Annotated in this window: 48 protein-coding genes, 1 tRNA gene and 1 other RNA gene; 11 read left to right on the forward strand and 39 right to left on the reverse strand. The window is 54.7% G+C overall.

Annotated elements, in window-relative coordinates; all coding sequences use genetic code 11:
- Window positions 1-356: 356 nt before the first annotated feature.
- From BM181_RS11835 to BM181_RS11940, 22 genes are all read right to left on the reverse strand, one after another.
- Complete coding sequence (locus BM181_RS11835; RefSeq protein WP_075445208.1) at window positions 357-590, reverse strand: pro-sigmaK processing inhibitor BofA family protein; 234 nt, start codon at window positions 588-590, stop codon at window positions 357-359.
- Window positions 590-1,186, reverse strand: a complete 597-nt coding sequence (gene recR / locus BM181_RS11840; RefSeq protein WP_075445210.1) for a recombination mediator RecR — start codon at window positions 1,184-1,186, stop codon at window positions 590-592. The genes BM181_RS11835 and recR overlap by 1 nt, the downstream gene beginning before the upstream one ends.
- Before the next feature lie 2 nt (window positions 1,187-1,188).
- Window positions 1,189-1,524 carry a YbaB/EbfC family nucleoid-associated protein gene (locus BM181_RS11845; RefSeq protein ID WP_075430492.1) on the reverse strand — a complete coding sequence of 112 codons (336 nt, stop codon included), beginning with the start codon at window positions 1,522-1,524 and terminating at the stop codon, window positions 1,189-1,191.
- A 206-nt stretch (window positions 1,525-1,730) separates the two neighbouring features.
- Window positions 1,731-3,524 carry a glycoside hydrolase family 9 protein gene (locus tag BM181_RS11850; RefSeq protein WP_075445212.1) on the reverse strand — a complete coding sequence of 598 codons (1,794 nt, stop codon included), beginning with the start codon at window positions 3,522-3,524 and terminating at the stop codon, window positions 1,731-1,733.
- 14 nt (window positions 3,525-3,538) lie between these two features.
- Window positions 3,539-4,336, reverse strand: a complete 798-nt coding sequence (locus tag BM181_RS11855) for a glycoside hydrolase family 16 protein (protein WP_256211377.1) — start codon at window positions 4,334-4,336, stop codon at window positions 3,539-3,541.
- A 25-nt stretch (window positions 4,337-4,361) separates the two neighbouring features.
- Window positions 4,362-5,783 carry a 6-phospho-beta-glucosidase gene (locus tag BM181_RS11860; RefSeq protein ID WP_075445214.1) on the reverse strand — a complete coding sequence of 474 codons (1,422 nt, stop codon included), beginning with the start codon at window positions 5,781-5,783 and terminating at the stop codon, window positions 4,362-4,364.
- A gap of 2 nt (window positions 5,784-5,785) precedes the next feature.
- The gene (locus tag BM181_RS11865) at window positions 5,786-6,109 is read right to left on the reverse strand and encodes a PTS sugar transporter subunit IIA (protein WP_075445216.1); all 324 of its coding nucleotides are present in this window, start codon (window positions 6,107-6,109) and stop codon (window positions 5,786-5,788) included.
- 9 nt (window positions 6,110-6,118) lie between these two features.
- The gene (locus BM181_RS11870) at window positions 6,119-6,421 is read right to left on the reverse strand and encodes a PTS sugar transporter subunit IIB (protein ID WP_075430501.1); all 303 of its coding nucleotides are present in this window, start codon (window positions 6,419-6,421) and stop codon (window positions 6,119-6,121) included.
- 52 nt (window positions 6,422-6,473) lie between these two features.
- Window positions 6,474-7,712, reverse strand: a complete 1,239-nt coding sequence (locus BM181_RS11875) for a hypothetical protein (RefSeq protein WP_075445218.1) — start codon at window positions 7,710-7,712, stop codon at window positions 6,474-6,476.
- A 16-nt stretch (window positions 7,713-7,728) separates the two neighbouring features.
- Complete coding sequence (locus BM181_RS11880; RefSeq protein ID WP_075445220.1) at window positions 7,729-9,072, reverse strand: PTS sugar transporter subunit IIC; 1,344 nt, start codon at window positions 9,070-9,072, stop codon at window positions 7,729-7,731.
- Between the two features lie 256 nt (window positions 9,073-9,328).
- Window positions 9,329-10,171 (reverse strand): MurR/RpiR family transcriptional regulator, encoded by an 843-nt coding sequence (locus BM181_RS11885; protein WP_075445222.1) that lies wholly within the window; start codon window positions 10,169-10,171, stop codon window positions 9,329-9,331.
- Window positions 10,168-11,874 carry a DNA polymerase III subunit gamma/tau gene (gene dnaX / locus BM181_RS11890; RefSeq protein WP_075445224.1) on the reverse strand — a complete coding sequence of 569 codons (1,707 nt, stop codon included), beginning with the start codon at window positions 11,872-11,874 and terminating at the stop codon, window positions 10,168-10,170. The genes BM181_RS11885 and dnaX overlap by 4 nt, the downstream gene beginning before the upstream one ends.
- An 80-nt stretch (window positions 11,875-11,954) precedes the next feature.
- Window positions 11,955-12,054, reverse strand: an RNA gene (gene ffs, locus BM181_RS11895) — signal recognition particle sRNA small type.
- A gap of 51 nt (window positions 12,055-12,105) precedes the next feature.
- Window positions 12,106-12,197: transfer RNA gene (locus tag BM181_RS11900), tRNA-Ser, on the reverse strand.
- 153 nt (window positions 12,198-12,350) lie between these two features.
- Window positions 12,351-12,998, reverse strand: a complete 648-nt coding sequence (locus tag BM181_RS11905) for a hypothetical protein (protein ID WP_075445226.1) — start codon at window positions 12,996-12,998, stop codon at window positions 12,351-12,353.
- Complete coding sequence (locus tag BM181_RS11910) at window positions 12,988-13,374, reverse strand: response regulator (RefSeq protein ID WP_075445228.1); 387 nt, start codon at window positions 13,372-13,374, stop codon at window positions 12,988-12,990. The genes BM181_RS11905 and BM181_RS11910 overlap by 11 nt, the downstream gene beginning before the upstream one ends.
- 166 nt (window positions 13,375-13,540) lie before the next feature.
- Window positions 13,541-14,740 (reverse strand): NupC/NupG family nucleoside CNT transporter, encoded by a 1,200-nt coding sequence (locus tag BM181_RS11915; protein ID WP_075445230.1) that lies wholly within the window; start codon window positions 14,738-14,740, stop codon window positions 13,541-13,543.
- A 95-nt stretch (window positions 14,741-14,835) separates the two neighbouring features.
- A complete protein-coding gene (locus BM181_RS11920; RefSeq protein WP_075445232.1) occupies window positions 14,836-15,222 on the reverse strand; it encodes a cytidine deaminase in 387 nt (128 codons plus the stop codon).
- Window positions 15,223-15,317: 95 nt separating this feature from the next.
- On the reverse strand, window positions 15,318-16,640 hold the full coding sequence (locus BM181_RS11925; protein ID WP_075445234.1) for a pyrimidine-nucleoside phosphorylase: 1,323 nt from the start codon (window positions 16,638-16,640) through the stop codon (window positions 15,318-15,320).
- Window positions 16,641-16,691: 51 nt separating this feature from the next.
- Complete coding sequence (locus tag BM181_RS11930; RefSeq protein WP_075445236.1) at window positions 16,692-17,873, reverse strand: phosphopentomutase; 1,182 nt, start codon at window positions 17,871-17,873, stop codon at window positions 16,692-16,694.
- A 28-nt stretch (window positions 17,874-17,901) separates the two neighbouring features.
- Entirely contained in the window at window positions 17,902-18,561 is a 660-nt protein-coding gene (gene deoC / locus BM181_RS11935; RefSeq protein WP_075445238.1) for a deoxyribose-phosphate aldolase, read from the reverse strand.
- Window positions 18,562-18,753: 192 nt separating this feature from the next.
- The gene (locus BM181_RS11940; RefSeq protein WP_075445240.1) at window positions 18,754-19,296 is read right to left on the reverse strand and encodes a GNAT family N-acetyltransferase; all 543 of its coding nucleotides are present in this window, start codon (window positions 19,294-19,296) and stop codon (window positions 18,754-18,756) included.
- A gap of 142 nt (window positions 19,297-19,438) precedes the next feature.
- On the opposite strand from BM181_RS11940, the gene BM181_RS11945 reads away from it, so the two are divergent.
- The 3 genes from BM181_RS11945 (at window position 19,439) to nrdG (ending at window position 21,425) form a co-directional block, all read left to right on the forward strand.
- Entirely contained in the window at window positions 19,439-20,473 is a 1,035-nt protein-coding gene (locus BM181_RS11945; protein ID WP_075445242.1) for a mechanosensitive ion channel family protein, read from the forward strand.
- A 161-nt stretch (window positions 20,474-20,634) separates the two neighbouring features.
- Window positions 20,635-20,919, forward strand: coding sequence for an anaerobic ribonucleoside-triphosphate reductase (gene nrdD, locus BM181_RS11950; protein ID WP_075445244.1), 285 nt, complete (start codon window positions 20,635-20,637; stop codon window positions 20,917-20,919).
- 2 nt (window positions 20,920-20,921) lie between these two features.
- The gene (nrdG, locus tag BM181_RS11955) at window positions 20,922-21,425 is read left to right on the forward strand and encodes an anaerobic ribonucleoside-triphosphate reductase activating protein (protein ID WP_075445246.1); all 504 of its coding nucleotides are present in this window, start codon (window positions 20,922-20,924) and stop codon (window positions 21,423-21,425) included.
- Window positions 21,426-21,485: 60 nt separating this feature from the next.
- On the opposite strand, the gene BM181_RS11960 is transcribed toward nrdG, so the two are convergent.
- Window positions 21,486-21,902 carry a universal stress protein gene (locus tag BM181_RS11960; protein ID WP_075445248.1) on the reverse strand — a complete coding sequence of 139 codons (417 nt, stop codon included), beginning with the start codon at window positions 21,900-21,902 and terminating at the stop codon, window positions 21,486-21,488.
- A 30-nt stretch (window positions 21,903-21,932) separates the two neighbouring features.
- Window positions 21,933-22,364 (reverse strand): universal stress protein, encoded by a 432-nt coding sequence (locus tag BM181_RS11965; RefSeq protein ID WP_075445250.1) that lies wholly within the window; start codon window positions 22,362-22,364, stop codon window positions 21,933-21,935.
- Between the two features lie 243 nt (window positions 22,365-22,607).
- Here BM181_RS11965 and ilvA point away from each other — a divergent pair, with 243 nt between their 5' ends.
- From ilvA to BM181_RS12000, 7 genes are all read left to right on the forward strand, one after another.
- Window positions 22,608-23,858, forward strand: coding sequence for a threonine ammonia-lyase (ilvA, locus tag BM181_RS11970; RefSeq protein WP_075445252.1), 1,251 nt, complete (start codon window positions 22,608-22,610; stop codon window positions 23,856-23,858).
- Between the two features lie 192 nt (window positions 23,859-24,050).
- Entirely contained in the window at window positions 24,051-25,586 is a 1,536-nt protein-coding gene (locus tag BM181_RS11975) for an L-lactate permease (protein ID WP_075445254.1), read from the forward strand.
- Window positions 25,587-25,686: 100 nt separating this feature from the next.
- Window positions 25,687-26,601, forward strand: coding sequence for an N-acetylmuramic acid 6-phosphate etherase (murQ, locus tag BM181_RS11980; protein ID WP_075445256.1), 915 nt, complete (start codon window positions 25,687-25,689; stop codon window positions 26,599-26,601).
- On the forward strand, window positions 26,598-27,971 hold the full coding sequence (locus BM181_RS11985) for a PTS transporter subunit EIIC (protein WP_075445258.1): 1,374 nt from the start codon (window positions 26,598-26,600) through the stop codon (window positions 27,969-27,971). The genes murQ and BM181_RS11985 overlap by 4 nt, the downstream gene beginning before the upstream one ends.
- Before the next feature lie 45 nt (window positions 27,972-28,016).
- Window positions 28,017-29,099, forward strand: coding sequence for a DUF871 domain-containing protein (locus BM181_RS11990; RefSeq protein WP_075445260.1), 1,083 nt, complete (start codon window positions 28,017-28,019; stop codon window positions 29,097-29,099).
- Window positions 29,100-29,145: 46 nt separating this feature from the next.
- A complete protein-coding gene (locus tag BM181_RS11995; protein ID WP_082336299.1) occupies window positions 29,146-29,517 on the forward strand; it encodes an ArsR/SmtB family transcription factor in 372 nt (123 codons plus the stop codon).
- A gap of 42 nt (window positions 29,518-29,559) precedes the next feature.
- Complete coding sequence (locus BM181_RS12000) at window positions 29,560-30,315, forward strand: C40 family peptidase (protein ID WP_075445262.1); 756 nt, start codon at window positions 29,560-29,562, stop codon at window positions 30,313-30,315.
- Window positions 30,316-30,320: 5 nt separating this feature from the next.
- On the opposite strand, the gene BM181_RS12005 is transcribed toward BM181_RS12000, so the two are convergent.
- The 15 genes from BM181_RS12005 to BM181_RS12075 form a co-directional block, all read right to left on the reverse strand.
- A complete protein-coding gene (locus tag BM181_RS12005) occupies window positions 30,321-30,734 on the reverse strand; it encodes a hypothetical protein (protein WP_075445264.1) in 414 nt (137 codons plus the stop codon).
- Window positions 30,735-30,848: 114 nt separating this feature from the next.
- Window positions 30,849-32,168, reverse strand: coding sequence for a glutamate-1-semialdehyde 2,1-aminomutase (hemL, locus tag BM181_RS12010; protein WP_075445265.1), 1,320 nt, complete (start codon window positions 32,166-32,168; stop codon window positions 30,849-30,851).
- A gap of 3 nt (window positions 32,169-32,171) precedes the next feature.
- Window positions 32,172-33,152, reverse strand: coding sequence for a porphobilinogen synthase (hemB, locus tag BM181_RS12015; protein ID WP_075445267.1), 981 nt, complete (start codon window positions 33,150-33,152; stop codon window positions 32,172-32,174).
- A gap of 21 nt (window positions 33,153-33,173) precedes the next feature.
- A complete protein-coding gene (gene cobA / locus BM181_RS12020; RefSeq protein ID WP_075445269.1) occupies window positions 33,174-34,688 on the reverse strand; it encodes a uroporphyrinogen-III C-methyltransferase in 1,515 nt (504 codons plus the stop codon).
- Window positions 34,689-34,714: 26 nt separating this feature from the next.
- Window positions 34,715-35,659: a hydroxymethylbilane synthase gene (gene hemC, locus BM181_RS12025; RefSeq protein ID WP_075445271.1), complete on the reverse strand. Its 945-nt coding sequence runs from the start codon at window positions 35,657-35,659 to the stop codon at window positions 34,715-34,717.
- Window positions 35,619-36,938 carry a glutamyl-tRNA reductase gene (gene hemA / locus BM181_RS12030; protein ID WP_075445273.1) on the reverse strand — a complete coding sequence of 440 codons (1,320 nt, stop codon included), beginning with the start codon at window positions 36,936-36,938 and terminating at the stop codon, window positions 35,619-35,621. Before hemA ends, hemC begins: the two co-directional genes overlap by 41 nt.
- Window positions 36,907-37,554, reverse strand: coding sequence for a precorrin-2 dehydrogenase/sirohydrochlorin ferrochelatase family protein (locus BM181_RS12035; protein ID WP_075445275.1), 648 nt, complete (start codon window positions 37,552-37,554; stop codon window positions 36,907-36,909). Before BM181_RS12035 ends, hemA begins: the two co-directional genes overlap by 32 nt.
- Before the next feature lie 142 nt (window positions 37,555-37,696).
- Window positions 37,697-38,368, reverse strand: a complete 672-nt coding sequence (locus tag BM181_RS12040) for a response regulator (RefSeq protein ID WP_075445277.1) — start codon at window positions 38,366-38,368, stop codon at window positions 37,697-37,699.
- A gap of 12 nt (window positions 38,369-38,380) precedes the next feature.
- On the reverse strand, window positions 38,381-39,742 hold the full coding sequence (locus BM181_RS12045; protein ID WP_143092189.1) for a type II secretion system protein GspD: 1,362 nt from the start codon (window positions 39,740-39,742) through the stop codon (window positions 38,381-38,383).
- Window positions 39,743-39,749: 7 nt separating this feature from the next.
- On the reverse strand, window positions 39,750-40,280 hold the full coding sequence (locus tag BM181_RS12050; RefSeq protein WP_075445281.1) for a hypothetical protein: 531 nt from the start codon (window positions 40,278-40,280) through the stop codon (window positions 39,750-39,752).
- 163 nt (window positions 40,281-40,443) lie between these two features.
- Window positions 40,444-41,904 carry a hypothetical protein gene (locus BM181_RS12055; protein WP_075445283.1) on the reverse strand — a complete coding sequence of 487 codons (1,461 nt, stop codon included), beginning with the start codon at window positions 41,902-41,904 and terminating at the stop codon, window positions 40,444-40,446.
- A gap of 251 nt (window positions 41,905-42,155) precedes the next feature.
- Window positions 42,156-42,755, reverse strand: a complete 600-nt coding sequence (locus BM181_RS12060) for a phosphohexomutase domain-containing protein (protein WP_082336300.1) — start codon at window positions 42,753-42,755, stop codon at window positions 42,156-42,158.
- A 27-nt stretch (window positions 42,756-42,782) separates the two neighbouring features.
- The gene (locus BM181_RS12065; RefSeq protein WP_075445287.1) at window positions 42,783-44,465 is read right to left on the reverse strand and encodes a phospho-sugar mutase; all 1,683 of its coding nucleotides are present in this window, start codon (window positions 44,463-44,465) and stop codon (window positions 42,783-42,785) included.
- A gap of 102 nt (window positions 44,466-44,567) precedes the next feature.
- Complete coding sequence (locus BM181_RS12070; RefSeq protein WP_075445289.1) at window positions 44,568-45,911, reverse strand: MATE family efflux transporter; 1,344 nt, start codon at window positions 45,909-45,911, stop codon at window positions 44,568-44,570.
- A complete protein-coding gene (locus BM181_RS12075; protein WP_075445291.1) occupies window positions 45,908-46,666 on the reverse strand; it encodes a YdcF family protein in 759 nt (252 codons plus the stop codon). The genes BM181_RS12070 and BM181_RS12075 overlap by 4 nt, the downstream gene beginning before the upstream one ends.
- Window positions 46,667-46,812: 146 nt before the next feature.
- On the opposite strand from BM181_RS12075, the gene BM181_RS12080 reads away from it, so the two are divergent.
- Window positions 46,813-47,157: a cupin domain-containing protein gene (locus BM181_RS12080; protein WP_075445293.1), complete on the forward strand. Its 345-nt coding sequence runs from the start codon at window positions 46,813-46,815 to the stop codon at window positions 47,155-47,157.
- The last annotated feature ends 390 nt before the right edge of the window (window positions 47,158-47,547 follow it).

A 47,547-nucleotide genomic window follows, 5' to 3' on the forward strand; every position in this document is an offset into this window, starting at 1 on the left:
AACATCTGGCTTGAATCATGTTGCATGATTCATTCTGCATTGTTTAGTTTTCAGAGAACAATCTCTGGTTCTTTCGAACCGTGCCGCTCATCTTAGCGACTTGTTTATTATATCGCGTTGAGTTTTCTCTGTCAAGAACTTTTTTAAATTCTTTTTGACTGAATTCGGAACCAACATGTTTCAATCCCTTACCAGTCAAGGCTTCGCGGGTTCACATCGTGTGCCGTATCTCTCAGCGACTTGTATTATGATACACGTCTTTTCCTCATATGTCAACACTTTTTTTCATTTTTTGCATGTTTTTATGAATAGATCCCTGACCGCCAGCATCAGCCAGTACAGCCAGGGATCTATTCTCAGTTCATCAGCAGGACGATGATTACCCCCGGAACTCCGAGTACACCTGCCAGCAAAGCTTTCACAAAGGTGATTTGGATACCAGCTCCAAACAGGTTGACCACCCACAACAAAACAGCACCCACCACACTGTTCGTAATGAGTTTCCACAATAGCTTCATCGGCAAGGCAATGATCTTGCCGATCAGGCAGAGTACAATAAGGCCCACTGCAAAGGCCACGATGATTTCCATTAGATTTCCCTCCGATTTTCCATTGCCTTGGATAAGGTCACCTCATCCGCATACTCAAGATCGCCGCCAATCGGCAGGCCATGCGCGATGCGCGTGACTTTTACTCCCATTGGCTTGAGCAGCTTGGCAATATACATGGCAGTTGCCTCCCCCTCAACATTCGGGTTCGTCGCCATAATGACCTCCTTGACTGTATCATCAGCCAGACGGTTCAACAGTTCTTTGATGCGTATCTGGTCAGGCCCCACACCTTCGAGCGGGGACAGAGCGCCATGAAGCACATGATAGACGCCGTGAAAATCACGCATGCGCTCCATCGCTGCAACATCCTGCGGCTGCTCGACCACGCAGATAAGCGAATGATCGCGCTGGTCGCTGCCACAGATTGCGCAGGGGTTCTGGTCGCTGAGATTGAAGCAGGTATTGCAATAACCGATCTTCTCCTTCGCTTCGACGATAGCACCAGCTAAAGCCTTGGCCTGCTCCACATCCATATCCAGCACATGATAAGCAAGACGCACTGCCGTCTTGTTTCCAATCCCCGGCAGTGCGCGAAAATGCTCTATCAGTTTTGCAAGCGGTGCAATGTATTGCACAATCAGAACATCCCTGGCGGCAAACCAAGACCACTCGTCAGCTTGCCCATCTCAGAGGCCATCATATCGTCTACTTTCTTGATGGACTCATTGAATGCTGCCGAGATCAGATCCTGCAGCATCTCAACATCTTCCGGATCGACAGCTGCCGGATCGATGACCAGCGACTGCACCTGCTTCTCGCCATTCATGACAATCTTGACTGCGCCGCCACCAGCCGTGACCTCAACAGTCTTGCGTTTGAGTTCGTCCTGCATCTTCTTCATTTCGTTCTGCATTTTCTGGACTTTTTTCATCATGCCGGCCATTTGGCCCATGTTGCCCATTCCACCAAACATGTTATTGCTCCTCTCATCACACGCTGTTAACCAAGCATGCTTGTCTTTCTTTTTTCACTTCCTCTAGCCTACCAAAATAACGTGCCAACGTCAACCATAATCCGCAACAGCCTACGCGAACAAAAAATCCCGCCGTCTGCACGACAGCGAGATTTTTTGCAGAAACAGTTTTCCAAAGTTTTGCTATAGGTTTGAAAAAGAGAATCTTACTTCGCCACGACGGGGAAATCGCGCGTAAGCTTTATCTGAGATGCCGTAAGAGCTTCCGGTTTGGCAAACCATGCCAGAGCATAGGCTGCCGTTCCCGTATAGTCGATGGCATACTCATTCGTAGACCAGGACGACAGGACATCCAAATAGGATTTTGCCGTCGGGATATGGCCGCTCTCCAGATACTTCGTCTGATCCGGATCGCCACCCGATACTGCATTCGGTCCACCAACCAAGAGGCCCGGGATATAGGCGCCCGTGCTCTCATGGATGCGGTTGTGCGGATGCTCGGGCGGATTAGATCCGGCCCCAGTGAGGAAGCTCTTATCGAGCGAATTGCGGCCAAACATGTAATGGATCTGGGACAAAGCACCTTCGACATAGGCCTGTTTCGGCTCAAGCTGATATGCCATCAGCAGCATATCGCCCTGCGTCATGGCATTCTTCGTCGAGGCCCAGGTGTATTCTTCTTTCGACAGCGCACAGCCAAAGCCGTCTTTAGCGATCTTGCCAGCAATCATATCCGCATAATCGAGATAAACCTTCTTTACCTCGGTCTGCAGACCTGCATCCGCATTCTTGGACATCGCATAGGCAAACTGCGCCAAGGCCAGCGTGTTATCCCAAGTGAAGAAGCCCGGTGCTTTGGTGAACTCCGCCTTGTTCGCCTTGAGATACTCTTCATATTTCTTGTCGCCCGTCGTACGGAACATTTCAGCGGCCATCCACAAGCGCTCCTGAATGTCATTCGTATCGTTGTACGGACCCGAACCGCTTTCCTGGCCTTCATCCACGCGATAGACCGATTCTTTCGTCTTGGCCAGATAGCCCCATACCTTGTCGGCATCCTTCAGCAGCGACTTGGCATATGCCGGATCGAAATCCTTGTAGACGCGGCCACCAATAGCCAGGCTGGCACCATACATCGCCGTGCTAGCCGAGCAAGTGCTGTATAAGAAGCGCTCCTGCGTATCCGTATCAGGGCTCTTGTCAAAGCCCGGCCACTGGGCACCAGATACCTTATGGAACGTACTGCCATCCTTGCGCATCATCTTTTTCATGAAATCAAATTCGTACTTGACTTCATTGAGCGCATCCGGCAGATTCTTATCGTACTTGATGCCTTTCGGGAACAACAGCTGCCCCTTCGTGAAATGATCAGGATGCGCCTCATAGGCCAGCAGCAGCTCAGCAGCGGCAATGCCAGCTGTCGTCGTGTATTTGCCGTAATCGCCGGCATCATACCAGCCGCCTGTCACATCGACTTTATCGCCCTTCTTATTGAGCTTGTCCGTGAAATACACCTTGGCTTCTTTGTCCTGCGCATGGCCGTTTTTGACTTTGAGGCCCGTGATACCCGCATCATCAATCGGCGTGCCGCTGCGCGTCAGCGTATAGGAACGCCAGGTCTGGACCGCTGGGACAGCATAGACATTGTCGCCGATAGCAAAGTCATAGGATTCACGATTGCCCACTTTGAGCTTATATGTACCAGGCGTTTTGAGCCCTGTGAAATCCGCCCGGCGCAGCGTTTCCTCAGACATCGGATCAGCCTTGGCTGCCGACAGTTTCCCCGTATAGACAACCTTCCCCGTCTTGGCATCGACTACGCTGAAATCCGTATCGCCGGAATCCGTTACCATAGCTACTTTTTCATAGCCAGTAAGGTAGCCGACCTGATCGACATGCATACCAGCATCGGCAGCTTCCGTAAGGGATGCCATCCCGCAGGTTCCTAGCATGGCAATCCCCGCCAGTACCAACTGGCAAAGTCTTTTCTTGCTCTGCATGATACTATCACTCCTTATTCTGCAAACGGCGTATACTTGATGGATTTGTATTCAGCCACCAGCGGCATGTTGTCATCTTTGAAGGGCTTGAGCCACTCATCGACGCCTTTGCCACACCATGCGTTCATAAGGATGCGGCCCTTCGTGCACGGCAGGTCGCCCCCTTCGACACGGTAGACCTCTTTGCCATCGACATACCAGATGATAGAGTTCTTGTGCCACTCGAATGCGTAGGTATGGAAGTCTTCCGATGCATCAAAGCCCAGGTCGATCATCTTCTCATGACCACCAACACCCTTGCGGAAATAGTTGAGCTGAACCTTCGTGGTGTCCTTGCCAAGTACCTCGAAGTCGATCTCATCCCAGTCGTTGCCGTTGTCATAAGGACCCGTGCAGGTAAAGAACGAGGAGACAACACCATCATTCTTGATGGCCTTCATCGTCGTTTCAAAACGGCCATAACCATAGAAATTCTTGGTACGATACTCACCACCGGAATACGGAACCTTATCCGCCGCCGGATTCGGCGAAGCATCAACAATCAACTGCATTGCACCATCTTCAAATGTGACATTTTCTTTATGCCAGAATACATTGAACGGATTGCCATTCGTCCAGCCATCCGAAGGGATGGAGATGTCATTCTGCCCGCCTTTCGTCAAATCGATCGTAAAGGCATCACTGGCTTTCGTTTCCGCTGCCGGTGCAGCAGAAACAATTGCCGGCGAAACCACATCCAGCGAAACAGAGACCGGAGCTGCCAGTGCAGCCAAAACTGCTACTGCCAAAGCTTTCTTGCGAATATCCATCATTCTGTATTCCTCCCGATTCATATAATCAATACGTTAGATCTTCACCATTGCTGGCAATGACTTTCTGATACCAATAGAAGGATTTCTTGGGCGAACGCGCAAGTGTACCCTCGCCTTTGTTGTTTTTGTCGACATAGATGAAGCCGTAGCGTTTCTCCATCTCACCCGTGCTGGCTGAGACGAGGTCGATTGGCCCCCAGGGGCAGTACCCCATCAGCGTGATGCCGTCTTTTTCGATGGCATCCTTCATCTGCGCAATATGCTCAGCAAAATACTTGATGCGCTCATCGTCATGCACCACACCGTCCTCTGCCGGTTCTTCATGCAGGCCAATGCCGTTTTCCACGATCATCATCGGCAGCTCATAGCGTTCCGCCAGGACATTGAGCATATAGCGCAGGCCGACCGGATCGATCTGCCAGCCCCAATCCGATGCCTTGACATACGGATTCGGGACTTCCTTGCCCATATGGATCTTGCCATTCGGGTCATACTCGCTGACAAAACTCATGTAGTATGACAGGGCGAAATAATCCACCTTGCCTTCCTCGAGCAGCGCAAGATCGCCGTCTTCCATCTCGATATGATAGCCGCGGTTCTCCCACTCTTTGAGCATGTACTGCGGATAATGACCGCGGCACTGGACATCGCCATAGTAGAAGGTACGGTCCATCTCCTTGAGTGCTGCCATCTGATCCAGCGGCTTGGACGTGGCCGGATAGACAGGCGACATCGCGAGCATGCAGCCAATCTGGAAATCCGGATTGATTTTATGCCCCTCGATGACTGCCTTAGCCGACGCGACAAACTCATGATGTGCTACCTGGTAGAGAACCTCATAGCGATCCTCCCCGTCCTGGTAGAGCACACCAGAATTCGTGAACGGAGCAAACGCATCATCGACATTGCGCTGATTGTTGATTTCGTTGAACGTCATCCAGTACTTCACTTTATCCTTATAACGCTCAAAGCAAGTCACAGCAAAGCGGACAAACATGTCGACAAGCTTGCGGTTGCGCCAGCCGCCATACTCTTTGACCAGATGATAGGGCATCTCAAAATGCGAGAGCGTGATGACCGGTTCCATGCCATATTTATGCATCTCATCGAAAAGATCATCGTAGAACTTCAGCCCCTCTTCATTAGGCTCCAGCTCATCCCCATTCGGGAAAATGCGCGTCCAGGCAATACTTGTACGGAAGCATTTGAAACCCAGCTTGGCCAGCAGAGCGATATCCTCTTTATAATGCGAATAGAATTCGATCGCCTCATGATTCGGATAGATCTTGCCTGGCAGGACACCATCGGTGATCTCACGCGGTTTGCCAGGACCGCCGACCGTCATGACATCGGCAACGCTTATGCCTTTGCCGCCTTCTTTCCAGCCACCTTCAAGCTGATGGGCTGCTACTGCGCCGCCCCAGAGGAAACCTTTTGGGAAACTCATAATCAGGCCTCCTTCTCAGCATCAAAGCGCTTGTACACTTCGATGAATTCCAATGCAATCGTCTTAAAGCCTTCAGCACTCATCAGCTGATCTTCAGCATGGAGAATCAGCAGATTGATGTTGCCACCCTCACCCGAAGCCTCCTTCTGCAAGAGCCCCGCATGAGCATCATGACCTTCAACAAACGCCTCATCACCATCTTTTATGAGTCTCTCTGCCGATTCGTAATTGCCTTTTTTGGCCTCTTGAATAGCCTCAATATAGCAGCTGCGGGCCGTGCCGACAGCCGAAATAATCTGAAATGCAGTAAGTTCCAAACCTTCCATTATAAAACCTCAATCCTTCATAAGTTTACGCGCGAAATCCAGAGCACCCTTGCCATCCATGCGGCCATACATGCGCATGTCGATTGCATCTACCGGAATCCCCGGAATCTGCTCGGCAATCTTGTTCTTCTGGAAGCGGATCTGCGGTCCCAGCAGGACACAGTCCGCATCAGCTGCCTTCGTTGCCGCCTCCGATGCGGAGAACGCATCGATCGAGCAATCGTAGTTATCAGCAGCTGCTGCCTCTTTCATCTTCTTGACCAGCATGCTCGTGGACATCCCCGACGCACAAAGCAAAACAATCTTTTTCATGATAAACTCTCCCCTTTGACTTTGGAAAAACTATAGTATTGACAAATCACGCTTAGAAATGGTAATCGAGCTGGGTGCGGATAAGGTTGCGTTTGAACGACTTTTTCTCCCACCATTCGCCATCGGCTTTCTGCGACATGCCGCAGTCAGCAATCTGATAGAACGTCTCCCATTCGACATTCTTCCACGGCACATATTTGAAGCCGACCGTCCAGCCCTTGGAATCCTTGAGCAGCGATCCCCAAGCATCATCAGCCCAGATATTGCCATGCGCCTGGATGTCATGGTAGCGCAGATAAGCACCGAACGAACCGACGACCGATGGATTCGTCCACTTATAATCCAGTCGGGCCAGATAGGCACGGTTATTATCCTGTTCACCTGGGTCTGCCTGATAATTCGTCTGCACATAATCCGCAGTAAGCCGCAAATTCTTAGCAACATTCGTCGCCGCACTCAAAACAAATCCCTGATTGCCAAATGGAGTCTTCTGTTTGCCATCTTCATAGAATTTATTGATTTCACCAGTACGGCCAACATTCAACTTTGCATAGGCAAGATTGATATCGAAGTTATGACCAATTGGGCCGCGGATTGTCGGGCCCCACATCGAAAAGTCCGCATTATCATACTCAGCCATCGCGTAGTAGAAAGCACCAGCTCGCAATCCTTGTTTCGTAATCGGATAGCTTACATCGATACCACTCGTGGTGCAGCCAAGCAACGAGAACTGCATGCCAAGCGGACTCCACTTACGGCCCGCATTGATTTCCAAACCGTTCTTGAGATTGCCCGTAAGCCAAATACGCTGGATCTGTCCATGCTCTCTCTTCAATTTACCTTCCGTGCCATTACCAGTCTGATGCGCGAACCGCTGATTTGTCTCGCTCTGGAAATGACCTGTCCATTCATCATTGATTTTGAGATCACCCAGCAAGTTCAGATAATAACGGGAATTATCCTTCTCATCAGCCCAGGCATCACCTTGATTGCGAGCGTTATCCTTGTCCCACGATGCACGTACAAAACCATAGATTTTGACGCGATCCTGCTCTGCCTTCAATGCTTGAATATCATTTTTGTTCTTATTCGCTACCGTCTTTGCATTCTTCAGCTTGTTGTTTTCCTGTTTCAACGCTTTGAGCTGCTCAGCCAGCTGTTGCTGCTGTGCCTCCAATGCAGCAATGCGTGCAGTGACATCTGTCTCGTCAGCCGGTGCTGCACATACCGTTCCCGTAAGCCCCATAGTCAATCCCAGCAGGATAGCTCCCGTTTTTTTACGATTCATCATCTAACTCCCCTTTATCTCAATGTGTAGTGACTGCATCCGTATCTTCGACGTTCTCCTCAGACTGCTCACCGCGTTCCTCTTTAAGGAAGGCATTGTCCTGCGCCTTGAGGAACGGGAAGTAGACAGCCGTAGCGATGGCAAGGTTCACAATCTGTACGACAGCGCCCTGCCAGCCACCGAGCAAGAAGCCAGCGATTACCGGCGGCGTCGTCCAGGGAACCTGTACAGCACTGAACGGAGCCATGAAGCCCAGCGAAATCGAGAAATACGTGACAAACATAGCCAGCAGCGGTACCAGGATAAACGGTACGAGCAGATACGGATTGAAGACGATCGGCAGGCCGAAGATGATCGGCTCATTGATATTGAAGAGTCCCGGAACAAAGGCCATCTTCATCAAGGATTTAAGCTGCTGCGAACGGGCCGTAATCGCACCGGCAATCAGCAGGCCCAGCGTAAGGCCACAGCCACCGCTCTTGACAAACACATCATTGATCTGGCAAGTGAATATCTTAGCCTGCGGGTTGTTGATAAGGCTCATGCCCGCATCGATGATATGCTGGTTGTCCAACGAGTTGGCAATCAAGAGCGGGCTGACTACACCGCCGACAACGTTCGGGCCATGGATACCAGCCCAGAACAGGATGCTCTGCAAACCGACGATGATCGAACCACCAGCCAGCGAATCCGAAAGACCCTGCAGCGGCGTCTGGATGACTTTGAAAATAAGCTCTGGCAGCGTCGTAGCGCCGATATAATGGCAAAGGCCATAGAGTACCGATGCCGTTGTGAAGAAGATCATACCCGGTACCAGAGCCGTAAAGGCTTTGGCAACGCCCGAAGGCACCGAATCCGGCATCTTGATGCCGATATGATTCTTCTCGCAATAGCAGAACACATACGAAACAAAGAAGGCAATGATGATTGCCGTGATGACACCGTTACTGCCAGCCCAAGCCTTCGGAATGATATCACCAACAGTCTCCCCACCCTTGGTGATGATGGACGGCGGCAGCAGGATCAGGAACGTGGACAAGGCCAGGATCGACGCCATGATTGCATCGCAGCCTTCGTTCTCTACATATTTATACGTGATAGACAAAACTACGATAAGTGCCAGCACGCTGAACGTACCACCAGCAACTGCATTGAGCGGTGCCGTCCAATCGTTGCCGAATAGCGAAGCCATGAACTCAGCATAACCGGGAATCGGCAGATTTGCGAGCAGCAGGAACACCGAACCGCAAATCGTGAATGGCGTCGTCATGATGAAACCATCACGCAGAGCTGCTACAGCACGAATCTGAGCGAACTCTCCCATGAATTCGATAAACTTATCGAACAGTTCTTGTTTACTCATGTTCTTTTTCCTCTTTTCCAATAGTCGATAACCTTGAGGCTGCGCGCCCAGCCCCGTCCCCTTAAGGTAAGTCTAATATAACACGCCGTACTTTTTGCGCACAATAACGCCAAACCAATACGAAACACTGATTCAACGAAGTGCACAGAAAGATTCTTTGTGCTGTATCACTGTTACATATATTGCAGGTATTTGAAATATTCTGTTATTTACGCATAAAAAAAGGCTTCCCCGCAGGGAAGCCAGAAAATCTTCATCAGTAGTAAAAATGCTTGTTGAGCCACTGCTCCTTTTGCTGGGCATTTTTGTAATCCACCCGTGTCATCAGCACAGCAAACAAGATATCGGTCACGTATTTCGCCGTCAGCAGGAAGACGCGCGGCCCCAATTCTTCCATGGACTTCACCGTCGCCACAGGAAAAACCACCTCTGCCATGGAGGCCAGGGACGAATGCGGTGCCGCCGTCAGCAGGATGATGGAATTGCCCCGGAGTTTGAGCAGATGCGCGATATCGAGCAGCATACGGTTCTCGCCCGTCCGGCTGATGAAAAATGCCACATGATCCTTGGGCGCACCAGTCGCCTGCAAATACTGCATGGTCATAGCCGGATGAACGGTCGAACACTTATTGGCCATGATGAAGCTGGAAGCAGCCATATTCGCGATATCGAGATTGTTGTCCGTCGCGTAGAAATCAATATGGTTCGTCTTGTTGAGCAGCGCCAGCGCCCGCACAAAATCAGCCGGGTCGAGCATCGTCCGCGTATCCTTGATCGCATCGAGCTCAATACTCGTAACCTTATCCAGCAGCGAGTGCACGGAGTCGCGATCCGTCATGACAAGCTCATCGCCATGGGGCCGTTCAATATAGCGCATCATCTCCGCCAGGAATTTGACCCGGAACTCCGTATAACCGCCAAACCCCAGCTTCTGGCTGAAGCGGACGATCGCTGCGGAGCTCGTAAAGGTTTCCTTGGCCAGCTGGCGCGTAGACATTCCTGGCAGCATGCGGAAATGCGTCAGCAGATAGTCCGCAATCATCGCCTCAGATTCCGAAAATCCTGTCTTCTCTTGCAGTTGCTTCACTAACCCTGTCATTTGTCATCCTCGATTTCTACTACATGATCCCCAAAATAGTTGAAAGCCGTCTCCAGCGGCGCCCGCTCCTCCGGCGGAATGTCATTGAGGTCCACCGGAATGGTTGGCGGCTCCTCTGGCAGCGGAATGGATTCCGCCCGCGGTTTTGGTTTGGGACGCGGCGGCGGAGCCATCGGCATGTCTTCGCCACTGCACGACAGATGCAGTTCGCGCCCCGTGATTTCCTGCAGCAGCGCTTCAAGCTGCTGCCGATAATTGCGCATCGTCAGCGACGCCATCAGACTGCCCTTGAATTGGATGAAAAACTGCTTTTCAGTCATACCGGCAAAACTTCCCTGCTGTACACAGGCCAGGATCGGCATCTTATTGGTCTCCCGCAATCTGCGCAACAGGGTATCCCAGACCTCTGCATCAGCCGCCGTGACCTCCAGCGGCGCAGGCGGCGGTGCAGTCTGCGCCTGGACCGGAGGTGCAGGGCGCACAGCAGCTTTGGCAGCTGCTGCCGGAGCTGCCGGTCTTGCTGCCAGAGCTGCCGTTACCTGGGCCAGCTTGGCCTCCAGCTGGGCGATGCGCGGATCTGCGGCTGCCGCAGGCGCAGCCGCCGGATTGACGGCAGCTGCCTCCGGACGGCACAAAGCCAGCAGGGCAACCTCGACTGTGATGCGCGGCTGCGGCGACCATTTCATTTCGTTCATTGCCTCATGCAGGCGCTTGATCATCTGCATGATCTGCTCTGACGTAAATAGCTGCGTCTGCTCCTTGAGCACTTCATCCTGCTCAGCATATAGATCCATATTCGCTACCGTACCTGCGGCCTGATAGATCATCAAACTGCGCAGGTGCAGCGAAAGCTCCGCCACGATCTGCTTGAGATCCTTGCCATCCCGCAAGAGCTCCGCGATGATTTCGAGCACTTCCTGCGCCTTATGTGCGGCCAAAGCCCTTGTCATGCGGTAGATCCAATCATGACCGACAAGACCTAGGATCTGCCGCACGCGCTCAGCCGTGATCTTCCCCTCAGCCAGCGCCGAACATTGATCGAGGATCGAGAGGGCATCACGCAGACCACCATCGGCCTGGACAGCAATCATCGTCAGGGCCTCATCCTCAGCATCCAGCTGCATTTCCTCGGCCACATAAGCCAGCCGCTCACGGATCTCCTCCACCGTGATGCGCTTGAAATCGTAGCGCTGGCAGCGCGACTGGATCGTCGCCGGCACCTTGTGCGCCTCCGTAGTCGCCAGGATGAAGACGACATGTGCCGGCGGCTCCTCCAGCGTCTTGAGCAGCGCATTGAAAGCCTCCGACGTCAGCATATGGACCTCATCGATGATATAGACCTTATAACGGCCATCCACCGGTGCGAATTTCACCGTCTCACGCAGGTCGCGGATCTCATCGATACCACGGTTCGAAGCCGCATCGATCTCAAAGACATCCATCGACGAACCATCATTTATCTTGCGGCACTGCTCACACTCGCCACAGGGATCAGGCGTCGGGCCCTGCTCACAGTTCAACGCTTTCGCCAAGATCTTAGCTGTACTTGTCTTACCTGTACCACGCGGGCCTGAAAACAGATAGGCATGACCGATGCGCCCCGATGTGATGGCATTGGACAAGGTCCGGCTGATATGTTCCTGCCCCACCAGGTCCTTGAAACTGCCCGGACGCCATTTCCGGTATAATGCAATATACGCCATAACCCGTCTCCCCTTTGACTTTCTGCATACAAAAAAAGGATAGCCTTTTGCTATCCTTATTCTTTTCCACGTCGGACCACAGTCCCCAGGCGACCTTGCGGCACATGAAGCGGCCCTCTTATCGCTGCTTCCTTCCGGACCTGACGAGGTTCGCGGGACTTCATTGCGCAAGACCCAGACACTATGGCCCGACCTGAAAAAGAATAATCCTTATAAAAATAAATAAAAAAATGGCGGAGAGTGAGAGATTCGAACTCTCGATACAGCGTTCACCGTATACACGCTTTCCAGGCGTGCTCCTTCAACCACTCGGACAACTCTCCACAATGCTCTACAAAAGTAAGCTATTTATTTTTCGCTATTGTGCTTGCCGCTTAACAACAGAATTTATTATAAAGGCTAAAACGATATCTGTCAACACTTTTTTTTAATTTTCCTAGAAAAGAAAAGGAGCAGCAACTCTGCCCCTGATTATATCAGAAAAATTCATCTACCGCCAGCACAATCTGGAAAGCTCCCACTGACGTGTAGACCCGCAGGCACAGTTGATGGCTCCCCTGCGGAACGACATCTTTTCCCCACCGCGGCAATTGCAGCTCACCTTCGAGATCCTGTCTTGCCATCGCCACCGAGAACAGCCCCTGCACCACATTAAGGAACTCAGAACAGGCATCGATCGCCATGTCGTCGACCTCTGTCAGCGAATCATCTTCGCTGTAACGGCGTGCAAGCTCCAAAAAAACAGATTCGCTGGCAATCACGCCTCCCACGAAGTCAAAGTCACCATCGATGCGGACAGATGCCGCATACGCAGGCGACGGCTCAGTCTCCTGGCAAGGCTCCTGGGCAATCACAGCTTCCGTATGCACAAGCTCACGGAGCTTTTCGATGAATATCTCCACATACGCCGTATAGATCGACAATTCACCTGGTGAGTAGCCATCACCGGCCGCCCGCAGCAAAGCCGTTCGCACTGGCCGCGTATCGACCGTCTCGACCTTCGGCAACAGCCGGACCATAGCCCCTTCATTTTCCTCGCCTTGTTTCAGAAGCACCTGTATCTCTTCGGGCGTATGTTTCTCCTCGTTGAGCAGGCACTGGGCGATATTGTACTTACTTGCCATTCGCAGCGACCTTCTTTCGGACCGTCTCGATGGTCTTCTTGATCTGGTCGCTGGAGTATGGTTTCTGGATGAAATCCATTGCCCCCATCTTGAGGGTAACCATGAGCTTCTGCGGCGTTCCTGCCGACGAAAGCATGACAACCGGCAGATCAGGATTCACTTCCTTGATGACCTGCAATGCCTCGATGCCTCCAACTTCCGGCATCACGATATCCAAAAAGATACAGTCGACAGATTCCTGCAGATTGATCATGACTGCCTCTTTGCCATTCTCCGCTTCCAACACCTCGCAGTCCAGTGCCTCCAGTTCCTGGCGCAGTTTCTTGCGCAGCATTTTGGAATCGTCCGTAATCAGCACTCTAAGTTTTCTATCCAAAATTAACGCCCCCTCAGCAATATCTCTTGCTTCTGCAAATCTTTGTTCTTCGTGATATGCATTCAATCAATGCGATGTATTACTTAATTCGGCGGCCTGCCTGCAAACTCCTTCCCTGCAAAAAAAAGAACCTGACAAAAAGCCAGGTTCTTGCTTTGTTCAGCGATTACCAGATAAAAAGGCCAGCGATGCCTGCCGACAGCAGCGATACCAGGATACCGGACAGCAGCATGTAGCCGACATTGCGGGAAATCAGATCGTTCTTGTCCTCGTCGACAATGCCCTTGAAGCAGCCGATGATCATACCGACCGTCGAGAAGTTGGCAAAGGACGTGATGAAGACTGTCAAGACGCCCTGCATGTGCACACTGAAGTCCGCCATGATGTCCTTGACATTAAGCATGACGACAAACTCGTTCGTGATGAGCTTCGTGCCCATGTACTGCGCCAGCTGGAATGCCTCGCCAGCATCCAAGCCGAGCAGCCAGGCAAACGGGAACATGATGCAGCCGAGGATATTCTCCAACGTGACTGACGGATGGATGAGGACGAGCAGCTTATCGATGAGTGCTGCCAGAGCAACGAACGCGATGACGTTGGCGCAGATGATGAGTACCAGGCGGCCAGCGCCAAGGATCGAGTTGCCGAGGAAGGAGAAGAACGGCTGACGCTCAGCTCCGTTGTCATCCAGCGTAGCGATGACATCTTCCTTTTCCGAGACCCGTACCGGATGCAGCAGGTTCGAAACAATCAGCGCGTTGATGCAGTTGAGCGGAACAGCCGTCAGAATGAATTCCGCCGGCATCATCTTCGTGTAGACACCAATCAGGGCAGCCGTGACACAGCTCATGGACATCATGGCCAGCGTCAGGTTGCGGTCAGCCTTCATGCGCTTGAGCTGCAGCGTGGAGACAGCCAGTGCCTCCGTATTGCCAAGGAACATCATCTCGATGGCAAAGAACGACTCAAACTTCGGCGTGCGCGTGATGAACGCCAGTGCCTTGCCGATCCAACGGATGACAAACGGCAGGATGCCGATGTACGTCAAGATATCAAAAAGCGGTACAACCAGCAGGATCGGCAGCAGTGCCGAGGTGAAGAAGTTCATCTGCTCGACATGGACCCAATCGGGGAAAGCAAAGGCAATACCATCGTAAGCAACGCTGACAAGCCAGACGAAGCCTGCCGCTGCACCAGATACGATGTCACGGCCGATTGGGAACGTCGTCAGGAACCAGGCGATGAACACATTCAAAAGCAACAGCGCACCAACACAGCGCCACTGAATCTCTTTACGTTTCTTGGATAAAAGAACGCCAATGGCCAGAAAGACCACTACACCAAGAAGATTGATAATGAAATACATCTTTTTCTTTCTCTCCTTTTTGCATCATGAGAAAATAAGGACACGAGTCCTATTTTCGCACACGCATCTGGTATTGTCAAACTTTATCTATGAATTTAGAGATCTTTTTCAGTAAAGGCAAACGGAAGGACTTCCTCCAGGGTAACCACCTTTACATCCCCCTTGAGATTCGCCATGATGATGCGGTTGATGTGGAACTCTCCCATGACTTGACGGCAGGCACCACATGGTGAACACGGCCCCTCGGTATCGGCAATCAAAGCGATGGCCTCAATCTCGCGTTCGCCCTCGGATACCGCCTTGAAGATGGCCGTACGCTCCGCACAGTTGGTCAGCGGGTAGCTTGAGTTCTCCACATTGCAGCCGCCGTACACATTGCCCTTCTTCGTCAGCACCGCCGCACCGACTTTGAAGTTGGAGTACGGGCTATAAGAAAACTCACGGTACTTGCGCGCGACTTCAATCAATTCTTTGTCATTCACGCTAAAACACTCCCTCAATACAAAATTTATTGACAATTTTGCCGATAAAAAACGCCTCCCCCAGGGGAGGCATTCTTTATCCCTCGCCGCAACAATCAATACTTTTCGACTTTGTCCTTCTCCACGCGGGCATAGACCAGTGGCTCTTTGACCGGCTGGGTATCGCCGATGACTACAGCCTCGCGGTACAGGCGCTCCGCATCCTTCAGCGATGCTTCCTTGGACGTGTAGAGCGTCACCAGGCTGTCGCCCTTCTTGACGGCATCACCAAACTTCTTGTGCAGGACAAGACCTGCCGAGAAGTCAATGTCGCTGTCCTTCGTCTCGCGGCCAGCACCAAGGATGACCGACGTCTCACCGATCTCCTCCGCATTCATCTTGGTGATGAAACCATCGCGCTCAGCCAAGACTTCCTGCTTGTATGGTGCCTGGGCAAACTTCTCATAGTCGCGCAGCACGGAGTCATCGCCGCCCTGTTCACGGACCATCGTGCAGAACGTCTCGAAGGCACTGCCATCGGCAATGGCTTTCTCCGCCATCGCCCGGCATTCCTCGATCGTGCCTTTGCCAACGAGATACAGCATGTTCTCAGCCAGCTGCAGCGATACTTCCGTAAGGTCAGCCGGGCCACGGCCCTTGAGGACATCCATCGACTCGATGACTTCCAGGCTGTTGCCGATGCCAAAGCCCAGCGGCGTATCCATATCGGTGATCAACGCCACCGTGCGGCGGCCAGCGCCCTCGCCGATGGCTACCATCGTCTGCGCGAGCTTGATCGAGTCATCGAGCGTCTTCATGAAGGCACCGCTGCCCGTCTTGACGTCCAGCAGGATGCAGTCGCTGCCAGCTGCCAGTTTCTTGCTCATGATGGAGGAAGCAATGAGCGGGATGCTGTCGACCGTAGCCGTGACATCACGCAGCGCATAGAGTTTCTTATCAGCCGGAGCCAGATTGCCCGACTGGCCAATGAGGCTCATACCGCATTTGTTGACCGTATCGAAGAATTCCTTGCGGTCGAGCACCGTGCGATAGCCCGGGATCGCCTCGAGCTTATCGACCGTGCCGCCCGTATGCCCAAGGCCGCGGCCTGACATCTTGGCAACCTTGCCGCCACAGGCCGCCACGATTGGTGCCACGATCAGCGTCGTCTTGTCGCCGACACCGCCCGTAGAATGCTTGTCGACCTTTTTGCCAGCAATAGCCGACAGATCGATCATATCGCCAGACTGCGCCATGACTTTCGTGAGTTCTGTGATCTCATGATCGTTCATGCCGTTGAACCAGATGGCCATCGTCATTGCGGACATCTGATAGTCAGGAATCTCACCATTGACATATCCCGTGATCATGAACTGGATTTCCTCATCCGTCAGGACCTCGCCATGTTTTTTCTTCGTGATAAGATCATACATTCTCATTGCTGCATATCTCCTTTATATAACAGGGGAGGTGATGCCTCCCCCTTATTATCAGTCTTTCACCAGCCGTGGCAGCAGGCTCTCGCCCTTCGTCTTGAGCTCGCAGCCGAACATATCCGCAATCGTTGCCCCGATCATCGCAAAGGTCGGATACGTGCCCAGATTCAAACCAGCCTTGATCTGCTTGCCATAGACGAGCAGTGGCACATACTCACGCGTATGATCCGTGCCTGGAGCTCCCGGATCGCAGCCGTGGTCAGCCGTGATCATCAGCACATCGTCGTCGCGCATCTTGGCCATGAACTCGCCGAGCTGGCGGTCAAAGACCGTGGCAGCCTCAGCATAGCCATCGATATTGCGACGGTGGCCGTACTGCATATCAAAGTCGACCAGGTTCACGAAGCACAGGCCCGTGAAATCCTCATCCATGAGCTTCAGCGTCTTTTCCATGCCATCGACATTGTCCTTGTTGATGCCAAGGCTGCGGCTGATGCTGCGGCCAGCAAAGATATCCGAGATCTTGCCGACACCAATCGTCTCCAGCCCCTTGCGCTGCAAGGCGTCCATCATCGTATCACCGGTCGGGTCAAGGGAGAAGTCATGACGGCGCGACGTGCGCGTATAATCCGGGAAACTACCGACATACGGACGGGCAATGACACGGCCGACACCGTGCTCGCCCTGCAGGATCTCGCGAGCCGTCTTGCAGTAGCCATAGAGTTCCTCGATGGGAACATCCGCCTCATTGGCAGCAATCTGAAATACGCTGTCTGCCGACGTGTAGACGATGAGCCCCCCCGTCTTTTCCTGCTCCTGCCCATAGTCATGGATGACCTGCGTACCCGAATAGGGCTTATTGCAGAGTATCTTCTTGCCAAAAGCCTTCTCCAGCTTCGCGATGAGGTCAGCCGGGAAGCCATCCGGATAGGTCGGCATCGGCCGCTCGGACACGATGCCCGCGATCTCCCAATGCCCCGTCGTCGTATCCTTGCCGCGCGAAAGCTCACGCAGGCGGGCAAATGCGCCGATTGGCTCTGCTTCCGGCGTGCCGCAGCCGACACCATCGATGTTGAACAGGCCAAGCTTCTTCATGTTCGGCGTGTCGTACTTCGGCGAAGCGGCGATGGATCTGAGCGTATTGCAGACATCGTCGCCAAACTCCGGCGCATCCGGCTCACGGCCAATACCATAGCTATCCAGAACAATGATGAACGCGCGTTTGAACTTACTCACTTTATACCCTTCCCTTCTAGCGCCACTGTTATTTGCCGATTTCGTCTTTGAGTACCTTGACCGCAGCACTGGCACCAAGACGCGTGCAGCCAGCCTTGAGGAAGCCTTCCATTTCCTCACGCGTATGGATGCCGCCAGCAGCCTTCATCTCAACGCCTTCGCCGATGTGCTTCTTGAAGAGTTCGATGTCTTCAAGCTTCGCACCAGCCGAGCCAAAGCCCGTCGACGTCTTGATGATATCAGCGCCAGCCTTCGTCACGCACTCACAAGCGGCAATCTTCTCCGCTTCCGTCAGGAAGCAGGTCTCTACGATGACCTTGAGCACGCGCTCGCCGCAGAGGCGCTTGAGGGCGCGGATTTCTTCAGTGACGTAATCCGTCTCGCCAGCCTTGAGCATGCCGATGTTGATGACCATGTCAATCTCTACGGCGCCATCAGCCAGAGCCTGTGCCGTCTCGGCAATCTTGGCTGCCGTATTGCAGTTGCCGTTCGGGAAACCAACTACCGTCGCGATCTTGAGCGAATCACCATACTGTGCCTTGATGCGCGGCACAAAGCAAGACGGCACCATGACCGTGGCCGTATGATATTCGACTGCCTCATCGCAGATTTTCTCGATATCTGCCCAGGTCGCCGTCTGTTTGAGATACGTATGATCGACACACGCTAAGATTTCCGTTGCTTTCATGAAAATTCCTCCCTATGGATAGGTAACTATGTTTACAAGGATTGACGAATCGCATCATCATGTTTCCCTTTGTTGCTATTATTGTATCGCTTTCCTTCGCATAATAAAAGGACACATGTCTTTAATCACCACGTATTTCATCGTGTTTTCTAAACATGTGTCCTGTTTTTCTTGTTTTTCCGGCAGCAGCGGTCAGCAGCCAAGCTCCAGCCCCTGCTCCCTGCGCGCGCGATATTCGCGATCGAGGATGCCGAGTATCACGAGATTCTCATAGACGCCATTGGTCAGTATCGTCTCCCGGATCAGCCCCTCGCGCAGCATGCCTTCCGATTCATAGAGATGCAAGGCCCGCGCGTTGTAGTCCTTGCAGTCGAGCCAGGCCCGGTGGAACCCCAAGGTATCGAAAGCCCAGGCCTTCAAAAGCTTCATCGCTTCATGCCCGTAGCCCAGCCCCTTCTTGCCGATGATGACATGCGTCCACTCGATTTCCTTGGCCGGTGTCGTCAGCCCATTGATCATCAGATAACCAACTGCCGCCCCCGTCGCCCGTTCTTCGACAATGACATCCATTGCGGCCTTGCCCTCCGCAATGATGCGCGTATGGAACTCCCGGTCAAAGGGTACGATGAACTTGAGGTTTTCCGGTTCGTATTCCAGCTTCATTATATAGTCCAGATCCGTGAGCTCTGCCTTGCGCAGCTGCAAGCGCTCTCCAGATTGCAGAATCTCGGCCATGCTATCACTCCGTTTCCTGAATTCGTGAAAATCACCTTTTCTTTTCACATAGGTATAGTATAATTAGAGAGATTTTTAAGTTCAAGTAATCCTGTCACGAAAACGACGATGAGGAGGTAATTTTTTGCCTAATTTAGCATGGATGGGCTGGATTGACTGGACCCATCTCCTTGAAATGTTGATCATTCCGGGCTGCATCCTGGCAGCATCGCTTACAGCCGGAATCACCATCAACCGTATCATCCACCGGCGGGTCGCCCAGCATCTCGACACCGATGAAGCCAGCTGGCAGTATATCTTCATCAACGCCTTGCAAGGCGTGCCGATCTCGCTCTGCCTCGTTGTCGGTCTCTACTGGATCGTCAACACCATCGACATCATCGAACCGCTTGTACGCATCTTCTCCTATATCCTGTTCACGGTCATCATCCTGTCGATCACCCGCGTCATCGCCCGTGCCGTCAGCGGCATCATCAACATGCAGATTGAGCGCTCCCAGCAGAAACTTCCCAAGACAACCCTGCTCAACGCCATCGTCAACTGCATCATCTACGCGATGGGCGGCCTTGTCATCCTCCAATACTATGGCATATCGATCGCCCCGATCCTCACCGCCCTCGGTGTCGGTGGTATGGCCGTCGCCCTCTCGCTACAGGAAACGCTGGCCAATATCTTCTCAGGCCTACACCTCATCCTGTCCAAGCAGCTGCGCATCGGCGACTACATCCGCCTCAGCACAGGCGAAGAAGGGCGCGTCACCGACATCACTTGGCGTTTCACTACTATTGTACCGGCTGGCGACGCCAACATGGTCGTTGTACCGAATCAAAAAATCGCGTCTTCGATCATCACCAATTTCAGCATGCCGCGCCGCGACATCGTCATCAAGATCCCCATCGGCGTCGCCTATGGCAGCGATCTTGACCTGGTGGAGCGCGTGACCCTCGAAGTCGCGGAAAAAACACTGCAAGAGGTCGATAAGGATGTGAAGATCAAGCCTGCCGTGCGCTTCCACACCTTCGGCGAGTCCAGCATCGATTTCAACGTGCTCATGCATTCCAGCCGTTTTGACCATCAATTCATCATCCGTCACGAATTCATCAAAGCACTCACCAAACGCTATCGCGAAGAAGGAATCGAGATTCCTTACCCGATCCGCACGGTTATCCACTCGTAATCCACAAAAGGGAAAATAATCTGTGGATAACAATATATAGTGTATCTATTGACTATCACCCCATACATATTGTATAATTTGTTCAGATTCAAGCAATGCCTTGCGTCAAAAGATCAGGCGCTGACGCGCACTTGCAATATAGGAAAAGGACGGGGATCATCATGGTAGTAAATGGTATTGATGTAACGATTGAAGGACTTTCTGATGTTTCCGAGCAGGAAATCATCAACTATATCGACTATGTCGAAAATGAGACAAACGATAAGATCGACACGCTGCGCATTTCGTCTGCTGGCGATGACACAGTAAACATCGATTACGTCCTGCAGCCGCACAAATTCGAGCGCATCCGCCGCATCACAGGCTATCTCGTCGGCACCATCGATCGCTGGAACGATGCCAAGAAGAGTGAAGAACACGACCGCGTCAAGCACGGCATGCACTGACGATGAAACTGCAGATTGCCGGTATCATCGATGACTCAATGGTCGACGGTGAGGGCATGCGGCTGACCGTCTTTACCCAGGGCTGCCCGCATCACTGTCCCGGCTGCCATAACCCTGCCACCCACGACTTTCGTGGCGGACGTGAGACGACCACCGAGGCCATCCTGGCTGAGGTCGATGCCAATCCGCTCCTCGCAGGCATCACGTTCAGTGGGGGCGAGCCCTTCATGCAACCCGCACCGCTGGCACGGCTGGCCCGTGAGATCCATGCCCGCGGCCTGACCGTCTGGAGCTACACGGGCTTCACGCTGGAAGAGCTGCAGCAACGCTGCAATCCTGCCATCAACGCGCTGCTCGCCGAAGTCGATGTGCTCATTGACGGCCGCTTCCTGGAGGAACAGCGGGACCTCACACTGGCCTTCCGTGGCTCCTCGAACCAGCGCATCATCGATATGCATCACTGGCGCAAAACCGGTAAAATCAAACTTTTATACACAGATACGTAAAAGGAGCAGCGGGAAGTTATCCACAACTTCCCGCTGCTCCTTTTTGTTGTCTGCTCTGTCTTATTTCACGACCAGTACCGGGCACTTGGACTGCTCGACGATGTACTGGCTGACGCTGCCGAGCAGCACGCCTTTGACAACACCGAGCCCGCGGCTGCCCATGACGATCATGTCCATCTCGTTAGTCGTCGCGAAGTCTAGGATGACGACTGCTGGCGAGCCCGTCTCCGAGAAGGCTTCCTTCTCGATGCCCGAGGGAACCATCTCCATTGCCCGGTCAAGGATGACGTTGCCAGCCTTGGTGACCGCCTCCAGGATCGCATCCGAAAGACAGGCATTGATGGCCAGCTGGTTGATATTCGCCACATACAGAAAGTTCAGCTTGGCTTCGCAGGCCTCAGCCAGCGCAATCGCCTGTGCTACCGCACGATCCGAACCTTCCGACCCATCTACTGGTACAAGGATATTTCTCGACATAGTATTACCCCCTTGATAAAATGCTCGAATTCATCTGGCCACCACCACAGAGACAGTCGCCCGTTCTACGATTTCCTGACTGACGCTGCCCAACAGAAAGCCTTCCACCACACCAAGTCCACGGCAGCCAATCACGATGAGCCCGGCCTGCTTTTCAGCGGCAAAGCCCAGGATCTCCTCAGCCGGGATTCCCGTGCGGCGATGATAGACGGCAGTGACCGACGCGGGAACGTATTTCCTCGCCCGCTCCAGCGCCTCCTGCCCCACGCGTCCGACCGGCCCCGCAATCGATGCAGGCAGCCAGGACTCCTGCTCATCGTCGGTGTCCGCATCGAAATACGAGACATGCAGCACGTCCAGGACAGCTCCTGTCGCCTGTGCCAGACTAGCGGCCAGCGTCACGGCCCGGTCAGCACCGGCAGATGAATCAACAGGAACCAAGATACGGGTAAGATTCTTCATATTTTCTTCCTCCCCCGTAATGCTTATATTGTATATTTCGGCAATTGCCGCAAAATTCCTCTAAATTTTCCCAATCTCCGCGAAAAAATCCCCAGGATTTATTCGTTGACAATAATTGCGAAAAGATGATACACTTTATAGAACACTTAACGGCTATTTAAACTTTATATCTCCTTTATAGTGTAAAGTAAATCTTATTTTCTAGTATATTTGTGTATACATTCTTTTAAGGAGGCATCATCCATGTCGAAAACCGCCGCTGCATCACCATCCAACCAGGAAATCGTCGCATCGACCACCATTGCCGGTGTCTATCAAGCCGCCCGGCAGCTCGAGGGCGTGGTCAAGAAAACGCCGCTGATTCCCAGTGACTTTTTCTCGGAACAATCCGGCAACCAGGTTTTCCTGAAACCGGAAAACCTCCAGCATACTGGTGCCTTCAAACTGCGCGGTGCCTATAACAAGATCAGCCAGCTCAGCGAAGAGGAACGTGCCAAGGGCGTAATCACTGCCTCGGCTGGCAATCATGCCCAGGGTGTCGCCTTCGCCGCCCAGAAGCTCGGTGTCAAGGCAGTCATCTGCATGCCGGCCACGACACCGATCCTCAAAGTCGAGGGTACCAAGGCCCTCGGTGCCGAGGTGGTGCTGCATGGCGATGGCTTCGATGATGCCTATGCTTACAGCCTCGAGCTCCAGAAGCAGCATGGCTACGTCTATATCCATCCGTTCAACGATCTGCAGGTACTGCTCGGCCAGGGCACGACGGCCCTCGAAATCATCGATGCCTGCAAGGATATCGATGCCATCCTCGTGCCGATCGGCGGTGGCGGTTTCGCCTCAGGCGTGGCTTTGGCAACAAAACTCGTCAATCCCGGCATCAAGGTCATCGGTGTCGAGCCAGCCAATGCGGCCTGCATGAAAAAGGCCCTGAAGAAGAACAAGATCGTGACACTGTCCAGTGCCGACACCGTAGCCGATGGCTGCGCGGTCAAAACCGCCGGCACCCTGACCTTTGAGTTCTGCCGAAAATACCTCGACGATATCATCACCGTCTCGGAGATGGAAATCATGGGCGCCCTGCTGTCCCTCATCGAAAAGCACAAGCTGATTGCCGAAGGCGCCGGCGTCCTCTCGCTGGCCGCCCTGCCCAAACTGCCCTTCAAGGGCAAGAAAGTCGCGGCCATCGTCAGCGGCGGCAACATCGACATCTCGATGATCTCCGCACTGATTGAAAAGGCACTGATCGCCCGCAGCCGCGTCTTCTGCTTCGCCGTCCTGCTGCCGGACAAACCTGGCCAACTCCTCAACGTGTCGCGCATCCTGTCCGAAGAGAACGCCAACGTCATCGAGCTCAACCATAATCAAGCCAAGGTCACCGACAGCTTCAAGAAGGTCGTGCTTGAAGTCACCGTAGAGACCCACAACGAAGAACACGTCCAGCGCATCATCCACGCACTGGCTCAGAATGGCTACGAAGTCGAGCGCCTTTATTGAATATCCTCCCATTCTTTGGACCCGGTTCCTGCCGGGTTCTTTTGTTGTCGTCGGGATTCTATTCATAGTTTTCTGAAAATAGAACCTTTACGCTATCGCATTGACTTTTTTAGTACCTGCTTATATAATGAAGTATCTTATTTATTTTCATCATTTTTTCACAATGAGCTGTAAAGAAAGGAATGAACTCATTTGGTTCTACTCGCACTGTCCCCAATCCTTTGGCTGGTCGTTGCGCTGAGCATCCTTCATATGCCCGGTCACAAGGCCTGCTCTCTGGCACTCGTCATCTCTGTGGTGGTCGGCATGGCTCTCTACGATATGACTGCTTTGCACGCATTCCAGGCCTTCCTTGAAGGTGTGGCTCTGGCTTGCTGGCCAATCCTTCTGGTCATCATCGCCGCAATCTTCACCTACAACCTTTCCCTGCACACCAAGGGTATGGATGTCATCAAGAAGATGCTTACCTCGGTCAGCAATGACCGTCGTGTGCTCATCCTCCTGATTGGTTGGGGCTTTGGCGGCTTCCTGGAGGGTATGGCCGGCTTCGGTACGGCTATCGCGATTCCGGCCGGCATGCTTGCCGGCATCGGCATCAATCCGATCATGGCGGCTTCGGTCTGCCTGATTGCCAACTCTGTGCCGACTGCCTACGGTTCCATCGGCATCCCGCTTGTCACTCTCGGCAGTGTCACGGGCAGCGATGCCACGACGCTGGCCACCTACACCTGCCTGCAGCTCGCACCGCTCACGCTGCTCTGCCCGCTGCTCATGACGCTGGTAGCCAGCGGTGGTTCCCTCAAAGGACTCAATGGCATGATGATCATGTGCGTCGCAGCCGCTGCCGGCTTCCTCGTACCAGAGTTTGTCGTTGCTTCCACCATGGGCCCGGAACTCGCTGTTGTCGCTGGTGCTATCGGTGCCATGGCCGCCATCGTTGGCTGCGCCAAGGCTTTCCCGGTAAACGATCCCGAGTTTGCCATGCCTGCTCATGAAGACGAGGAACCTGTCACGGCTGCTGCCGGTATCAAAGCTTGGCTGCCGTTCATCCTCATCTTTGTCTTCCTGCTGGCAACGTCGAAACTCATCCCGGCAATCCACGATCCGCTGAACCTCATCAAGTCGTCGGTTCTCATCTATACAGGTGAAGGCGGCGCACCGTATACGTTCACCTGGGTTGCTACGCCGGGTGTGCTGATCCTGCTGGCTGCCTTTATCGGCGGCAATGTCCAGGGTGCTGGCTTCGGTGAGATGCTCGGCGTCCTCAAGCGCACGATCGGCAATCTGCGCTTCACGATCCTTACGATCATCACGGTCATCGCTACGGCTAAAGTCATGGGCTATGCCGGCATGACCCACGAGATTGCTGAGACGGCTGTTGCTGCAACGGGTACGGCTTATCCGTGCATCGCTGCTTTCATCGGCTCGATCGGTACCTTCATCACGGGCTCGGCTACGTCGAGCTGCGTCCTGTTTGGCAAGCTGCAGACCGACTCGGCTATGGCCATCGGTGCAAGCCCGGCTGTCCAGTCCTGGATTGCCGCGGCTAACGCTACGGGCGCTTGCGCGGGCAAGATGGTATCGCCGCAGAGCATCGCGATTGCTGTTGCTTCCATCGGCGTTACCGGTGTCGACGGCCAGCTGCTGAAGTTCGCTGTCAAATACTATCTGCCGTTTGTTATCGTCATGGGCCTCATCGTTTACTTTGGCCAGGCGTTCGTCGGCTGATTCCATAGAGAAACAAAACCTTCCTCGCAAGCGAGGAAGGTTTTTTCGCATGTCGTGTGGTATACTAAACACATATACCCGAAAAGGAGCTGCAAGCAGAATGATTCAGCTAAACCAACTCACAACCGAGCGGCGCAATCCGCAGACCGCTCATATCGACGAGCTCGATACGCTCGCTATGGTGACACTCATCAATAACGAGGATCAGACAGTACCGCTCGCTGTCAGGGATGTACTGCCGCAGATCGCCGCCGCCATCGACCTGATTGCGGACAGACTCCGCTGCGGCAACCGTCTCATCTACATCGGCGCTGGCACCTCTGGCCGTCTCGGCATCCTCGACGCAGTCGAATGCCCGCCGACCTATGGCACCAGCCCCGATCTCGTGCAAGGACTGATAGCCGGCGGACTGCCAGCTATCTTCAAGGCCCAGGAGGGCGCAGAGGACAATCCTGGACTCGCCCGTCAGGACCTGGAGGACATCGGCCTGCAAAGAGGCGATGTGCTTGTCGGCATTGCGGCCTCAGGCCGTACCCCCTACGTCATCGGCGGTCTCACCTATGCCCGCGAGCTCGGTGCTGCCACCATCGCCCTGTCGTGCAGTGCCGTTTCAACGATTGCAGAGCTTGCCGATATCGCCATCACTCCCGTCACCGGCCCCGAAGCCATCACGGGCAGCACGCGCATGAAGGCCGGCACTGCCCAGAAACTCGTGCTCAATATGCTCTCCACAGGCACGATGATCAAACTCGGCAAAGTTTACGGCAATCTGATGGTCGACGTCAAAACCTCCAACCTCAAGCTCGAGGAACGCGCCCGCCGCATCGTCATGGAAGCCGCTGACTGCAGCCGTGAAGACGCCATCGCCGCTCTGGAAGCCGCCGATGGCAGCGCCAAGCTGGCCATCCTGATCCAGCTCACTGGCTGCACGCCTGCTGAGGGACAGGCTCTGCTTGCCCATTCGCAGGGAAAACTCAACCTTGCCTTGCAGAAAAAGGAGGAGCTGTCATCATGAATTACGAACACATCGCCCAAGAGATCTATGACGTGACCGGCCCAGCCGCCAACATCACCTCCATCAGCCATTGTATGACCCGCCTGCGCCTGTATCTTGCGCAACGCCCCGCAGATATGGAAGCCCGTCTGAAAAAGATTGAAGGCATCCTCGGTGTGAACGATACCGGCGATGAGCTGCAGATTATCCTCGGCCCTGGCACAGCGGATAGCGTCACCGATTGCTTTTCCCATATCGTGACAAAAGAATCTGCCGCCGCCAAAGCTGTTTCCTCTGCGTCCAGGCCACAGATTGGCGATGGCCAGGCGCTCCATGCGCAGATCCGGGCAAAAAATGCTACACCATTCAAGTTATTCCTTAAACGCCTTGCCAGCATTTTCCTGCCATTGATACCGGCATTCATCGCCTGCGGCCTGACTACGGGACTTTTAGGCACCGCCGCCAAGTTCGATCCCACCATTACGAGCACTGCCTGGTTCCAGCTTGGTGCCGTCGCTGGCAATGTCGTATTCTGGAGCATGAATCTTTTCATCGGCTACAACACCGCCAAGGAATTCGGCGGCTCGCCGATCCTCGGCGGCATCCTAGGCGGACTCATCAGCCATCCGGGACTGGCAGCCATCACGCTGGGAGACACCCAGCTCGTTCCAGGACGCGGCGGTGTCATCTCGGTGCTGCTCGTCGCCGCACTCGGTGCCTGGATTGAAAAGCGATTGCAGCGCCTGATCCCTGATATGTTCAGTCTCTTCCTGGTTCCCCTGCTGACCTTCCTGATTGCCGGGCCGATTGCCATCTGCCTGCTGCAGCCGCTCGGCGGCTTCATCGCTAGCAGTATCGGCAGTGCTGCCACCACGGCCGTCCAGAGCGGCGGTGCTATCACAGGCTTTGTACTCGGCGGTCTTTGGCTGCCCATCGTCATGCTCGGCATCCATCAGGCATTTACCCCGATCCATGTCGAACTGCTGTCCCAATATGGCATGACCATCCTGCTGCCGATCCTGGCCATGGCAGGTGCTGGTCAGGTAGGCGCCAGCTTTGCCGTCTTCTGCAAGACGAAGAATCCCCATCTCAAGAAAACCGTCGCCTCAGCGTTGCCGGTCGGCATCATGGGCATCGGTGAGCCGCTGATCTATGGTGTCACCCTGCCGCTGGGCAAGCCATTCCTCGCTGCCTGCATCGGTGGTGCCTTCGGCGGTGCCGTCCAGGCAGCCTTCGTGGTCGGTGCTTCGGCACTCGGCATCTCGGGGCTGCCGCTGGCCGCCACGACCAACCATGTACTCATCTATCTGGCAGGCGTACTCACGGCCTACGTAACCGGCTTCATCGCCGCCTGGCTGCTCGGTTTCGATGACCCTGCCAACGAAGCGTGATTCCCGCTTCCGGCACGACTATAAAATGATAAAGAAGGTAATATTATGGAAAATGGTATTTCCATCTATCCAGGCCTTGACAACACCCCCGAGGAAAATCTGGCGCTGATTGAAAAGGCCGCCGCCTGCGGTTTCCGCCGGCTCTTTACCTCCCTGCATATCCCTGAAACAAATACCGCCGCCCTCAAGCGCGAGCTCTCAGAGCTCCTGAAAGCCGCCCGCCAGCATGATATGGAGGTCATCTCCGACATCTCGCCGGCAACCATGGAACTGCTCGGCATCAAGGAGTTCAGCCCGCAAGCCTTCCGCATGCTCGGCATCACTACGCTGCGCCTCGATTACGGCTTCGGGCTTGAGGAGATTGTCCGGCTGTCACGCAACAAGCAGGGCATCCGCATCCAGCTCAACGCCTCGACAATCACAGGCAAGCTGCTGAGTGCCCTCGTCGAGATGGACGCCAACTTCCATCAGATCGACGCGCTGCATAATTTCTACCCGCGGCGCGGCACCGGCATCAGCGAGGAATTCCTCGTGCGCAAGACGATGATGCTGCACAAGCTCGGCATCCGCACCGGTGCCTTCGTACCCAGCCAGCATCGCCGCCGCGGCCCGCTGCACGATGGCCTGCCGACCATGGAGGAGCATCGTGACGAACCCAGCGAGCTGGCCGCCCGCCATCTCATCGCCCTCGGCATCGACTCAGTGTTTCTGGCTGACAGCCTGCCCGCTGATGAAGAGCTGGCCGCCATCGGCAGCCTGGCTGGCGACCAGGTCACACTGCGTGCAAAGCTCCTGACCCATGATCCCATCCAGCGCGAACTGCTCACGCATACCTTCACGGCCCGTGCCGATGAAGCCCGTGACTGCATCCGGGCCGAGGAAAGCCGTGCGCTGCTGAAGAAGCAGCACGGCATCATCGCACCGGAAAACACGCTTGTGCGGCCTGTCGGTGCCATCACCATCGATAACCAGGGCTACCAGCGCTACATGGGCGAACTGCAGATCATCCGCCATCCCCAGACTGCCGACACGCGGGTCAACGTCCCGGCCATGGTGGAGGAAAGCGAAGTCAACCTGCTCCAGTACATCACGCCAGGCCGAAAATTTTCATTCCGATTCGATACATAAACTGCTATAATAATTATGATTATATGCACAACTTAGGGAGGATTCCATGGAAGAATTGACAGCTAACGATGACCTCTGCGAGATTCATCATACCCATCCAGACAAATTAGAACACTGCGCCGTCCACAAACTCGACGACGCTACGAGTCAGGAACTCGCAGATATTTTCAAGATCCTTGGCGACAAGACCCGCATCAAGCTGCTCTCCCTGCTGGCCTCCGAAACCGAGCTCTGTGTCTGTGATATTGCCGAATCGTTGCAGATGGGCCAGTCTGCGATCTCACACCAGCTGCGCGTACTGCGCGCAGCCCGGCTGGTGAAGTTCCGCAAGGTCGGCAAGGAAGCCTTCTACTCCCTCGATGACGACCATGTCGTCAAGCTCATGAGCCAGGGCCTCGACCATGTGCGCGAGACCTGACGGCCAATAGCCGCTATCCTCTTGGCAGAAAGGACGGTTCCGATGAAGAAATCCCGGTTGCTCCGCGCCGGCATCCTGACTGGCGTATCGCTTATGTTCCTGACTGGCGCTGCCTTTGCATCGCCCACACTTCATGCTGGCTCACACGGTCATGACGTATTGCTGCTGCAGAAAAAGCTCAAGACCATCGGCTACACCATCAGCTCCGTTGACGGCGTCTATGGCAATGAAACCGAACGCGCTGTTGCCGAATTCCAGCGCGACCAGAAGATCCGCGTGACCGGTATCGTCAACAATGCCACCTGGCGGGCGCTCCAAAAGGCCAAGCAACGCGAATGGGGAGCGAATGTGCCGCCGCCAGCGGCGCCTTCGCTCCCCAACCAAAAGCTTCCTCTTGCCCCGAACAATAAACCGATCCTTGCTCCGGGCAAGGTCAAGGACATCATCAAGACAGCCAAGTCCTATATCGGTGTGCCCTACAAATTCGGCGGCACAACCCCCAAGGCCTTTGACTGCTCCGGCTACCTGCAATACGTCTTTGCCCAGAACGGCATCGCCATACCGCGTACAGCCGATGAGCAGTACAAGCTCGGACGCCGCACCACCAGCAGCCGCCAGCTTGTGCCCGGCGATCTCGTCTTCTTCACGACCTATGAACCCGGAGCCTCGCACTGCGGCATCTACCTGGGTGATGGAGACTTCATCCACGCCAGCTCCAGCAAAGGCGTCCGCATCGACAGCCTGTCCAGTGACTATTGGCAGCCGCGATACTACGGCGGCAAGCATATCGTGAAATAAGGCCGTCAGAGCATCTCTTCGAGTATGTTCCGGCGCGGCACGAATTTGACCTTGGCCTGTCCGATAAGCTCCGTGCCATCGGGGGCCTTGGGAATCGGCTTTGACTCGTCGATCACCGGCCGGAGTTTCGGCATCAGGCGATAGCAGCTCTCCAGATGACCGTTCTCATAAACGGAGATCCGGATGCTGCCATCGGGCAGGATGCGTTTCACAGTCTCGGAAAACTCGCGCTGAACCTTGAGTTGCTTGATCTCTTCGCGCCGTTCTTCCATTGCCTCCAGCGTCTTTTCCAAGCTGCCTTTGCGCTGGGCCAGCAGACTGGAGAACAACTGCTGGAAATCTGCTGCTTTTGCTGTTGTCGTCTGCCTGCTGCCTGTTTCCCCGGCAAGCAGGCCAAAACCATCGATCTTTACCGCCATAAGCTATCCTCCTGTACAGATCTGACATCTCTACAGGTATTATCGGCGAAAATGGGAAAAACTTAAAAATCCCTGCAGACTTCTGATCGTCTGCAGGGATTTTTGCGTCTGTATTTATTTTCTGCTGTCAGCCACAGCCTGGAAGGCAATCTCTGCAGCAGCGATTGTACGGTCAATGTCCGCATCGCTGTGCGCGCCACTCATGAAGAGCGTCTCGAACTGCGACGGCGCCAGGTAGATGCCCTGCTCGAGCATCGCCTTGAACCAGACTTTGAACGCCTGCTGATCCGACGCACAGGAATCCTCATAGTCAAAGACATCGTGATCATTGAAGAAGATACCGAACATCGAACCGGCCTGATGTGCCTGGATCGTGACGCCAGCTGCCTTGGCTTTTTCCTGCCACCCCAGCAGGAGCTTCTTCGTCTTGAGCGTGAGCTCACGGCTGTAATCAGCCTTGCCATCCTCCGGCTCCGCCGTAAGGATCTTGAGCGTCTCAAGACCTGCCGTCATAGCCAGCGGGTTGCCCGAGAGCGTACCCGCTTGATAGACAGGGCCAGCCGGCGAGACCTTCTGCATGATGTCCCGGCGGCCGCCATAGGCAGCAACCGGCAGGCCACCGCCGATAATCTTGCCGAGGCAGGTAAGGTCTGGCGTGATACCATAAGCTGCCTGAGCCCCACCCAGGGATGCACGGAACCCGCACATGACCTCATCGAAGATCAGCAGAGCGCCATGCTTTTCCGTCAGATTGCGCAGCGTGCGCAGGTAGCCCTGCTTCGGCGGCACGCAGCCCATGTTGCCTGCCACCGGCTCCACGATGACCGCTGCGACCTCATCGCCAATCTCTTCCATGACCTTCGTGATGGCTTCCGCATCGTTATACGGCACCGAAATCGTATCCTGTGCCGTGCCCTTCGTAACCCCTGGCGAGCTCGGCACACCGAACGTTGCCATGCCCGAACCGGCATTGACGAGCAGGCTGTCGCTATGGCCATGATAGCAGCCGATGAATTTGACAATCTTATCCCGGCCCGTATAGCCGCGGGCAAGACGCAGCGCACTCATCGTCGCCTCCGTGCCGGAGTTCACCATGCGGATGACTTCAATCGACGGATAGACCTGCATGACGAGCTTGGCCAGCTCCGACTCGATGCAGGTCGGCGCACCATAGCTCGTGCCGCGCGTGGCAGCCTCCTGCAGGGCCTTGACGACCTGCGGATGCGCATGGCCGACGACCATCGGCCCCCAGGAACCCACATAATCGATGTATTCGTTGCCATCGATATCATAGATCTTATCGCCCTCAGCCCGGGCGATGAATGGCGGATTGCAGTCCACACTAGCATACGAGCGGACCGGACTATTGACGCCCCCCGGCATGAGGTTCTTGGCCTCAGCAAAGGCAGCAGCAGATTTTTCAAGATTCAACATGGCTTACACCTCTTCTTTGAGCCATTTCGCAGCATCCATGGCATGATACGTGATGATGATATCGGCCCCGGCGCGTTTCATGCTCAGGAGCGTCTCCAGCACGATGCGCTTCTCATCGATCCAGCCATTGGCAGCGGCCGCCTTGACCATCGCATATTCGCCGCTGACATTGTAGACAGCCACCGGATGATGGATATGGTCGCGTACCTGGCGCACGACATCGAGATAAGCCAGCGCTGGCTTCACCATGATGATGTCCGCCCCCTCGGCTACATCGAGATCGACTTCCTTGATGGCTTCATGGGCATTGGCCGGATCCATCTGATACTGGCGGCGGTCACCAAAGCAGGGAGCGCTATCCGCAGCATCGCGGAACGGGCCATAATAGCCCGAAGCGTATTTGACCGCATAGCTCATGATGGATACATTGGTATAGCCAGCTTCATCAAGTGCCTCGCGGATGGCTGCCACACGGCCATCCATCATATCCGACGGCGCAATGATGTCCACGCCGGCCTTTGCCTGCGACACCGCTACTTTCTGCAACAGCTTGAGCGTCTTGTCATTGTCCACGTAGTGGTCTTCCAGATGGCCGCAATGACCATGCGACGTATACTGGCACAGGCAGACATCGCCAATGACCATGAGTTCCGGCACAGCCTCCTTGATGGCCTTGATGGCGCGCTGTACGGGGCTCGTCATATCCCAGGCACTCGAACCGTCTTCGTCCTTGTACTCTGGCAGGCCGAATACCTCGACGGCGGGAATGCCGAGTTGCCAGCATTCCTGGGCAGTCTTCACGGCATTGTCGACCGACAGATGATAGCAGTCCGGCATGCTCGGGATCTCTTCTTTGATGTTTTCGCCTGGAACGACAAACAACGGATAGACAAAGTCCTTGGCCGAAAGGCTCGTCTCACGGACCATAGCGCGCATAGCAGGCGAGATGCGCATGCGGCGCGGGCGAAGTTTCTGAGTATACATAAAGTCCATCTCCTATGAAAATCACATGTTTTCTTTGATTGCTTCCACAAGGCCATCAATCGTGTATTCTTTCGCCACGATGTCTGGCTCGATGCCATTGCTCTTGGCCGTGTCAGCCGTGACCGGGCCGATGGCGGCCGTCTTCACCCCAGCCAGTGCGGCTGCCGCGCCCACAATCTGGATGAGATTCGTCACTGTCGAAGAGCTCGTGAAGGTTACAAGGTCGATCTTGCCGCTTGCGAGCTGGGCCTTGAGTGCCTCCCCGTCCACGGCAGCAGCCACGGTCTGATATGCCGGGACAACATCTACCACCGCACCCTGCTCACGGAGCTTCTCGGGCAGGATCTCCCGAGCCTCCTGGGCCCGCGGCAGCAAGATCTTCGCATGGGGCGGCAGTTTCCCCTGGAGCGCTTCCAAAACACCCTCGGCGCGGAATTCCTGCGGCACGACATCAGCCAGTATGCCATAGGCCTTGAGCTTTTCAGCCGTAGCGCTGCCAATAGCCGCCACCTTCGCATATCCCATTGCCCGCGCGTCCTTGCCAGCTGCAAACAAACGGGCAAAGAAATGCTCCACACCATTGACGCTCGTGAAAATCAGCCATTGATAATCGCTGAGATTGCCGATGGCAGCATCAAGCGCTGCATAATCATCGGCGGGATCTTCGATGCGGATAGCCGGTGTCTCGATAACCTTGGCCCCCAGCTGTTCAAGACGCGCCGTCAGCTTCGAAGCCTGGCTGCGGGCCCGCGTGACAAGCACTGTCTTACCAAACAGCGGATGCGTCTTCGGTTCATCAAACCACTGCAGTTTTTCACGCAGGTTGACAACATCACCAACAATAAAGATTGCTGGCGGCTTGAGACCAGCTTTCGCTACATCCTCTGCTGCCGTGCCGACCGTCGTCATGAGCACACGCTGCTCAGGCTTCGTACCCCAGCGGATAACAGCCGCCGGCGTATCAGCCGGACGGCCATTTTCGATGAGTTTAGCCGTGATATGCGGCAGATTCGCTACGCCCATGAGGAAGACGAGCGTGTCGACACCAGTCGCCAGATGCTCCCAGCGCATATTGCTCTTTCCCTTGGTCGGATCTTCATGGCCCGTGACCACGGCAAACGAAGTCGCCACCGCCCGATGCGTGACCGGAATCCCTGCATAAGCCGGTACCGAAATCGCCGACGTGATGCCTGGCACGATTTCAAAGGGCAGGCCATTTTCCTGCAGCAGCAATCCTTCCTCACCGCCACGGCCAAAGACAAACGGATCGCCGCCCTTGAGACGCACGACGCATTTTCCCTCCTTGGCCTTATCGACCAGCAGCTGATTGATATCCTCCTGCTTCATCGTATGATTGCTCGATGCCTTGCCGACGTAAATATACTCAGCATCATCGGGCGCCCACTGAAGAATGCGGTCATCGGCCAGGCGATCATAGACGACAACATCTGCCTGCTTGAGACAGTCCACTGCCTTGAGGCTGATCAGACGATAATCCCCGGGGCCAGCCCCCACCAAATAAACCATTCCTGCCATATATCTATCTCTCCCTTGTTCCTTTATTAATTGCGATCAAGCAGCAGCCCGAGTTTATGCATGATCTCAAGGCCGCCCTTTGCCAGCAGCATGTCAGCCAGCTGACGGCCGAGAAACTCGGCATCAGCAGCCTGCCCTGTGATCTTGTCGCGGTAAAGCTTGCTGCCATCGAGCGAGGCAATGACGGCCTCGACCTGCAGCTGCCCCGCCTCAGCCGGGGTTGCATAAACGCCGACAGGCACCTGGCAGCCGCCCTCGACGCGGCCGAGGAATGCCCGCTCAGCTGTCGCGCACCGCACAGTCTCGTCATCATTAAGGAAATCGATAAGCGCACGGATCTCGGCATCATCGGCCCGCGTCTCGATGGCCAGCGCCCCCTGTCCTACGGCCGGCAGGACGATGCTCTTCGGCAGCACATCCGTGATGCGCTCGCCGAATCCCAGGCGCTTCAGCCCCGCCACGGCCAGGATGATAGCATCAAAATCCTCATCCGCAAGCTTTTGCAAGCGTGTGTTGACATTGCCGCGCAGATCGCAGATATTGAGATCGGGGCGCACATGCAGCAGCTGTGCCTTGCGGCGCAGGCTCGACGTACCGACCTTCGCACCGAGTGGCAGAGCGTCAAAGCGCTGGTATTCCGGGCTGACTACCGCATCACCGGGATCGAAGCGCTTGGTGATGGCCGAAATCACCAAGCCATCGGGAACCTCTGTCGGCATATCCTTGAGGCTATGCACAGCCAGGTCGATGCCCCCGGTCAGCATGTCTGTTTCCAACTCCTTGGTAAAGAGGCCCTTGCCGCCGATCTTGGCCAACGGCGCATCGAGTATCTTGTCTCCCTTGGTCGTCATGAGCTTCAGCTCAACGGTCAGTGCCGGGTATTTCTCCTCCAGGCGGCTCTTGACGTATTCCGCCTGCCAAAGCGCGAGCTTACTGCTCCGCGTACCGATAATGATGGTGTCTTTCTTCACGGGTAGCTGTCTCTCCTATCGTATCAAGTTTGAATAGCGAACGCATCGCATCGATATAGAACTCCTCCTGCGGCGTTCCCGCCGAAGCATTGAGTTTCATCATCGGCATGCGCAGGATCTTGCGCACAATCATACGGGTCATGTGCTCGATCTGACGCTGCTCCTCCGGTGTGAGATCCGGCAGCTTCGAGCTCGCCCGCTTGATCTCCCGCTGCCGGATGCGCTCGCAGCGCTCCGAAAGCAAGGCCATCAGCGGCCGGAACGAAAGGTACTGGAACTTGTCCTCGATGGAAAGGACTTCCTCTTCGATGATGTCCTTGGCCTGCTCAGCTTCCTCACGGCGCTCCTGGATATGCTCGTCGACGACTTCCTCCAGTGCATCAATGTTGTAAAGCGTGACGCCCTTGATGTCTCCGACATCTGGGTCGACATCGCGCGGAACGGCGATATCGATGAGGAACAGATGGCGTCCACGGCGCTTCGTCATGAGCTGGCGCGTCTCCCAGGGCTTGATGACGTAATGCGGCGCTCCCGTCGAAGTCACAATGACATCGACATCCACGGCCTGCTTCATGGCCTCTTCAAACGGGATGGCCTCGCCATCGAACCTTTCAGCCAGCTGCTCGGCACGGTCGAAATGACGATTGGTCACATATATCTTCTTGACCCCATGTGCCACCAGATGCTGTGCCGTGAGCTCAGCCATCTTGCCCGCTCCGAAGATGAGTGCATTCGAGCCTTCAAGACCATCGAGCTCCTTGCGCGCAAGCTCGACAGCCGCATAGCTTATCGAAACCGAATTATACTGGATGCGGGTTTCCGTGCGCACGCGCTTGCCCGTGGCAATCGCGCGATGGAACAGGGTATTCAGCACCGTACTCGTCGTGCCAGCCTCACGGCCCAAAGCATAGGCCTCCTTGACCTGGGAGAGTATCTGACCCTCTCCCAGCACCAGTGAATCCAGACTGGATGCTACGCGGAACAGATGGCGGATGCAATCCTCATGTGCATAATGGTAGAGATACTCATCGATGTTTTCCTCGTTGCCCGTAAGGTCGAACAAGAACTGCTTCAGCGTCGGCAGCTCCTGCCGCACATCATCTACCACCGCATACATCTCGCTGCGGTTGCAAGTCGATAACACAACTGCCTCGAGCAGGCCTTCATATTCATTAAGATTCGCCAGGCCATTGCGCACCGCCTGCTTAGGAATCGAAAACCGCTCGCGCACATCTACGGGCGCTGTCTTATGGTTTAATCCCAGCATCAGTAATTCCATGTCTTATCTCATCCTCCGCCTGGCGAAGCTCGCCAGCTCTCACTAAATCTATAATCTGTTGGTTGAGCACCTGCCGCCATAACTGCTGATGGGTATCACTGCCACCAGGCACTTGCTTGATTTCAGCCCGCAGCTTTGCCAGCCAGTCCATGAACGCTGTAAAGCTTTCAGGATATTCCTGCTCCAGCCGCTCACGCAGGAGCCGGGAAAACGCCGGGCTGCCGCCGCCTGTCGACACAGTCAGCAGCAGATCGCCACGCTGCACGCGCGATGGCACTTGAAAATCCGTGATCTCAGGCTGCGCAGCAGCATTGACCAGCGCCCCCAGCGACCGCGCTTCTGCGGCGGCCTGCCGATTGACTGCTGGCACATCTGCCGTGCAGAAAACCAATAAGGGGCACAGCTTCTGCAGGCTGCCAGGACGGTACTCTTCCTGCCGCCAGCAAAGCAGCCGCTGCTCAGCCAGCTGCCTGAGGCCTGCGGTCGCCTCCGGAGCGATGACCGTCACACGCGCACCAGCCGCCAGCAATCCCTGCGCCTTGCGCTCCGCCACACGGCCACCGCCTATGATGGCACAGACCTTGGCGGACAGTTCCAGATTCAATGGATAAAGCATCTGCCGTCCCTGCTTTCCTGAATGAATATCAATTACGAATTTGATTCATTTTTAATACACTTCTATTATTATACTCCATCTCTGCGCAAAAAAAAAGGAGATACCCGACCGGATATCTTCCTTCATTCGCACGTATTTCTTATCAATCCAACGATATGATCTTGTTCTTGAGCACATAAACCAGCGCCTGCGTGCGGTCATTGACCTTGAGCTTGTGGAAAATGCTCGTCAGATGATTCTTAACCGTCTTCTCGCTGAGGCCCAAGGCCTTGCCGATATCCTGATTCGAAAAGCCCTTGGCAATGCACTCAAGCACATCCATCTCGCGAGCCGTCAGACGTTCCCCACGGCTCTCGTCGAGCATTTCGCGCGCCTTTGTCTCCACATCGTCCGACAGCGACAAGCTGCCGAACAAGCGCTCAGCCAGTTTCGGATAGACGAAGGCATTGCCCTCATTGACCACATGGATGGCCTTGACGAGCACCGAGGGCTCGACATCCTTGAGCAGATAGCCCAGCGCACCGTTCTTGAGCAGCTCCAGCACATAGTTGTCGCTGTCATGGATTGTCAGTGCAATGATCTTCGTCGGACAATCTGCCTGTTTGAGCTGGCGTGCGACTTCGAGCCCGCTGAGCCCCGGCATGTTAAGATCCAGCAGCAGTACATCCGGCTGGAGCATCAGCGTCCGCGCCAATGTTTCCTGCCCATCCTCTGCTTCGCCGATGACCTCCAAATCATCCTCGAAATTCAATACACGCTTGATGCCTTGTCGCAGAAGCGCATGGTCATCTGCAATCAAAATCTTAATCGCCATAACTGTTCTCCTTTACGTTTCCGGTTGACCTGTATCCCTTATCCCACCAGAATCTCCTAATATATGCGCCGTCAGGAAGATCATGATTTCTGACTCCGTACGGCTATGTTTCAGATTGCGAAAAAATTGTCCTAAGATAGGAATGTCCCCCAGGATTGGGATCTTGCTGAGCGAATGCGATTCCTCGCTGCCAATGAGACCACCAATCACCATCGTCTCGCCATCCCGCAGACGCACATGGGTATCCGCGCTGCGCTTCTGGAAACGATACGCCTTGATGTCATTGACAAACAACGGCGTGCTGACCTCTGTGTGGACTTCCGCCGTGATCTGGCGGTCCTCATTCACCCGTGGCGTGCAGCGCAGGATAATCCCCGCCTGCCGATAGGTCATCGTCGTTGTCGTCGCCGCATCCGTAACCGATTGCGTCGGCACAGGGACTTCGCCGCCGATATTGATGACGGCCTCGTGCCCCTGCAGCGTCGTTATATTCGGACGCGCCAGGATCTTAGCCTTGCCATCTGTGAGCAGTGCATTGAGTTTGGCTGCAAAATAGAATTCAAAGGGCTGCCCCTCAGGGCCATGTCCAAACTGGATGATTCCCGGCACTTGCTCCTTGCCATCCCATTGCCGCCGGACTTCCGTCTCTACGCGCTCATTATCCTTCCCCACATGATACCAGCGCTTATGCGACTCCGGATACTGCGGCAGCTTCGACCACTGCCACTCTATGCCCAATTCCTTGGAGGCATTGCGCGATAGAGCTACGACCTTGGCTTCCAAGGACACCTGCTCAGCGGGTACGTCCAACTCCTGCAGCAAAGCTTCCAGTGCCTGTGCCTCTGTGGCCGTACTATAGAAGACTACATCGCCTGTCGTTTCATTGACCAGCGCCAGTTTCTCCTCCTGTCCCGCAGCATCCGCTTTAGACTCTTTTTTCTTACCGTTATCAGTATTTAGATTCAACGCCGAATCCTTTTTTCCTGCCGCTTGCAGTGACAAATTTACAACTTGCGCCAAATCGTGCGGATTGGCGTACTTCGCCCTGTAAACATGCATACTGCGCAGGCTGGCTGCCCGCGCAGCAGTCGTCACCAGATACTCGTTGCCCTCCCGGACAACCAGCAGCCCCTTGGCTGCGGCCACCAGCTGCAGGACGCGTTCCGGCTCATCTGTGAGCGATAGCGTCACAGCTCCCGTCACCGCATCATCGAGCACCAGGTTGAAGTTTCCCATGCGCGCAGCCGACAACAGTACGGCGCGCACATCACCATCAACCACCTGTACCTGCATCGGTTCAGCCTTTGCGCCTGACAGCAGCAGGCTGAAGATCATCCCTTGCACCAGCAAGCATTTCTGCCACAGTTTCATCATCGTTTCCTCATCTCAGAGCCGGCAGGGACAAAACCAGACGTTTTTCCCGCCCGTCCTTCTGCATCACAACACTATCCTGGTCAATCGCCACCACACGCCATGCCTGACAGGTCTCGCCAACAGCCACAGCCACAGTTGTTCCCTGTATCCGCAGCAGCGCCAGGCAGCGGCTTTCCGTCTGCATGACACCGCATAACTCGGGTTCCGCCAGCCCCCCTGGCTCAGATGGCGCTGCTGCTGGCGGCGGCGATAGCGACGTTTCAGCGGGCAGCGGCTGCCCAGCAGGTATCACAACCGCCTTTCCCTGCTCAGCCGCAGTCTCATGTGCCAGCGTGAAGGGATTGCGCACTTCACTGCCGGCCTGTGCCAGCGCCAAGCCCTGCACTGGCCTGTGGCCAGTCTCTGGCTCACTTGCCGTCTCAGGAGCCGTCTCCACGGGAATCTCCTCCGGCTCGCCCGCATACAGGATCCCTGCCCCAGCCACCAAGGACGTCACCAGCAATACCATCAGTCTCTGCTTGTCACTCTGTAGGTCCATAAGCGATTCCACCTCTTTTGTCCGCGCATAATGGACTTTCCTTTTTTTATTATAGCCAAGCAGAATCTTGTTGTATAGTGTTTTTGCTTATTTACATTGCAACGATAACGAAAAAGAAGAACTTCCTCCATGGAGGAAGTTCTTCCCGACTCCGTTACAGGAATTATTTCTGGTTCTTCGCCTTGCACTCTGCGAGTTTCGGTCCCATGATGCGTTTGTAGGACTCAACACCCGGCTGGTCGAACGCATCGACATCAGCCAGCTCACCCTCATAAGCAACCGACATAGCCAGCATGTAGAGGAGCTCGCCGAGATGATAAGCATCGAGCTTCGGCAGCGTGAAGCAAGCATTGTAGCGCTTGTTGGAAGCCAACGCATCCGCATTGGACTGACGTGCCACCTCAAGCGCCTGTCCCATCGTCACGCCGGAAATGTCCGCGAGCTTCTGAGCCTCAGGGAATACATTCGGAATCTCAAGGTCATTCTCCCAGTTTTCGAGGCGGATGAACTGGACAACCTTATCGAGCTTGCCTTCCTGATGCTGCTGCGTCTGGGAATGCATGTCCGTCGTACCGACAGCAACGAGCGGCGTACGGCCATAGCATACTTCCTTGCCCTCTTTATTGTACTGCTTGCCGAGGGACTCAGCCAGCAGCTGGATGTACCACTCCGAAACGGATTTGAGGTAATCACCATACGGCATCATGACCTCAATGTCACGGCCATGTTTCTCAGCAGCAGCGAACTTCAATGCCGCATTGAGCATAGCCGGGTTCTGCCAGATATCGTCGTTCTGGCAAGCCTTGTCCATATCCTTGGCACCGTCGAGGAATGCCTGGATGTCAAAGCCGATGCAGGCAGCCAGCGTCAGGCCGACCTCGCAGAAGATCGAGAAGCGCCCGCCGACACCGTCTGGTACAGCATACTGCGGCCAGCCTTTTTCGATAGCCAGCTTCTTCAGCAGCGTCTGTTTCTCCATGTTCGGATCCGTTACCGCTACGACCTCGACATCGATGCCCTCAAACTTCTGCAGGGCATCATAGATGACCATGAAGTTCGACATCGTATCGAGCGTGCCGCCGGATTTCGAGATGACGAGCAGCAGTACCTTGAGATTGCGTTTCTCATGGCTCTGCGTGATGGCAGCCGAGCTCTTCAGATAGTGGATGATATCGCCCGTGCGGCGCGGATCGATGTTCTGGCCGCTGAATACAACTTTCGGGAAGCCGTTGCGCTCCTCTTTGGACATCGCATTCCAGAACTCGCCGCAATGGACATCAAAGAGAACCTTGTCACCAAGATAAGAGCCGCCGATACCCAGCGAAACCACAACATCCACATTGTCCTTGACATGGTCTGTGAGCTCCTGCAGGTGCTTCATCGAACTCGGGCTGTTCAGATGGCCCTCTTCGATATACGGCAGCTGGCTGAACAGAACTTTCTCCGGCTCACCATCCTTTGACAGATGCGCACGGATGAAGCCCGTCTCACGCATAACCTTCATTGCCTCATGGGCTTTCTTCAGATCTTCCTCGTAGCTCTTGAGATCTGCCTCGGTGACTTTGCCTTCACCATACAGGTTATCGTAGTCAAAAGTAAAGCCGGATTTCAGTTTCAAACTCATGCTCGTCAACACTCCTCTTTGTGCCCCATTTCCGGTGCAAATCGTTGCAACCAAGCAAAATGCAGGCGTTAAAATCACTTATTGTTCCATACGTGATTATTATAACGAACCAGTTTCTCTTAGTCAATATCGAATCAAGACGGTTTCGGTTCTCTTGAAACAATATTCCAAAATCAGGAACACCGGGCCTGCCACATAAAAATGCCATCGCCCAGTTCCCTGGACGGTGGCATCCTTCATCATTTTTCGTTTCAACAGCGTGCTGCCTTGAGCCGCTCCGCAATATCCTGCCAGGAAAATGCCTCCGCAGCCAAAAGCTCCGATAGCTTCTTCCCCTGGGAACGCGCGAGCAGTTCAAGCACCAGCAGCCAGACCAGCATACCGCGCTCGCCGCACTCCCCAGGAATGCAACGGCCAGTTTCATCAAACAAGCAGCAGCGCCCCAGGTCGAGATCCCAAAGGACGCCCATATCCGCCTCCTGCTCGCGTACAGCTGCAGCCGTAGCCGCCCGCATACCATCATCGGCTGAATCTGGCACGCCGTAGGGGAAACTGCGGTCAAACACGTTGTTGACCTTCACGATATCAAACGGCAGCTTCTTTTCCAGTGCATTGATGATCGGTCCAGCCGGGCCATTGACCGTATTGGCCACGACCTTGTAGGGCTTGAGCTTGTCCCCATCGACATACGCGAGCAGTCCGTCCACATATGCCTGCATGACATCGACGTCAACCACCTCAGCCGTTCCATCGTTGTCGGCATCAAAATCGCTGGCGGCAATCTTCTTCTCAAGCTCTCTGAGGTCATATACCTCCTGAACCAAACGAACCTCTTTACTGACTGAATCCATCAAATACACCTCTGTTTAATCCTATTGTCATGCCAGCAGCGGCTTCACAGCCTCTGCCAATTGTTCTTTCACCTGCTTGGCCTCAGCAAGATCCTTGCCCAGCGTCGTGAAGTACGTCTTGATCTTCGGTTCCGTACCGGAGGGACGGACTACGACAGTCGAGCCATCATCGAGCGTATAGGTCAGCACATTGGCCTTCGGCAGGCCAGTTTTCTCCGGCTCCGCATAGTCGATGCATGTTGCCACCTTGCGGCCCGCAAACTCCGTCGGCGGATTCTTGCGCAGCTCCGCCATGATGCCCTTCATCTTGTCCATACCCGAAAGCCCCGGGAAGGAGAAGGAATCTACAGCATTGTAGTACCGGCCATACTGCTGGTAGATCTCCTCCAGACGCTGCTTGATAGACGAGCCGATAGAACGGTAGTAAGCTGCCATCTCGCAGATGAGCATCGACGATACGACCGCATCCTTATCGCGGACATATGGGCCGGCCAGATACCCGTAACTTTCCTCAAAGCCGAAGATGAAGCGGTCTTCTTCGCCCTTGGCCTCAAGGCCGGCAATCTGATCGCCAATCCACTTGAAGCCTGTGAGCACATGGCGCAGATCGACGCCATAATGCTCAGCGACCTTGTCAGCCAGCGGCGTCGAAACAATAGACATTGCCGCTACCGGTTTCTCCGGCATAGTGCCTTTCTCCTTGCGGCCCTGGCAGATATAGTCAAGCAGCAGCACACCCATCTCGTTGCCAGATACGAGCTCATAGGAGCCATCCGCACATTTCATGGCAATACCGACGCGGTCTGCATCCGGGTCAGTGGCGAGCATCAGATCAGCCTGCTCAGCCTTGGCCAGCTCAAGGCCCTTCGCAAGAGCCTCGAAGATCTCCGGATTCGGATAGCTGCAAGTCGTGAAGTAACCATTCGGATATTCCTGCTCCGGCACGATGGTGATATCCGTGATGCCTATATCCTTGAGCACGCGCGTGACCGGCACCAGTCCCGTACCGTTGAGCGGCGAGTAGACCAGCTTGAGTCCAGCCGTCTTGGCAAGGCCTGGGCGGACCTGACGCGCCTCGATTGCTTCGTAGAAAGCCTGTTTGCAGTCATCGCCGACGAACTGGATCAGGCCCTTCTCGACACCAGCAGCAAAGCTGATGTATTTCGCTCCAGTCAGTACATCGGTCTTCTGGATCGAGTCGTAGACGACTGCCACCGCATCATCCGTCATCTGGCAGCCATCGGGCCCATATGCCTTGTAGCCATTGTACTTGGCCGGATTATGCGATGCCGTCACCATGATGCCGGCATTGCACTTGTAGTAGCGCGTAGCGAAGCTCAGTGCCGGTACTGGCATGAGCTCATCGTAAAGGCGTACCTTGATGCCGTTGGCCGCCAATACGCTGGCTGCCTCGCGCGCAAAGTTCCACCCCTTGAGACGGCTGTCATAGCTGATAGCTACCGTCTGCGTGCCGCCCTGCGTCTTGACCCAGTCAGCAACGCCCTGGGTAGCCTGGCGCACAACCCAGATGTTCATGCGGTTCGTGCCAGCTCCCAATACGCCGCGCAAGCCAGCCGTACCGAATTCCAATGCAACCGCAAAGCGATCCTTGATGGCCTCCTCGTCATCGCGGATATCGTCCAATTCCTTATTCAGGTCAAAATCCAGAAGATCTGCTGCGGCCCAACGTTTGTACTCATCTTGATACATAATTAATCCATCCCTTTCATGAATCGGTTGATCTGGCATTATGAATACATTAACCCATCCATTTACTTCGACACCCAGCCGCAAATCCCTGCTAAACAAGGATTAACCGAGATTATATTTTTTCTTGAAGCTCCGGCTCGTCCAATAAAACGCGATGGCCAGCGGGACACACGAACCAATCCAGGCCATCGGATTGGCCAGGCAGGCCCCGAGATATCCCAGGGACGCACAGAGGAAGATCGCTGCCGCTGTGCGCATGACCAGCTCCATGATGCCAGCGATCGTCGGCACCACACTCTGCCCTAAGCCCTGCAGCGTATAGCGGAAAATGAACAGCAGCGACAAGATCCAATAGCACGAGCCATTGACCATCAGATACTGCTGCCCGTAGTCGATGACCTGCTGCTGCCCCTCGCCCACGAACAGATACATGATATCAGGGCCAAAGATGATGAGCAGCACACCAGCCAGGATGCTGAAGGATACTGACATATAGCAGCACTTGCGCACGCCCTCAGCGATGCGCTCGTATTTCTGCGCGCCATAGTTCTGTGCCGTATAAGCCGCCATGGCCAGGCCAAACGACATCATCGGCATCATGGCCACCGAATCGACCTTCTGCGAAGCGGCGTAAGCAGCCACAGCAGTCGGGCCGAGATTGTTGAGCGCCACCTGCAGGACGATGGCACCAATGGCGATGATTGATGACTGGAAGCCCATCGGCAGTCCGATCTTCAGATGTTCGCGCAGGATATGCCAGGATACATGCCAGTCCTCACGCTGCGTATGCAGCGCGGGGACACGACGACGGATGTAGAGATAGCAGACAGCATTGCCGATGAACTGCGCCACCACCGTCGCCAGAGCTGCTCCCGGGATGCCCCATTCGAGCACCAGGATAGCGACCGGCTCTAAGATGATGTTGATGATGAGCGCCAAGGCCAGGATGACCGTCGGCATCCGGCTGTCGCCGAGCGCGCGCAGGATATTCGTCTGCATCTGCAGGAACACGAACATCACGATGCCGCCATAGACGATGCTGATGAACGATACGGCACCGTCCATGATCTCTGCCGGCGTCTGCATCCAGACCAGCAGCTGGCGGCAAAGCGAGACACCGGCCACCGTCAGGACCAGCGAAGCGGCCAATGACAGGATCGTGCAGGCCGCCGCACTCTGGCGCACGCCCTTCGCGTCCTTGGCACCATACCGCTGCCCCGTGTAGATCGTGATGCCTGTCGAAAAACCGATGACAAAGCCCAGCATCAAGAACATCAGGCTGCCCGTACAGCCGACAGCCGCCAGTGCCTCGACGCCCAGGAAGCGGCCGACAATCAGCGTGTCGACAAACGCGTAGAGCTGCTGGAAGATATTGCCAGCAATCAGCGGCAGCGTGAAGAAGAATATGAGTTTAGCCGGATTTCCCTCCGTGAGATTTTTTGTCATTCCAGATACCTCGTCACCGCAGCCCGCAATACCTCCTGCAGCACAATCACATTATCCCGCAATGCACCTGCCTGCGGGCTCAGCTTGTTATAGTGGAACACATGGCGAAGATTCGTCTGGTAATCCGCAGGATATGGTGTCACCGTCATATCCTGCTTGGCGAAGGCCAGCACCGAACGGTTCATATGGAAGGCCGATGTCACCAGGATCGGATGTGTAAGGCCATGCTCCCGCAGGATGGCTGCCGAGAATTTCGCATTCTGCGTCGTATTGATGCTCTTCGTCTCCACCAGGATCTTATCCTCAGGGACGCCGAGCGAAATCAGGATACGACGCGCGATCTTCGCCTCGGGGCCAGAATCCTCATAAACCTGGCCGCCCGAAAGCAGGATTGGCACATCGAGCTTGCGCTGCAGGCGCACCGCCGTCAGCAGCCGGCTCGAAGGATTTGCACAGAGCGTCCCCATGCCATCCACATCCGGTACATCAGAAAACGCTCCGCCGCCGAGCATGACGACAACATCTCCCTGCGGGTCTGCTGGCGGGGTATACGCCCCTTCCAGCCAGCCCATAGCCCGCTCAGACACCAGGCTCGTACAGAGCAGATAAAAGACCAGCGTGATGCCAGCCAGCACCGCCGCCAGCCGCCGCTCCCCTTTCCAGCGCCAGATATAGACAGCCAGCGCCCATAGTGCCAGGATAAAGATTCCCGGCGGCAATATCCAGCTCGCACCAAACTTCAACAAATAGACCATTTCGCACCTCCGGCTCCAACACACAAAAGAAAAAGCGCAAATCCCTGGCCATTGCCGGAATCCCCGCATTTATTTCAGCATCAATAAGTTGTATAATGTCATTGTAGCAAATAAATTTAAAAAAGAAAAGAAGGAGAGTTTCAATCATGGCCTTTATCGAACCAACCCCAATCCAGGCAACCAACAAAGCCGATGGCAACGGCACCATCACCATCGTCAAGCTGCTGACGCCAGCAGAGCTCGATGGCAAATGCGACATGTACGCGAAAGTCATCATCCCGCCACTTTGCTCCATCGGTGTCCACGAGCATCACGGCAACACCGAGACCTATCATATCCTGCAGGGCACAGCCCTCTACAACGACAATGGCAAGGAAGTCACTCTCGGCGCAGGAGCCACAACCTTCTGCCCGGATGGCGAGAAGCACGGCATCGCCAATGCTTCGAAGACCGAAGACCTCGTATTCATGGCACTTATCATCAAAAAATAAGTAGCTGGCCGCTACACGGCAAAAATCCGTTGACGAAAATGCGTCAACGGATTTTTTGTAAATTGCAGTTTGTAAATTACCGTGTTTTTATTCGAGGAAAGCCGCGCCGCCGGGCAGGGGAGTACCAACGCTTCACTTAGATGCTTTGCTAAAAATATTTTTTGCCTTTAACTAAGCATTGAAAAAGTTCCCAAACGCGCTACGCTTGAACGGTGTGAATTTTTCAACGGAATGTGTAGGCAAAAAATATTTTCTTCACGCAAACCATCAATGTTACGCTTATGGTACTCCCCTGCCCGGCGGCTTCGTTTCAGCAATAGCCCGAATGAATCTTCAACCTGCTAATACGTTAGTGCGTATCATTCTGTGCCTAGGACAGTCGCTCCAGAT

Origin of the sequence: Pseudoselenomonas ruminantium, assembly GCF_900113715.1 — a bacterium.
Lineage (GTDB): Bacteria > Bacillota > Negativicutes > Selenomonadales > Selenomonadaceae > Selenomonas_A > Selenomonas_A caprae.

Excerpts from the sequence above, each read along its gene's own strand:
- BM181_RS11885 (WP_075445222.1), bottom strand. The coding sequence starts at position 10,171 with ATGACAGGGTTAGTGAAGCAACTGCAAGAGAAGACAGGATTTTCGGAA.
- BM181_RS11960 (WP_075445248.1), bottom strand. The coding sequence starts at position 21,902 with ATGTCGAGAAATATCCTTGTACCAGTAGATGGGTCGGAAGGTTCGGAT.
- BM181_RS11915 (WP_075445230.1), bottom strand. The coding sequence starts at position 14,740 with ATGTATTTCATTATCAATCTTCTTGGTGTAGTGGTCTTTCTGGCCATT.
- BM181_RS11940 (WP_075445240.1), bottom strand. The coding sequence starts at position 19,296 with ATGGCCGAGATTCTGCAATCTGGAGAGCGCTTGCAGCTGCGCAAGGCA.
- BM181_RS12005 (WP_075445264.1), bottom strand. The coding sequence starts at position 30,734 with ATGGCGGTAAAGATCGATGGTTTTGGCCTGCTTGCCGGGGAAACAGGC.
- BM181_RS11865 (WP_075445216.1), bottom strand. The coding sequence starts at position 6,109 with ATGGAAGGTTTGGAACTTACTGCATTTCAGATTATTTCGGCTGTCGGC.
- BM181_RS11945 (WP_075445242.1), top strand. The coding sequence starts at position 19,439 with ATGGGCTGGATTGACTGGACCCATCTCCTTGAAATGTTGATCATTCCG.
- BM181_RS12050 (WP_075445281.1), bottom strand. The coding sequence starts at position 40,280 with ATGGACCTACAGAGTGACAAGCAGAGACTGATGGTATTGCTGGTGACG.
- BM181_RS11985 (WP_075445258.1), top strand. The coding sequence starts at position 26,598 with ATGAATTACGAACACATCGCCCAAGAGATCTATGACGTGACCGGCCCA.
- hemB (WP_075445267.1), bottom strand. The coding sequence starts at position 33,152 with ATGTATACTCAGAAACTTCGCCCGCGCCGCATGCGCATCTCGCCTGCT.
- BM181_RS11905 (WP_075445226.1), bottom strand. The coding sequence starts at position 12,998 with ATGGCAAGTAAGTACAATATCGCCCAGTGCCTGCTCAACGAGGAGAAA.
- BM181_RS12000 (WP_075445262.1), top strand. The coding sequence starts at position 29,560 with ATGAAGAAATCCCGGTTGCTCCGCGCCGGCATCCTGACTGGCGTATCG.
- BM181_RS11875 (WP_075445218.1), bottom strand. The coding sequence starts at position 7,712 with ATGATGAATCGTAAAAAAACGGGAGCTATCCTGCTGGGATTGACTATG.
- BM181_RS12065 (WP_075445287.1), bottom strand. The coding sequence starts at position 44,465 with ATGTATCAAGATGAGTACAAACGTTGGGCCGCAGCAGATCTTCTGGAT.
- BM181_RS11855 (WP_256211377.1), bottom strand. The coding sequence starts at position 4,336 with ATGATGGATATTCGCAAGAAAGCTTTGGCAGTAGCAGTTTTGGCTGCA.
- BM181_RS11850 (WP_075445212.1), bottom strand. The coding sequence starts at position 3,524 with ATGCAGAGCAAGAAAAGACTTTGCCAGTTGGTACTGGCGGGGATTGCC.
- BM181_RS12035 (WP_075445275.1), bottom strand. The coding sequence starts at position 37,554 with ATGCTTTATCCATTGAATCTGGAACTGTCCGCCAAGGTCTGTGCCATC.
- BM181_RS12075 (WP_075445291.1), bottom strand. The coding sequence starts at position 46,666 with ATGGTCTATTTGTTGAAGTTTGGTGCGAGCTGGATATTGCCGCCGGGA.
- hemA (WP_075445273.1), bottom strand. The coding sequence starts at position 36,938 with ATGGAATTACTGATGCTGGGATTAAACCATAAGACAGCGCCCGTAGAT.
- BM181_RS11880 (WP_075445220.1), bottom strand. The coding sequence starts at position 9,072 with ATGAGTAAACAAGAACTGTTCGATAAGTTTATCGAATTCATGGGAGAG.
- BM181_RS11870 (WP_075430501.1), bottom strand. The coding sequence starts at position 6,421 with ATGAAAAAGATTGTTTTGCTTTGTGCGTCGGGGATGTCCACGAGCATG.
- BM181_RS11845 (WP_075430492.1), bottom strand. The coding sequence starts at position 1,524 with ATGTTTGGTGGAATGGGCAACATGGGCCAAATGGCCGGCATGATGAAA.
- BM181_RS12060 (WP_082336300.1), bottom strand. The coding sequence starts at position 42,755 with ATGGATTCAGTCAGTAAAGAGGTTCGTTTGGTTCAGGAGGTATATGAC.
- BM181_RS12080 (WP_075445293.1), top strand. The coding sequence starts at position 46,813 with ATGGCCTTTATCGAACCAACCCCAATCCAGGCAACCAACAAAGCCGAT.
- BM181_RS11990 (WP_075445260.1), top strand. The coding sequence starts at position 28,017 with ATGGAAAATGGTATTTCCATCTATCCAGGCCTTGACAACACCCCCGAG.
- BM181_RS12045 (WP_143092189.1), bottom strand. The coding sequence starts at position 39,742 with ATGATGAAACTGTGGCAGAAATGCTTGCTGGTGCAAGGGATGATCTTC.
- hemL (WP_075445265.1), bottom strand. The coding sequence starts at position 32,168 with ATGTTGAATCTTGAAAAATCTGCTGCTGCCTTTGCTGAGGCCAAGAAC.
- nrdD (WP_075445244.1), top strand. The coding sequence starts at position 20,635 with ATGGTAGTAAATGGTATTGATGTAACGATTGAAGGACTTTCTGATGTT.
- nrdG (WP_075445246.1), top strand. The coding sequence starts at position 20,922 with ATGAAACTGCAGATTGCCGGTATCATCGATGACTCAATGGTCGACGGT.
- BM181_RS12070 (WP_075445289.1), bottom strand. The coding sequence starts at position 45,911 with ATGACAAAAAATCTCACGGAGGGAAATCCGGCTAAACTCATATTCTTC.
- deoC (WP_075445238.1), bottom strand. The coding sequence starts at position 18,561 with ATGAAAGCAACGGAAATCTTAGCGTGTGTCGATCATACGTATCTCAAA.
- cobA (WP_075445269.1), bottom strand. The coding sequence starts at position 34,688 with ATGGCAGGAATGGTTTATTTGGTGGGGGCTGGCCCCGGGGATTATCGT.
- BM181_RS11925 (WP_075445234.1), bottom strand. The coding sequence starts at position 16,640 with ATGAGAATGTATGATCTTATCACGAAGAAAAAACATGGCGAGGTCCTG.
- BM181_RS12055 (WP_075445283.1), bottom strand. The coding sequence starts at position 41,904 with ATGAGTTTGAAACTGAAATCCGGCTTTACTTTTGACTACGATAACCTG.
- BM181_RS11995 (WP_082336299.1), top strand. The coding sequence starts at position 29,146 with ATGGAAGAATTGACAGCTAACGATGACCTCTGCGAGATTCATCATACC.
- BM181_RS11965 (WP_075445250.1), bottom strand. The coding sequence starts at position 22,364 with ATGAAGAATCTTACCCGTATCTTGGTTCCTGTTGATTCATCTGCCGGT.
- dnaX (WP_075445224.1), bottom strand. The coding sequence starts at position 11,874 with ATGGCGTATATTGCATTATACCGGAAATGGCGTCCGGGCAGTTTCAAG.
- murQ (WP_075445256.1), top strand. The coding sequence starts at position 25,687 with ATGATTCAGCTAAACCAACTCACAACCGAGCGGCGCAATCCGCAGACC.
- ilvA (WP_075445252.1), top strand. The coding sequence starts at position 22,608 with ATGTCGAAAACCGCCGCTGCATCACCATCCAACCAGGAAATCGTCGCA.
- BM181_RS11835 (WP_075445208.1), bottom strand. The coding sequence starts at position 590 with ATGGAAATCATCGTGGCCTTTGCAGTGGGCCTTATTGTACTCTGCCTG.
- BM181_RS12040 (WP_075445277.1), bottom strand. The coding sequence starts at position 38,368 with ATGGCGATTAAGATTTTGATTGCAGATGACCATGCGCTTCTGCGACAA.
- BM181_RS11860 (WP_075445214.1), bottom strand. The coding sequence starts at position 5,783 with ATGAGTTTCCCAAAAGGTTTCCTCTGGGGCGGCGCAGTAGCAGCCCAT.